Origin of the sequence: Roseateles sp. (assembly GCF_039929605.1) — a bacterium.
Taxonomy (GTDB): Bacteria; Pseudomonadota; Gammaproteobacteria; order Burkholderiales; family Burkholderiaceae_C; genus Pelomonas.
The window spans coordinates 1-45,991 of sequence record NZ_JBDSQX010000009.1; the positions used below are offsets into that span (position 1 = coordinate 1).

At 69.5% G+C, this 45,991-nt stretch carries 36 protein-coding genes; 25 read left to right on the forward strand and 11 right to left on the reverse strand.

Translation table 11 applies throughout. The annotated features are described in order from the left end of the window. The coding region (locus ABIS05_RS01320; RefSeq protein WP_348009583.1) for an FtsX-like permease family protein at window positions 1-523 on the forward strand (523 nt) is incomplete at its 5' end. On the opposite strand, the gene ABIS05_RS01325 is transcribed toward ABIS05_RS01320, so the two are convergent. The 3 genes from ABIS05_RS01325 to ABIS05_RS01335 form a co-directional block, all read right to left on the reverse strand. Beyond that, the gene (locus ABIS05_RS01325; RefSeq protein ID WP_348009584.1) at window positions 520-1,149 is read right to left on the reverse strand and encodes a LysE family translocator; all 630 of its coding nucleotides are present in this window, start codon (window positions 1,147-1,149) and stop codon (window positions 520-522) included. The two genes, ABIS05_RS01320 and ABIS05_RS01325, sit on opposite strands and share 4 nt — an antisense overlap. 60 nt (window positions 1,150-1,209) lie before the next feature. Then, the gene (locus tag ABIS05_RS01330; protein ID WP_348009585.1) at window positions 1,210-2,034 is read right to left on the reverse strand and encodes a DUF6279 family lipoprotein; all 825 of its coding nucleotides are present in this window, start codon (window positions 2,032-2,034) and stop codon (window positions 1,210-1,212) included. A 63-nt stretch (window positions 2,035-2,097) separates the two neighbouring features. Further along, the gene (locus tag ABIS05_RS01335) at window positions 2,098-2,583 is read right to left on the reverse strand and encodes a DUF6265 family protein (RefSeq protein ID WP_348009586.1); all 486 of its coding nucleotides are present in this window, start codon (window positions 2,581-2,583) and stop codon (window positions 2,098-2,100) included. Window positions 2,584-2,656: 73 nt separating this feature from the next. Here ABIS05_RS01335 and ABIS05_RS01340 point away from each other — a divergent pair, with 73 nt between their 5' ends. The 9 genes from ABIS05_RS01340 to ABIS05_RS01380 all read left to right on the forward strand — a co-directional run bounded on the left by ABIS05_RS01340 (window position 2,657) and on the right by ABIS05_RS01380 (window position 11,716). Beyond that, a complete protein-coding gene (locus ABIS05_RS01340) occupies window positions 2,657-3,142 on the forward strand; it encodes a retropepsin-like aspartic protease (protein ID WP_348009587.1) in 486 nt (161 codons plus the stop codon). Beyond that, window positions 3,139-4,050, forward strand: a complete 912-nt coding sequence (locus tag ABIS05_RS01345) for a TraB/GumN family protein (protein WP_348009588.1) — start codon at window positions 3,139-3,141, stop codon at window positions 4,048-4,050. The genes ABIS05_RS01340 and ABIS05_RS01345 overlap by 4 nt, the downstream gene beginning before the upstream one ends. A gap of 46 nt (window positions 4,051-4,096) precedes the next feature. Beyond that, window positions 4,097-4,804, forward strand: coding sequence for a PhaM family polyhydroxyalkanoate granule multifunctional regulatory protein (locus ABIS05_RS01350; protein WP_348009589.1), 708 nt, complete (start codon window positions 4,097-4,099; stop codon window positions 4,802-4,804). After that, entirely contained in the window at window positions 4,801-6,276 is a 1,476-nt protein-coding gene (locus ABIS05_RS01355) for an FAD-linked oxidase C-terminal domain-containing protein (RefSeq protein ID WP_348009590.1), read from the forward strand. Before ABIS05_RS01350 ends, ABIS05_RS01355 begins: the two co-directional genes overlap by 4 nt. Further along, window positions 6,273-7,343: a glycolate oxidase subunit GlcE gene (gene glcE / locus ABIS05_RS01360; protein WP_348009591.1), complete on the forward strand. Its 1,071-nt coding sequence runs from the start codon at window positions 6,273-6,275 to the stop codon at window positions 7,341-7,343. The genes ABIS05_RS01355 and glcE overlap by 4 nt, the downstream gene beginning before the upstream one ends. Before the next feature lie 54 nt (window positions 7,344-7,397). Further along, window positions 7,398-8,183: a class I SAM-dependent methyltransferase gene (locus ABIS05_RS01365; protein ID WP_348009592.1), complete on the forward strand. Its 786-nt coding sequence runs from the start codon at window positions 7,398-7,400 to the stop codon at window positions 8,181-8,183. Between the two features lie 154 nt (window positions 8,184-8,337). Continuing rightward, entirely contained in the window at window positions 8,338-9,987 is a 1,650-nt protein-coding gene (pgm, locus tag ABIS05_RS01370; RefSeq protein ID WP_348009594.1) for a phosphoglucomutase (alpha-D-glucose-1,6-bisphosphate-dependent), read from the forward strand. Window positions 9,988-10,107: 120 nt separating this feature from the next. After that, on the forward strand, window positions 10,108-11,361 hold the full coding sequence (glcF, locus tag ABIS05_RS01375; RefSeq protein ID WP_348009595.1) for a glycolate oxidase subunit GlcF: 1,254 nt from the start codon (window positions 10,108-10,110) through the stop codon (window positions 11,359-11,361). A gap of 76 nt (window positions 11,362-11,437) precedes the next feature. Beyond that, complete coding sequence (locus tag ABIS05_RS01380) at window positions 11,438-11,716, forward strand: hypothetical protein (protein WP_348009596.1); 279 nt, start codon at window positions 11,438-11,440, stop codon at window positions 11,714-11,716. A gap of 15 nt (window positions 11,717-11,731) precedes the next feature. Here the strand turns inward: ABIS05_RS01380 and ABIS05_RS01385 are convergent, their stop codons facing one another. Then, window positions 11,732-13,267, reverse strand: coding sequence for a methyl-accepting chemotaxis protein (locus ABIS05_RS01385; RefSeq protein ID WP_348009597.1), 1,536 nt, complete (start codon window positions 13,265-13,267; stop codon window positions 11,732-11,734). A gap of 341 nt (window positions 13,268-13,608) precedes the next feature. Then, window positions 13,609-14,790, reverse strand: coding sequence for a methionine adenosyltransferase (metK, locus tag ABIS05_RS01390; RefSeq protein ID WP_348009598.1), 1,182 nt, complete (start codon window positions 14,788-14,790; stop codon window positions 13,609-13,611). 129 nt (window positions 14,791-14,919) lie between these two features. Between metK and ABIS05_RS01395 the strand changes: the two genes are divergently transcribed. From ABIS05_RS01395 to ABIS05_RS01420, 6 genes are all read left to right on the forward strand, one after another. After that, window positions 14,920-15,798, forward strand: a complete 879-nt coding sequence (locus ABIS05_RS01395) for a lysophospholipid acyltransferase family protein (RefSeq protein WP_348009599.1) — start codon at window positions 14,920-14,922, stop codon at window positions 15,796-15,798. Continuing rightward, a complete protein-coding gene (gene dapF / locus ABIS05_RS01400) occupies window positions 15,795-16,634 on the forward strand; it encodes a diaminopimelate epimerase (protein ID WP_348009600.1) in 840 nt (279 codons plus the stop codon). The genes ABIS05_RS01395 and dapF overlap by 4 nt, the downstream gene beginning before the upstream one ends. Beyond that, a complete protein-coding gene (locus tag ABIS05_RS01405) occupies window positions 16,631-17,341 on the forward strand; it encodes a DUF484 family protein (protein ID WP_348009601.1) in 711 nt (236 codons plus the stop codon). The genes dapF and ABIS05_RS01405 overlap by 4 nt, the downstream gene beginning before the upstream one ends. A 144-nt stretch (window positions 17,342-17,485) precedes the next feature. Beyond that, window positions 17,486-18,400 (forward strand): tyrosine recombinase XerC, encoded by a 915-nt coding sequence (locus ABIS05_RS01410; RefSeq protein ID WP_348009602.1) that lies wholly within the window; start codon window positions 17,486-17,488, stop codon window positions 18,398-18,400. 7 nt (window positions 18,401-18,407) lie between these two features. Continuing rightward, window positions 18,408-19,922, forward strand: a complete 1,515-nt coding sequence (locus ABIS05_RS01415) for a hypothetical protein (protein WP_348009603.1) — start codon at window positions 18,408-18,410, stop codon at window positions 19,920-19,922. Next, complete coding sequence (locus ABIS05_RS01420) at window positions 19,919-21,100, forward strand: class I SAM-dependent methyltransferase (RefSeq protein ID WP_348009604.1); 1,182 nt, start codon at window positions 19,919-19,921, stop codon at window positions 21,098-21,100. The genes ABIS05_RS01415 and ABIS05_RS01420 overlap by 4 nt, the downstream gene beginning before the upstream one ends. A 76-nt stretch (window positions 21,101-21,176) precedes the next feature. Here ABIS05_RS01420 and ABIS05_RS01425 read toward each other — a convergent pair whose 3' ends face one another. After that, window positions 21,177-21,647, reverse strand: coding sequence for an Lrp/AsnC family transcriptional regulator (locus ABIS05_RS01425; protein ID WP_348009605.1), 471 nt, complete (start codon window positions 21,645-21,647; stop codon window positions 21,177-21,179). 137 nt (window positions 21,648-21,784) lie between these two features. Between ABIS05_RS01425 and glmS the strand changes: the two genes are divergently transcribed. The 6 genes from glmS to ABIS05_RS01455 all read left to right on the forward strand — a co-directional run bounded on the left by glmS (window position 21,785) and on the right by ABIS05_RS01455 (window position 34,742). Further along, window positions 21,785-23,653, forward strand: coding sequence for a glutamine--fructose-6-phosphate transaminase (isomerizing) (glmS, locus tag ABIS05_RS01430; RefSeq protein WP_348009606.1), 1,869 nt, complete (start codon window positions 21,785-21,787; stop codon window positions 23,651-23,653). A gap of 412 nt (window positions 23,654-24,065) precedes the next feature. Beyond that, window positions 24,066-25,193 carry a VWA domain-containing protein gene (locus ABIS05_RS01435; protein ID WP_348009607.1) on the forward strand — a complete coding sequence of 376 codons (1,128 nt, stop codon included), beginning with the start codon at window positions 24,066-24,068 and terminating at the stop codon, window positions 25,191-25,193. Then, complete coding sequence (locus tag ABIS05_RS01440; RefSeq protein WP_348009608.1) at window positions 25,190-27,226, forward strand: SWIM zinc finger family protein; 2,037 nt, start codon at window positions 25,190-25,192, stop codon at window positions 27,224-27,226. Before ABIS05_RS01435 ends, ABIS05_RS01440 begins: the two co-directional genes overlap by 4 nt. A gap of 42 nt (window positions 27,227-27,268) precedes the next feature. After that, a complete protein-coding gene (locus tag ABIS05_RS01445; RefSeq protein WP_348009609.1) occupies window positions 27,269-31,087 on the forward strand; it encodes a DUF4132 domain-containing protein in 3,819 nt (1,272 codons plus the stop codon). 20 nt (window positions 31,088-31,107) lie between these two features. After that, window positions 31,108-32,223, forward strand: a complete 1,116-nt coding sequence (locus ABIS05_RS01450; protein ID WP_348009610.1) for an AAA family ATPase — start codon at window positions 31,108-31,110, stop codon at window positions 32,221-32,223. Next, entirely contained in the window at window positions 32,214-34,742 is a 2,529-nt protein-coding gene (locus ABIS05_RS01455; protein ID WP_348009611.1) for a DUF5682 family protein, read from the forward strand. Before ABIS05_RS01450 ends, ABIS05_RS01455 begins: the two co-directional genes overlap by 10 nt. Before the next feature lie 81 nt (window positions 34,743-34,823). On the opposite strand, the gene ABIS05_RS01460 is transcribed toward ABIS05_RS01455, so the two are convergent. Further along, on the reverse strand, window positions 34,824-35,426 hold the full coding sequence (locus tag ABIS05_RS01460) for a hypothetical protein (protein ID WP_348009612.1): 603 nt from the start codon (window positions 35,424-35,426) through the stop codon (window positions 34,824-34,826). Between the two features lie 109 nt (window positions 35,427-35,535). On the opposite strand from ABIS05_RS01460, the gene ABIS05_RS01465 reads away from it, so the two are divergent. Continuing rightward, window positions 35,536-35,709, forward strand: a complete 174-nt coding sequence (locus ABIS05_RS01465) for a hypothetical protein (RefSeq protein ID WP_348009613.1) — start codon at window positions 35,536-35,538, stop codon at window positions 35,707-35,709. Window positions 35,710-35,716: 7 nt separating this feature from the next. On the opposite strand, the gene ABIS05_RS01470 is transcribed toward ABIS05_RS01465, so the two are convergent. Continuing rightward, window positions 35,717-36,595: a 2-dehydropantoate 2-reductase gene (locus ABIS05_RS01470; RefSeq protein ID WP_348009614.1), complete on the reverse strand. Its 879-nt coding sequence runs from the start codon at window positions 36,593-36,595 to the stop codon at window positions 35,717-35,719. A 120-nt stretch (window positions 36,596-36,715) separates the two neighbouring features. Between ABIS05_RS01470 and ABIS05_RS01475 the strand changes: the two genes are divergently transcribed. Both ABIS05_RS01475 and ABIS05_RS01480 read left to right on the forward strand, forming a co-directional pair. Next, entirely contained in the window at window positions 36,716-38,386 is a 1,671-nt protein-coding gene (locus tag ABIS05_RS01475; RefSeq protein WP_348009615.1) for an AAA family ATPase, read from the forward strand. Window positions 38,387-38,392: 6 nt separating this feature from the next. Further along, entirely contained in the window at window positions 38,393-39,043 is a 651-nt protein-coding gene (locus tag ABIS05_RS01480) for a general secretion pathway protein GspB (RefSeq protein WP_348009616.1), read from the forward strand. Window positions 39,044-39,069: 26 nt separating this feature from the next. Here the strand turns inward: ABIS05_RS01480 and ABIS05_RS01485 are convergent, their stop codons facing one another. From ABIS05_RS01485 to ABIS05_RS01495, 3 genes are all read right to left on the reverse strand, one after another. Next, window positions 39,070-41,175, reverse strand: coding sequence for a site-2 protease family protein (locus ABIS05_RS01485; protein ID WP_348009617.1), 2,106 nt, complete (start codon window positions 41,173-41,175; stop codon window positions 39,070-39,072). Window positions 41,176-41,181: 6 nt separating this feature from the next. Next, the gene (locus tag ABIS05_RS01490; protein WP_348009618.1) at window positions 41,182-42,576 is read right to left on the reverse strand and encodes an HlyD family efflux transporter periplasmic adaptor subunit; all 1,395 of its coding nucleotides are present in this window, start codon (window positions 42,574-42,576) and stop codon (window positions 41,182-41,184) included. Between the two features lie 17 nt (window positions 42,577-42,593). Continuing rightward, a partial coding sequence (locus ABIS05_RS01495; protein ID WP_348009619.1) for a putative Ig domain-containing protein occupies window positions 42,594-45,991 on the reverse strand: 3,398 nt, incomplete at its 5' end.

The window sequence follows — 45,991 nt, forward strand, 5'->3', positions numbered from 1 at the left end:
TGTGCTGCGCGTCGACCCCGCGCGGCGCGACGCTCTCATCAAGGCCGCCACCGCCACACTGGAGGAGCGGGACAAGAGCCGGGTCGTCACCGATGCCAAGCCGCTGACCGAGATGCGCGCCGCCTTCTACGCCCAGGACCGCGCCATGGCCTGGCTGATGGGCGGCGTTTGCGTTGCGCTGCTGCTCGTCACGGCGATGGGCATCGTCGGGCTGGCCAGCTTCTGGGTGCAGCAGCGCACCCGCATGATCGGCACGCGCCGCGCCCTGGGTGCCACCGAGGGCCAGATCCGCCGCTACTTCCAGCTGGAGAACCTGCTGCTGACGACGACCGGCATCGTCATCGGCCTGGCTGGCGCGGTGGGCCTGAGTCAGTTGCTGATGCAGACCTACGAGGTGCCCCGGCTGCCTTGGGGCTACCTGCCCGCCGGTGCGGTGTCGCTGTGGCTGCTGGGCCAGGTGGCGGTGTGGGTGCCGGCGCGGCGCGCCGCGCGGCTGGCGCCAGTGGCGGCGTTGAGAAGTTAGCGCCAGCCGCTGGCGAGGGTCCACGCGGCTGTGGCCATCAGCAGCGCACCCACGGCGCGGCCGGTGGCCACTTGAGCTTCGGCGCTGCCGGCCAGCCAGCCACGCACGCGCCCGGCCGCCAGCGCCATGCCGCCGTAGATCAGCACCTGCGCCAGCGCGCCGATCAGGAACAGCACCAGGCCCTGCAGCAGGATGCGGCCCTGCTCGGGCCGGATGAACTGCGGCACCACCGCCAGGCAGAAGAGATAGGCCTTGGGGTTCATCAGGCAGGTCAGCACCGCGCGGCCGAACGTGGCCGGCAGCGGCCGCGACACGCCCGCCTGCACCGCGCCCAGCGCGCCGGCGCCGCGCCACAGCTGCCAGCCCATCCACGCCACGTAGAGGCCGCCGGCCACCAGCAGCGTGTTGAAGAGCGCGGGCCAGGCCTGCAGCAGCAGGCTCACGCCCAGCGCGCTGGCCAGCGTGTGCACGAAGCCGCCCACGACCGAGCCGGCCACGGCCGCGAACCCGGCCTTGGCACCATCGGCCAACGAACTGGCAAGCACGAAAGCCATGTCCATGCCGGGCAGCACGACGATGCCAAAGACGAGGGCGGCGTAGAGCCAGAGTTGTTGGGTGCTTTGCATGGCGCGCAGTCTGGGCGCCGCTGGTGCCAGGCCCTGTCAGCAGGGCGGGCGCTCAGCCGGTCAGCCTGCCTGCAGCGTCTTCAGCTCGGCGCCCCAGTCCGCCCAGTGCTTGCGCACCGCCTCGCGCTGCTCGGCGCTCAGGCCGTTGAGCAGCTTCAGCAGGCTGGCGATGATCTGCTCGCGGTAGGCCTGCTCGGCCGGCAGCGGCAGCAGGTTCTGCATCATCAAGGCCGTGCCGCCGGCCAGGTCCTGGCGCGACCAGGCCCGCAGCGACTCCACCGTGCGCGCCTGGCGGGTGGCGCGGCCTTGGGCCATGGCGGCGAGGTCGAAGTGCCAGCCTTCGGCATCGCTGCGGGCCTCCTTGCGTGGGGCGTGATCCAGGTCGCCCAGCCAGCGCTCCAGGTTGCTCACGTAGCGCTTGCCGCGCTCGGCCGGGCCGCCCTTGCCGGTCTGCTTGTCGCGCCACTCGGCGGTCTTCTCGTCCATCTTCCTCTGCAGGCGCTGCCATTGCTCGGGCTTGAGCCCCGCCAGCAGCGGCGCGGCCAGCGGCGCCGCGTGTTGCAGGCTGCGCTCGGCGCTGGCACGCGCGCCGCGCTCCAGCGCCAGCAGCTCGTCCTGCGTCACGCCGTCGTCCATCGCGGCATGGGCCTGGCGCAGCAGCGCCTGCCACTGCGGCAGCTCCTCGCGCCGGTGCCAGGCCTGCCAGGCCTGCAACTGCGCCTTGAGTTGCGTGCGCTGGGCGCTGTCCAGGTCCAGGTAGTTGTCGGCCCACAGGCCGGCGAGCAGCGGCAGTTGCTGGTAGGCCAGAGTCACGCTGGAACAACCGGCGACCGCCAGCACGGCGAGCAGACAGAGGAGGGTGGCGAGGCGCTTGAGCAGGGGCATGGGCGGGTTGCAGATTGCGGTTTGCCACCAGGCGGCAAGCCGCGTGCCTGCGGCCTCAGTGCATCACGGGCAGGTGCCGCGCTGCAGTGTGAAGTCCACGCCGAGTTCCTTGCCGTTCAGCGTGCCCTCGATGCGCGCGGCCAGGCGGTCGGGCGCCGCCAGGCGGTAGATGACCCGCTGCGGAAAGCCATGGGTGGGGTTCTCGAACACCGCTTCGGGCTGCTTGGGGTCGATCTGGCGCAGCAGCTTGAACTCGGTCGGTGGCCGGCCCTGAGGTTGGGCCATGTAGACGAGCTTGCCGTCGGCACCGGCGCGGATCTGCATGAACTCGAAGTCGACGACGCGGCCACCCTTCAGCGTGCGGGCCATGCCCAGCATCTGGCCGCCGGCGGGTGCCGTCCATTGCTCGCCCGAGCCGGCGTCGCGGCCCTGCTCGGCCCAGCAGCCCGCCAGCCAGGCGACGGAGGCCAGGGGGTCGGTCTGCGCCTGTGCCGGCGCCGTGGCGAAGGGCAGGGAGGCAGCGAGCAACAAGGTGGTTAGCAGCTTCATGCCGGGCATTTTGGCGCGCGAGGTTATCGTTGACGCCCGCGCAAACCCTTGGCCTCCCCTCCGCCTCGTCGACATGTCCCAGAAGGATCTGCCCCACGCCGCTAAGCTGCTGACGATCTGGTTGGTGATCGGCCTCGTCATCTTTCTCGGCATCAAGGCCTGGGAGCACGAGCGCGAGGCCAGCCGCTTCAAGCTTGCTGGCCAGACGGTCGTGCTGACACGCGCGCCCGATGGCCACTTCCACTGGCCCGGCCGGGTGGGCGACATCGCGGTTGACTTTCTCGTCGACACCGGCGCCACGTCCACTGCGCTGCCGCAGGCGCTGGCCGAGCGCGCCGGCCTGAAGCCGCTGGGCACCATCAGCACGCAGACGGCCGGTGGCTCGGCCGCCGGCTTTGCGGCGCGGGCCGACATCGCGCTGGAAGGCGGCGTGCGCGCCGACCGACTAATGGTGGCCGTGCTGCCCAACCTGGGCGCGCCGCTGCTGGGCATGGATGTGCTGGGCCGGCTTCACTTCAGCCAGAAGCCGGGCGAACTCCGCATTGAGTCCAAAGAATGATCCGTAGCCTGCTGCTCCTTGTCTTTTTCATCGGCAGCGCCCACGCCGCCTGCCCACCCACACCCACCCAGCCCACCGCGAGCCAGGCCGCCACCTGGGCCCCCAAGGCGCCCGACCGCGGCCCGCTGTGGCGCATCAGCCGCGACGGCCACAGCAGCTATCTGTTCGGCAGCCTGCACATCGGCAAGGCCGACTGGGCCTACCCCGGCCCGGCGCTGCGCCAGGCTTGGGCAGAGACCGAGGTGCTGGCCGTCGAACTGGACCCGGCCGACATCGGCCCGGCGCTTGCCGCGTTGCCGCCTTCAGAGCCGCTCGCGCCCGCGCTGGCCAAGCGCGTGGAGGCGCAGGCGCGGGTGGCCTGCCTGCCGCCCGGGGCGCTGGCCGCCTACCCGGCCATGTTGCAGCTCAGCACGCTGACGCTGCTGGAGGCGCGCCGCGATGGCTTCGACGCCGGTTTCGGTCAGGACCTGATGCTGATGGCCTGGGCCAAGGCCGAGGGTCGGCCGGTGCAGTCGCTGGAAACCGTGGCGGAACAGCTCGCTGCGCTGGAGCCCACGGCGGCCGAGCTGCCCACGGTTGTCGACGGCGCGCTGCGCCAGCTGCAGAACGGCCAGGTACGCGCGCCGCTGCGCAAGCTGGCCGACGCGTGGATGCGCGGCGACATGAAGGCGCTGGGTGACTACGCGCGCTGGTGCGCCTGCGCCGACACCCCGGCCGAGCGCGCCTGGCTCAAGCGCGTCAACGATGACCGCAACGTGCAGCTCGCCGCCCGCATCGACGCGCTGCACGCCCCCGGCCAGCGCCTGCTGGTGGCCGTGGGCGCGCTGCACATGAGCGGGCCCGAGGCGCTGCCCAAGCTGCTCGCGCAGCGGGGATTTACCGTCGAAGCGGTGCACCCCGCGAAGTAGCATCCCGCAGCCGGTTGACGCGACGGCCCAACCCCAGGAGACAACCATGAGCGACAACAGCTTTACCAAGTTCGTGCCCGGATTCGACTTCCTCCAAGGCCTCGTGAAAAACGCCGGTTCGGCGCTTCCAGGCATCGGCCAGTGGGTTGCGCCCACGCTCAACCCGGAGGAACTGGGCAAGCGCATCGAGGAGCTGCGCATCGTGCAGTTCTGGCTAGAGCAGAACGCGCGCATGCTGTCCGCCACCATCCAGGCGCTGGAGGTGCAGCGCATGACGTTGTCGACGCTGCAGACCATGAACGTGCCGCTGGCCCAGCTGCGCGACAGCCTGAAGCTGCCGGAGTCACCGGCTTGGCCCGGCATCCCGCCCGAGATCATGGCCGCTGCGGCGCCCGTCGCCCAGGCTGCAGCCAAGAAGACGGTGGAGCCGCCAGCCAAGGCCGCCGCCGACGCGGCCCCGCCGGTCGCCGCAGTCGACCCCACGCAGTGGTGGACGGCGCTGAGCCAGCAGTTCACGCAGCTGGCCACGTCGGCCATGAAGGACACCGCGACCGACGCCGCCAAGAACCTCGCCGGCAGCCTCGTCAAGCAAAGCTTCGACGCCGCCAGCGACACGCTCAAGCGCGCCGTCAGCGTGCCGGGCGCCGTGGTGGGCGGTGTCGCCAAGGGCCTGGCGCCCAAGCCCGCCGCCCGGACCGCCGCGAGCGTCAAGACCACCAAGCCGCGCCCCTCGCGTACGCCGCGCAAGGTTTGAACGCTCCCGACCTCGCCAGCCGCCGCGCCGCCGTCATCGCGGCGCTGGCGCCCTTGCTGCCGCCGCACGCGCTGCTGCACCAGTCCGAGCAGACAACGCCTTATGAATGCGACGGCCTGACCGCCTACCGCCAGCGCCCGCTGGCCGTGGCCCTGCCCGAGACCGAGGCCCAGGTGAGCGCCGTGCTGAAGGCCTGCCACCGCCTGGGCGTGCCCGTCGTCGCGCGCGGCGCGGGCACGGGCTTGTCCGGCGGCGCGATGCCGCATGAGCTGGGCGTTACGCTGGCGCTGGCCAAGTTCAACCAGATCCTGTCCGTCGACGTGCTGGCCCGCACGGCCCGTGTGCAGTGCGGCGTGCGCAACCTCGCCATCAGCGAGGCAGTCGCGCTGCTGGGCCTTTACTACGCGCCCGACCCCAGCAGCCAGATCGCCTGCACCATCGGCGGCAACGTTGCCGAGAACAGCGGCGGCGTGCACTGCCTGAAGTACGGCCTGACGCTCCACAACGTGCTGCGCGTGCGCGGCTTCACGGCCGAGGGCGAGGCCATCGAGTTCGGCAGCGAGGCGCTGGACTCGCCGGGCCTGGACTTGCTGGCGCTGGTGATCGGCAGCGAGGGCATGCTGGCCGTCGTCACCGAGGTCACCGTCAAGCTCGTGCCCAAGCCCCAGCTGGCGCGCTGCGTCATGGCCAGCTTCGACGACGTGCGCAAGGCCGGCGACGCGGTCGCGGCCATCATCGCGGCCGGCATCATCCCGGCGGGCCTGGAGATGATGGACAAGCCGATGACGGCGGCGGTGGAAGACTTCGTGCACGCCGGCTACGACCTCACCGCCGAGGCCATCCTGCTGTGCGAGAGCGACGGCACGCCGGAAGAAGTGGCCGAGGAGATAGCCCGCATGGAAGCCGTGCTGCAGGCCAGCGGCGCCACGCGCTGCCAGGTCAGCGAGGACGAGGCCCAGCGCCTGAAGTTCTGGAGCGGCCGCAAGAACGCCTTCCCGGCGAGTGGCCGCATCAGCCCCGACTACATGTGCATGGACTCCACCATCCCGCGCAAGCACCTCGCCACCATCCTGCTCGACATCCAGCAGATGGAAATCAAGTACGGTCTGCGCTGCGCCAACGTCTTCCATGCCGGCGACGGCAACCTGCACCCGCTGATCCTGTTCGATGCGAACGATTCCGACCAGTTGCACCGCTGCGAGCAGTTCGGCGCCGAGATCCTGGAGCGCAGCGTCGCTTTAGGTGGCACGGTGACCGGCGAGCACGGCGTAGGCGTCGAGAAGCTGAACTCGATGTGCGTGCAGTTCAGTGCCGAGGAGCGCGAGCAGATGCTGGCGCTAAAGGCCGCCTTCGACCCCGCCGGCCTGCTGAACCCGGGCAAGCAGATCCCGAGCTTGAGCCGCTGCGCCGAGTACGGCCGCATGCATGTCAAGCGCGGGCTGCTGGCGTTTTCTGAGCTGGAGCGGTTTTGAAGTTCGACGACCTGCAAGCCCTCATCCGTGAGGCCCGCTCGCCGCTGCGCATCACCGGCCACGGCAGCAAGGATTTCTATGGCGAAGTGCCGCACGGCGAGCCGCTGTCCACGCTGGCGCTGAACGGCATCACGGCCTACGAGCCGAGCGAGTTGTTCATCAGCGCGCTGGCCGGCACGCCGCTGGCTGACGTCGAGACTGCGCTGACCGAGAACCGCCAGCGCCTGGCCTTCGAGCCGCCACGGTTCGACGGCAAAGGCACCATCGGTGGCGTCGTCGCGGCCGGTCTTTCGGGCCCGACGCGCGCTGCATTCGGTTCGGTGCGAGACCACCTTCTCGGCGCCGTGCTCATCAACGGCGCAGGCGAACTGCTGAGCTTCGGCGGCACCGTCATGAAGAACGTCGCCGGTTTCGACGTCAGCCGCGTGTTGGCGGGCTCGATGGGCCAACTCGGCCTCATCACCGAGGTGACGCTGAAGGTGCTGCCGCTGCCGGCCGCCACCAGCACGCTGCGCTTCGAGTTCAACCAGAGCGCCGCGCTGATGGCCGTGAACCGCTGGGGCGGCGAGCCCCTGCCCATCGAGGCCAGTGCCTGGTGGGATGGCGCGCTGCTGGTGCGCCTGGCCGGTGCCCATGCCGCCGTTGAAGCCGCCACGCGCAAGCTGGGCGGCGATGTCATCCCCGCCGACCTCGCCGCACCCTTCTGGACCGGCCTGCGCGACCACGCCGACGAGTTCTTCATCGGCGCCGAGCGTGCGGTCGCGGGCGGCGCGCGCCTGTGGCGCCTGAGCCTGCCCAGCACCGCGCCGGAGCTGAAGCTGCACGGCGAGCAGCTCGTCGAATGGGGCGGCGCCCAGCGCTGGGTCGTCACGCCGCTGCCGCCAGCCGGTGTGCGCGAGGCCGCTGCCGCCGTGGGCGCGCATGCCACGTGCTTCAGAGCATTGGACAAGGCCTGCGGTGCTTTCACGCCGCTGAGCGCGCCGCTTGCCGCGATCCACCGGCGACTGAAAGCAACGTTCGACCCGCACCGGGTCTTCAACCCCGGCCGCCTCTATCCCGAGCTTTGAAAATGCATGCTCGCATCGCCAATCAGCTCGCGGAGTGCGCCTTAGGATGGTTCGATGACCTTGAGCATGTCCATTCATAACGCTGCACAGCGTGGCTATACCAGCGCGCCAGACAGCTACCAAAGGGGCCGGCCCGAATACCCGGACGCGCTCAACACCTGGCTGGCCGCAGTGCTCGGTGTTCGGGAAGGCGTTCAAGTCGTCGATCTCGGCGCCGGCACCGGTAAGTTCACAAAGCTGCTGGCGCGCGCTGGTGCGAGGGTGACGGCCATCGAGCCTGTCGATGCCATGCGGACGAAGCTATCAGAAGGCCTGCCCGGCGTGCGCGCGCTTGCCGGCACGGCGGAGGCGATGCCGCTCGCTGACGGCGATGTTGACGTGCTGATCTGCGCGCAAGCCTTTCACTGGTTCGCGAACGAGCAGGCGCTGCGGGAAATGCATCGCGTACTTCGTCCGGCTGGTCGGCTGGGGCTGGTCTGGAACGTGCGGGATGAGTCGCATGAATGGGTCGCAGCGATCACTGAGGTCATCACACCCTACGAGGGGAGCGCGCCTCGCTTCCATACGGGCAAATGGAAACTTCCGTTCGAGGGCCAAACCCTGTTTTCGGCGCTTCAGCCGACGTTGTTCCCACATAGCCACGTCGGCTCCTTTGAGCAGGTCGTGATCGACCGCTTTCTGTCGGTGAGCTTCATCGCAGCGCTGCCGCAAGCCGAGCGCGAATCCGTGGCGGAACAACTGCGAGCCCTCAAGGATCGCTTTGCAATACTTCGCGAACCGACGATCACATTCCCCTACGTGACGCAGGCGTGGTACGCCGAGCGTCTCGCCGCCCCATGACGATGAGTCAGCATGCGATGTTGTTGCCCGCGCAGGGCAAAGCCTGCGCCGACTTCGCGCCATTGAGCACGCAGCTTGCTTCCGTCCATGAGCGCCTGAAGACTGCCTTCAACCCCGGCGGCCTTTACCCGAATCTCTGAACCAGGACCTCACCATGTCGTCTCGACTTCACCCCCTCGCCGGCCAGCCGGCGCCCGTCGACAGCCTCATCGACCTGGACGCGCTGAACGAGGCCTACTACTCGCGCCAGCCCGACCCGAGCAGCCCCGAGCAGCAGGTCTTGTTCGGCACGTCAGGCCATCGCGGCTCGGCGCTGGACGGCTCGTTCAACGAATGGCATGTGCTGGCCATCACTCAGGCCATCGTCGACCACCGCAAGCAGCAGGGCATCGCCGGCCCGCTGTTCCTCGGCGCGGACACGCACGCGCTGTCCGCCCCGGCGGTGACGAGCGCGCTGGAGGTGCTGGCGGCCAACGGTGTCGATGTGATGTTGGCGCCCACCGGGCAGTTCACGCCCACGCCGGCGGTGTCGCTGGCCATCCTCGAATACAACCAGGGCAAGGAAGGCAGCGCGCGGGCGGACGGCATCGTCGTGACGCCCTCCCACAACCCGCCGCGCGATGGCGGCTTCAAGTACAACCCGCCGCACGGTGGCCCGGCGGACAGTGACATCACCGGCGGCATTCAGAAGGACGCCAACGCCTACCTGCAGCAGTTGCTGCAAGGCGTGCGACGCCTGGACGCCGACAGCGCCTTGAAGGCCAGCACCACGCACGAGCACGACTACCTGGCCCAGTACGTCGAACTGCTGCAGCACGTCATCGACTTCGACACCATCCGCGCCTCCGGCATCCGCCTGGGCGTGGACCCGCTGGGCGGCGCGGGCGTGGCCTACTGGCCGGCGATTGCCGAGCGCTACCAGCTGCCGCTCACCGTCGTCAGCGACGTGGTGGACGGGCGCTTCCCCTTCATGTCGCTGGACTGGGACGGCAAGATCCGCATGGACCCGTCCTCGCCCTACGCGATGCGGCGCCTGACGCAGCTGCGCGACAAGTTCGACGTCGCCTTCGCCTGCGACACCGACCATGACCGCCACGGCATCGTCACGCCCAGCGGCGGCCTCATGCAGCCCAACAACTACCTCAGCGTCGCGGTGGACTACCTGTTCCGCAACCGGCCCGGCTGGGGCGCGGGCGTGGGCATCGGCAAGACGGTGGTGACGACGTCGCTGATCGACCGTATCGCGCGCGGTTTGGGCGCGCCGCTGTTCGACGCGCCGGTCGGCTTCAAGTGGTTCTCGCCCGGCTTGGCTGAAGGCAGCCTCGGCCTGGGCTGCGAGGAGAGCGCGGGCGCGTCCTTCCTGCGCCGCGATGGCCGCGTGTGGACGACCGACAAGGACGGCATCGCCGCCGCGTTGCTGTCGGCCGAGATCACCGCGCGCACGGGCAAGGACCCGAGCCAGTATTTCCAGTCGCTCACCGCCACCTACGGCACGCCGCACGCCGACCGCGTGGACGGCGCCGCGACGCGCGAGCAGAAGGCGCGGCTGTCCAAGCTGACGGCGGCCGACGTGCAAGCCACGTCGCTGGCCGGCGAGGCTGTCGAGTCCGTCATCAGCGCTGCACCGGCCAATGGCGCGGCCATCGGCGGCATCAAGGTGTCCACCGCCAACGGCTGGTTCGCCGCGCGGCCGTCGGGCACGGAGGACATCTACAAGGTCTACGCAGAGAGCTTCCGCGATGAGGCGCATTTGGAGGTGCTGCTGCAGGAGGCGCAGGAGATCGTCAATCGGGCGCTGACGTGAAAGCCAAACAAGGCCACAGAGGCACTGAGGCACAGAGGCAGCGGGATGAAGGTCCCTCTGTGTCTCTGTGCCTCTGTGGCTGTGTTCTCTTGCGGTGCGACTGCGGAATGATTTGCTGACATGCAAACCACCCTCGCCCCCGAATTCGCCGGCACCCGTGACGGCACCGAGGCCGAGGCCATCCTGCGCCGCTGCGTGCACTGCGGCTTCTGCACCGCCACCTGCCCGACCTACCAACTGCTGGGCGATGAACTGGACGGCCCGCGTGGCCGCATCTACCTGATCAAGCAGGTGCTGGAAGGCGTGACGCCGACGCGCGAGACGCAGCTGCATCTGGACCGCTGCCTGACCTGCCGCAACTGCGAGACGACCTGTCCGTCCGGCGTGGACTACGGCCACCTGGTCGAGATCGGCCGGCGTGTCGTGGATGCGAAGGTCGAACGCCCGGCCAGCGAACGTCGCGTGCGCTGGCTGTTGAAGGAGGGGCTGACGTCGCCCCTGTTCAAAGCGGCGATGAAGCTGGGCCAGGCCTTGCGGCCGCTGGTGCCGGCGTCGCTGAAGGACAAGGTGCCGGCCAAGCCGCCGGCCACGGCGCACGACTGGCCGACGCGCCAGCTCAACCGCAAGGTGCTGCTGCTGCTCGGCTGCGTGCAGCCGGCCATGGCGCCCAACATCAACTCGGCCACGGCGCGCGTGCTGGACGCCGCCGGCATCCAGACCGTCGTGGCCGATGGCGCGGGCTGCTGCGGCGCGATCCGCGATCACCTCGGCGACCACGACGGCGCGCTGGACGACATGCGCCGCAACATCGACGCGTGGTGGCCGCTGGTGGCCGGCCCGGGCGAGCGCGTCGAGGCGTTGGTGATGAACGCGTCGGGCTGCGGCGTGACGGTCAAGGACTACGCCCACGCACTCAGCGCAGACCCGGCCTATGCCGACAAGGCGCGTCGCATCAGCGAAGTGACGAAGGACCTGAGCGAGCTGCTGCCCGACCTCGTGCCGGCGCTGAAAGCTCGCCTCAAGACCAAAGGCGGCTCGCTGGCCTATCACCCGCCGTGCACCTTGCAGCATGGCCAGCAGCTGCGCGGCGGTGTCGAGGCGTCAATGCGCGAGCTGGGCTTTCGCATCGCCTGCGCGCCGACCGACAGCCACCTCTGCTGCGGCTCGGCCGGCACCTACTCGGTGCTGCAGCCGGTGCTGTCCAAGCAGCTGCGGGACCGCAAGCTGGCGGCGTTAGCGCCGCTGCAGGCCGAGCAGATCGTGTCGGCCAACGTGGGTTGCATCCAGCACCTGCAAAGCGGCACGGCGACGCCGGTGCGGCATTGGGTGGAGGTGCTGGACGATGCGCTGCGCGGGGTCGGCGGGAACGGGTGAGTTGACAGCGTTGGGTGTTGGCAGCTAGAAATGCGCAAGCCGTGCCGGCTGCGGCACGGTGCTCTGAAGGGGCTCCATGCTGGACAAACAACCGAGGCTGCGACGCCTGCTGTGGGTGCTTTGCGGCATTGCAATCACGTGGTTTGCGACGCTCTTCGTCTACGGATTCGTCAGCTTCCCCTTTGCGCCCTACAAGCCCTGCGGCACGGGCGCGTATTGCGACAAAGGTGGGCAGCTTCATTCAGTGGCCGACTACGAGTCGTTCTCTCGCTGGGAAACGCTGTTCAAGCTGTCATGCCCGTTCGGATTCGTTGCGGGTGTCCTTGCTTGGAGATTGCGAGGCCGCAATCGGTAGTTCCGGCCAAGGCGATCACGTCTTGAACGTCGACACCAGCTTCACCAGCTCGCTCGCCTGAAGCTTCAGGCTCTCCGCCGCCGCCGCGCTCTCTTCCACCAACGCGGCGTTCTGCTGGGTAGCCTGGTCCATCTGCGCAATGGCCAGGCCGACCTGGCTGACGCCGGTGCTCTGCTCGCGGCTGGCTGAGCTGATCTCGCGCACGATCTGGGCGACGCGGTCGATGGCGCTCACCACCTGGGCCATCGTCTCGCCGGCGCGGTTCACCAGCACGGCGCCTTGCCCGACACGCTCGACGCTGTCGCCGATCAGGCCCTTGATTTCCTTGGCCGCATCGGCGCTGCGCTGGGCCAGCATGCGCACCTCGCTGGCGACAACGGCGAAGCCGCGGCCCTGCTCGCCCGCCCGCGCCGCTTCGACGGCGGCGTTCAGCGCCAGGATGTTGGTCTGGAAGGCGATGGCGTCGATGGTGCCGATGATGTCGCCGATCTTGCGCGAGCTTTCTTCGATGCCGCGCATGCGTTGCACCGCCTCGCTGACGACCTCGCCGCCCTTGCGCGCCACGTCGCTGGCGTCGTGGGCGAGCTGGTCGGCCTGGCCGGCGTTGTCGGCATTCAGCCTCACCGTGGCCGACACCTCCTCCATTGCCGCAGCGGTCTGCTGGATGGCACTGGCCTGCTGCTCGGTGCGGGCGGACAGGTCGTTGCTGCCCAGCGAGATCTCGGAGCTGGCCGTGGCCACCTCATCGGCGTTGTTGCGCACCGAGCTCACCAGATGGCGCAGTGACACCTGCATGCCGGCCAGCGCCTGGGTCAGCTGAGCGGTCTCGTCGCTGCCCACGCTGCGGATCTCTCGCGACAGGTCGCCCTGGCCGACTTCTTCGGCCTCCTGGATGGCCATGCGCAGCGGCTTGACGACGGAGCGCGTGATCAGCCAGGCGGCGGCTAGCCCCAAGCTCAGGCAGATGGTGGCCAGCATCACCATGAGGAGCTGGGTGCTCTGCGCCGCATCGCGCACCGCCTGGGTCTCAAGCTTCACGCGCTCGCCCTGGTAGTCGGCGATGCGGCCGATGGTGGCGACGTAGGCGTCGGCGGCCGGGCGCATCTTGCCTTCCAGCGTCTGCAGCGCGGCCTCGGCCTCGCCGGCCTTGAGCTGGGTGAAGACGCCGTTGCGGATGTCGATATAAGTCTTGCGGGCCGTGGCGATCTCGTTGAGCAGGGCCTTGCCCTTGTCCGTGTCGACCGCCTTGGTCAGCCCTTCCTGCAGTTCGTTGATCTTGGCGCTGGTCGTCTTGATGACGGGCGCGAAGAACTCAGCCACCGGCCCCGAACCGCCCGCCCGCGAGACGGCGTCGGTGCGGGTCACGTTGAGCTGCGTCTGGGTGCGCCAGTCCTGTGCCAGGTCTTGCTGGCGTTGCAGTTCGATGAGCAGGTCGATGTGCGGGCCGACGGTGGCCATCTGCCGGTAGCTCAGGCCCACGGCCACGGCCAGCAGCACCAGCACGAGCCCGAAGCCCAGGAACAGCCGTGTCCCGATTCGCAGGGATTGCATTTTCATTGCCGCCCCCAAGGGTTGTCTGCAGGCGAGGTGCGACCAGTGGCGCACTTCGCCGGTGCGTTGACTCTATTCGTGAGGGTGTTGGATTGGCACCAAGAAAAACACCGCCTCGGGAGGCGGTGTTTGGGGGGCTGAGAAGAGGCGGCTGTCTTTTGGTCTCCTCTCACATCGCTTCGCGATATGAGCGTCGCCCACGTGTCGAACCGCGCTGACGCGCGGCGGCTCTACAAGCCGGCCGCAGCGCGGAGCGCCGCAGCTTTATGGTCTTTGCTCACATCGCTGCGCGATATGAGCTTCGCCCCAAACCCCAAGGTTTGCTGGCGCAAACGCGTGGCTTACAGCCCCGCCGCTGCACGCAGCGCTTGGGCTTTGTCGACACGTTCCCACGTGAACTCCGGCTCTTCGCGGCCGAAGTGGCCGTACGCCGCCGTCTTGGAATAGATCGGGCGCAGCAGGTCCAGCATCTGGATGATGCCCTTGGGGCGCAGGTCGAAATGCTCGTTGACCAGCGCGGCCAGCTTTTCGTCGGAGATGACGCCCGTGCCTTCGGTGTAGACCGTCACGTTCATCGGGCGGGCCACGCCGATGGCGTAGGCGACCTGGATCTGGCACTGGCGCGCCAGGCCGGCGGCCACGATGTTCTTGGCGACATAACGCGCTGCGTAAGCGGCGCTGCGGTCGACCTTGGACGGGTCCTTGCCTGAGAACGCGCCACCCCCGTGCGGGCAGGCGCCGCCGTAGGTGTCGACGATGATCTTGCGGCCGGTCAGGCCGCAGTCGCCCTGCGGGCCGCCGACGACGAAGCGGCCGGTCGGGTTGATCAGGTACTTGGTGTCGGCCGTGAGCCATTCCTTGGGCAGCACCGGCTTGATCAGCTCTTCACGGATGGCCTCGTAGAACTCGTCCGTCATGCGGTCGCCCAAGCTGTACTCGGGCGCGTGCTGGGTGGACAGCACAACGGTGTCGATGCTGTGCGGCTTGCCGTCCACGTAGCGCATCGTCACCTGGCTCTTGGCGTCGGGGCGCAGGAAGGGCAGGCGGCCGTCCTTGCGCAGCTGGGCCTGGCGCTCCACCAGGCGGTGGGCGTAGTAGATGGGCGCGGGCATCAGCTCGGGCGTCTCGTCGCAGGCGTAGCCAAACATCAGGCCCTGGTCGCCGGCGCCGATGTTGAGGTGGTCGTCGGACGCATGGTCCACGCCCTGGGCGATGTCGTTGCTCTGCTTGTCGTAGGCGACGAGGACGGCGCAGCCCTTGTAGTCGATGCCGTACTCGGTGTTGTCGTAGCCGATGCGCTTGATGGTGTCGCGCGCAACCTGGATGTAGTCGACGTGGGCGTTCGTCGTGATCTCGCCGGCCAGCACGACGAGGCCGGTGTTGCACAGCGTCTCGGCGGCCACGCGGCTGCGTGGGTCCTGCTCGAAGATGGCGTCGAGAATCGCGTCCGAGATCTGGTCGGCCACCTTGTCGGGGTGCCCTTCAGAGACGGATTCAGACGTGAAGAGGAAATCGTTGGCCACTTTTAAACTCCGGTTGTTGGTGGGTCGGCGTTGCCGACGCTCCGGGAGGTGCGGCGAACGCTTTAGCAGGATTTGTGAATCGCCCCGCAAGTTGTTCAATAACTCGGCGATTCGCGCAGTATAGAAAACATGGGCCTGCTCTTTCGCTGTCTATCCCGCTTGCCTTTGGCGCTTTTGCACGCTTTGGGGGCAATGCTGGGCTGGATCGTCTATTTCGCCTCGGGCGTGTACCGGCGCCGCTTCAAGGCCAATGTGGCGCAGGCCCGCATTCCCTGGCTTGACGCGCGGCCGGCGATTGCCGCGGCCGGGCGCATGGCCGCCGAGCTGCCTTGGCTCTGGGTGGCCACCCGTGGCAAACCGCTGGGCCGCAAGTTGCAATGGGATGGCGGCGAGCTGATTGCTGCAGCACTGGCCGAGAAGCGCGGCCTCGTCATGCTGACGCCGCACATGGGCTGCTTCGAGATCTGCGCCCAGGCGATCGCGGAGCGCTTCACAACGCCCGAATCGCCCATCACGGTGCTCTACCGGCCAGCGCGCCAGGCCAGCATGCGCGACGTGATGGCCGGCTCACGCGAGCGGCCCGGGCTGGCCACGGCGCCGGCCACGCTGGCCGGTGTGCGCCAGATGATCCGGGCGCTGCGCCGTGGCGAGGTCATCGGCCTGCTGCCCGACCAAGTGCCGCCCGACGGCCTGGGTGTCTGGGCGCCGTTTTTCGGCCAGCCGGCCTACACCATGACGCTCGCGGCCCGCCTCGTGCAGCAGACGGGTGCGGCGCTGCTGCTGATCTGGGGCGAGCGGCTGCCGGGCGGCGCGGGCTTTGTGGTGCATGTGATGCCGGCGCCCGAGATCCTCAAGACGGCCTCGAACGAGGAGGCTGCAACGACGGTCAACGCGGCGATGGAGAGCGTGATCCGCCGTGCGCCGGGCCAATACCTGTGGGGCTATCACCGCTACAAGCAGCCGCGTGGCCTGGATATCGGGGGCGCCCCCGATAATCCGGCCCCATGAGATTGCGCTTCACCAAGATGCACGGCGCGGGTAATGACTTCGTCGTCATCGACGCCACGCGCGAGCCGTTTGCGCTGACGCGGGAACAGATGCGCCTGCTGGGCGACCGCCGCTTCGGCGTCGGCTGCGACCAGATCCTCGTCATCGAGCCCAGCACCGACGCCGGTGCGGACTTCCGCTACCGGATCTTCAACAACACCGGCGACGAGGTGGAGCACTGCGGCAACGGCTCGCGCTGCTTCGTGCGCTTCGTCGTCGATGCGGGGCTGACGGCCAAGCGCGTCATCCACGTCGACACGATGAACCGCCGCCTGCTGCTGACGTTGCAGGACGATGGCCGCGTGACGGTGGACATGGGCCCGCCGGTGTTCGACCACGCCGCGCTGCCCTTCGACGCGAGTGGGTTGAAAGCCCGCCTCGTGAACGGCTTCGAGCTGTGGCCCGTGCAGGGCGCCGAGCTGGCCGTCGTGTCCATGGGCAACCCGCACGCGGTGCAGCGCGTCGCCGACGTCGAGACCGCGCCGGTGCTGACCCAGGGCCCACTGATCGAACACGACGCGCGTTTTGCCAGGCGCGTCAACGCCGGCTTCATGCAGGTGCTGGGCCGCGACCGCATCGCGCTGCGCGTCTACGAGCGCGATGCCGGCGAGACGCTGGCCTGCGGCACAGGCGCCTGCGCGGCCGTCGTCGCGGGCATACGCGCCGGCTGGCTGGATTCGGTCGTGGAAGTGCAGACCCGCGGCGGCCTGCTGCGCATCGAATGGGCCGGTGGCCAATCCCCGGTCCTCATGACCGGCCCCGCTGTGAAAGTTTTTGATGGAGAGATCACGCTGTGAGTTCCAACCCGGCCGCTGACGCGGTGCAAGGCATCACCGAAACCGACATCGCCAACTACCTGGCGGCGACACCCGGCTTCTTCGAGCGCCACTCGACGCTGCTGGCCAGCGTGCAGTTGCAGCACCCGCACGGTGCCCGCACCGTCTCGCTGCAGGAACGCCAGGCCGAGATGCTGCGCGACAAGATCAAGGGCCTGGAGCTGCGCGTGATCGACATGATCCGCAACGGCCAGGACAACGTCGCCATCTCCGACCGCCTGCACCGCTGGACGCTGGCCGTCATGCGCGCCGTGGGCACGCCCGAGCTGCCCGAGGTGTTGCTGAGCGAGCTGCGTCACCAGTTCATGATCCCGCAAGCCAGCCTGCGCCTGTGGGGCGTGGCGCCCGCGCACGAGGCGCTGGAGTTCGCCGCCTTGGTCAGCCCGGACGTGCGCAGCTTTGCCTCCAGCCTGAGCCAGCCCTACTGCGGCGTGAACTCGGGCTTCGAGGCGGCGCGCTGGCTGGGCCTGAGCGAGAGCGGCGGCACCGCCACGTCGCTGGCGCTGATCCCGCTGAGCCTGCCCAAGCACAACGAGGGCAAGCCCTTCGGCCTGCTGGTGCTGGGCTCTCCGGACCCGACGCGCTACACGGCCGAGATGGGCACGGACTTCCTGAACCGCGTCGGCGAGATCGCCAGCGCCGGGCTGGCGGGTTTGTTGGCTGCATGAAAAACAAGGAAGTCCAAACACAGCCACAGAGGCACAGAGACACAGAGGCACAGAGGTGGCGGGATGAAGGTCTCTCTGTGTCTCTGTGTCTCTGCGCCTCCGTGGCTGTGTTGGTTTGCCGCGAATGCGGAATGGACAACTGAGATGACCGCGGATTTCGAGGAGTACCTGCAGCACGCTCGCGTCCAGCAACGCCTCAGTCCGCGCACGCTGAGCATCTACACGGACGGGCTGGAGCGCTTGCAGGCCCTGCTGGCCGAAGGCGCCATCGATGCGCGCAGCCTGACCATCACCCAGGCCCGGCGCTTCGCCGCGCTGCTGCATCGCGAGGGCCTGGGGCCGAAGTCCATCGCGCTGCTGCTGTCCGTCTGGCGCAGCGCCTACCGCTGGCTGGGCCTGCAGGGCCGCGTGGCGCTGAACCCATTCGACGGCCTGCGCGCGCCCAAGGCGCCCAAGCCGCTGCCCAAGGCGCTGGGCGTTGACGACGCCGTGCAGCTGGCCAGCCACGCGCCCGACGAGGCCGCCGATTCGCGACTGGAGGCGCGGGACCGCGCGATGGTCGAGCTGCTCTACGGCGCCGGCCTGCGCGCGGCCGAACTGATCGGCCTGGACGTGCAGGCCAGCGGGCAGGCGGACGGCTGGGTCGACCTGCAGTCCACCGAGATCCATGTGCTCGGCAAGGGCGGCAAGCGCCGCAGCACGCCGCTGGGCAAGGCGGCCGCCGAGGCACTGCGGGCCTGGCTGGCGGTGCGCGGCCAGCTCGCGGTGGCCGGTGAGACGGCGCTGTTCGTCGGCGCCCGGGGCCATCGAATTTCTGGCTCCACGCTGCGCACGATGTTGTCGGCCCGCGCCGTCAGCGCCGGCATGCCGGCCCATGTGCACCCGCACATGCTGCGCCACAGCTTTGCGTCCCACCTGCTGCAGTCCAGCGGCGACCTGCGTGCCGTGCAGGAGCTGCTCGGCCACGCCCATATCACGACGACCCAGGTCTACACCCAGTTGGACCATCAACACCTGGCTCGCATCTACGACGCCGCGCACCCGCGCGCCAAGAAATGAAACGCCCATGATCTGTCGATTTGCCACGCTGTTGGCGCTGCTGCCAGCCTGCGCGCTGGCCACACCGGATGAAGCTCCCTTTGCCAGGCTGAACACCGTTCGCCCCGCTGCCGTCGAAGCCAACTGGACGCGCATGAAGATGCCCGATGGTGGCCGCACCGCCTTCACCTCGGTCAGCTACATGATGGCCCTGGACGACGACTGGGGCTTCGGCCCCGGCTTCTACGGCACGGCCAAGGGCAACTACGGCGGCATCTTCACGGTGGGCTTCACGGGCCAGCGGCGCTGGCGGCTGAGCAGCAACACGCATCTGGCGGCCAGCCTCTATGTGGGCGCGGGCGGTGGCTTGTCCAGCGCCGCCATGCGCTTTGGTGGCGGGCTGATGCTGCGCCCCGAGCTGTCGATTCGCACCGAGAACGGCCCCTGGTACACCGGCGTCGGCATTGCGCAGATCCGCTTCCCGAGCGGCAACGTGAAGAGCGGCGTCGGCGTGGCGTTCACGGTCGGGCGCTCGATGGACTTTGCGAGCTTCTCGCCCGACGACGCCGGCAAGCCCGCGCGCTCCGGCAGGCGCACAGGGCTGGGCATAGATGAGATCACGCTGACCGGTGGCATCGAAAAACCGCGCGGCAGCAGCCGCACGCGCAGCGGCGCGCCCTACTCGGGCAGGGTCGGCAAGGCGGGTGCGGAGCTGCGTCAGTACATCGCCGACGGCAGCTGGTGGGCGTTCGAGGCCTCGGGCGCGGCCAAGGGCGGCGTCGACGGCTACATGGAGGTGCTGGGCCAGATCGGCCAGGACTGGGCCCTCTTCGGCACGCCACGCCTGCGCGTGGGTGGGCAGTTAGGCGCCGGCCTGGGTGGTGGCGGCAATGTTGACACCGGCAACGGCTGGCTGCTGCGCGCCGGGCCCACGCTGCGCTGGATCACCCCCTGGGGGCCCAGCCTGCGCGTGGATGCCGGCCTCACGCACGCGCCCAGCGGCCACTACAGCGCGACCTATCTGCGCGCCGCGCTGAGCATGCCGCTGGACCGCACGCCCACGCTGATCGGCGACGACCCCGGCGGCACGGTGCGCGTGCAGCAGATCGGCGCCAGCGTCATGCATCTGCCGCGTGTGCGCTTCAAGGACGGGCGGCAGGAGGCGGTCAGCCACCTGGCGCTGAGCATGTCGCGCGAGTTCTCGCCGCGCGCCTACGGCACGGCCCAGGCCGGCAGCGCGACGGCGGGCAGCGCGGGTGCCTATTCCTTCGGCCTGTTCGGGCTGGGTGTGCAGAGCGACCCGCTGTGGGGCGGCAAGTTCCGTGTCGGCGCCGAATTGCTGGTGGGCGCAGCGGGCGGCGGCGGCGTGAAGGTGGGCGGCGGCGCGGTGACGCAGGCTGAAGCGTGGGCGCAATGGCAGGTCGCCGAGCGGCTGCGCCTGCGCGCCGGCGTCGGCCAGTTCCGCACCGTGCGTGGCAGCGACCAGTCCACGCCGCTGACCCATCTGCAGCTCAGCTACGCTTTTGGCGCCTTGCAGCGATGAAGAACGTAGTCATCCGCCCCGGCAAGGAGCGCTCGCTCATCAAGCGCCATCCCTGGGTGTTCGAGAGTTCCGTCGCGCGCGGCGGCGGCGACTCCGGCGAGACGGTGCGCGTGGAGTCGGCTGACGGCGCCTTCCTGTGCTGGGCGGCGTTCAGCCCGCAGTCGCAGATCCGCCTGCGCGCCTGGAGCTTCGACGAGGCCGAGCGCATCGACGAGGCCTTCTTCAAGCGGCGCATTGAGCAGGCGATGGCGATGCGCGCACGGCTGGCGATTGCGTCGGACGCCTGGCGGCTGGTGCACGGCGAAGCCGATGGCCTGCCCGGGCTTATCGTCGACCGCTACGGCGACACGCTGGTGGCGCAGTTCGGCAGCGCCGGTGTCGAGCGCTGGAAGGCCCAGATTGCCGACGCACTGCTGGCCGCGACGGGCCTGACGCGGCTGTACGAGCGCTCGGACGCTCAGGCCCGCGAGTGGGAAGGCCTGCCCGTGCAGACCGGCTGGCTGCGTGGTGACGGGCCAACTGCACTGACCATCCGCGAGCACGACCGGCAACTGACGCTCGATGTGGCCGAAGGCCACAAGACCGGCTACTACCTCGACCAACGCGACAGCCGCCGCCGCTTTGCCGATGCGGTCAAGCAATACGGCTGCCAGACGGTGCTGAACTGCTTCAGCTACACCGGCGGCTTCTCCGTCGCCGCGCTGGCGGGTGGCGCCACGCAGGTCATCAGCGTGGATTCCTCCGGTCCGGCGCTGGAGCGCGCCCAGGCGCATGTCGCGCTGAACGGCTTCGACGCTAGCCGCCACGAGGCCTGGGATGCGGACGTGAATGCGACGCTGCGCCGCTGCCTGGCCGAAGGCCGGCGCTTCGACGCCATCGTGCTCGATCCACCCAAGTTCGCGCCCACCGTGGCCCACGCCGAACGCGCTGCGCGCGCCTACAAGGACATCAACCGCCTGGCCTTCATGTTGCTGAGCGAGGGCGGGTTGCTGTACACGTTTTCGTGCTCCGGCGGCATCGCGCCCGACCTCTTCCACAAGATCGTTGCCGGCGCCGGGCTGGACGCGGGCGTGGATGGCTACATCGTCGAGCGCCTGTCCGCCGCGGCCGACCACCCGCAGACGGTGTGCTTCCCCGAGGGCGACTACCTCAAGGGCCTGGCACTGCTGAAGCGCTGAGGGCGCTCAGCCTCTCCTAGGCGCTGCGGCTGCGGCGCGCCCGGGCGATGACGGCCAAGCCGGTGATCACTCGCAACTAGGGGGTGGGCAGGCCGATGCGGGGGTCGAACTTGGCCCGCTTCACGCTGAAGAAGGCCTTGATGTTGCGCACGTTGGCGTCCTGGGTGAGCAGGCGCTGGGTGAGGGCGTGATAGGCCGGCATGTCCGCCACCTGCACGACGAGCACGAAGTCCGGCCCCGGTGAGACGCGCCAGCACTGCTGCACCGCCGCCTCCAGCACCGCGCGCGCCTCGAAGGCGTCCAGGTGCTCGGCGCCCTGGCGGTCCAGCGTGATCTCCAGGATGACGGACAGGCCGGCGCCAAGCTTCTCGGGCGACAGCAGCGCCACCCGGCGCTCGATGATGCCGGCCTCCACCAGCCGCTTCACGCGGCGCAGGCAGGTGGCGGGCGATACGGCCACGCGGGCAGCCAGATCCTGGTTGCTCAGGGAGGCGTCGGTCTGCAGGGCGTCCAGCAGGCGAATGTCGATGACGTCAAATTCATTCATTCACAGATATTTTACGAATGAAAATTTCACATCTAGTGATTCGGGAAATATTCATTCAGAACCAGTGAATTTTTGCATGCATCTGCCGCTCTGGCTTGCCTAGCATGCGCCACCCCTAGATCGGAAAAGAGTCCTCCATGTGCGGCATCGTCGGCGCGGTCAGTCAGCGCAACATCGTTCCCATCCTTGTTGAAGGCCTGAAGCGGCTGGAGTACCGGGGCTACGACTCCTGCGGCGTGGCCGTGCACCAGAACGGCGGCCTGCGTCGTGCGCGCAGCACCTCCCGCGTGGCTGAGCTGCAGATGCAGGCCGAGCAGGACGGCATCTCCGCCGGCACCGGCATCGCCCACACCCGCTGGGCCACACACGGCGCACCGGCCGTGCACAACGCCCACCCGCATTTCTCCGTGGGCCCCAACGCCGCCAGCGGCGACAGCGTCGGCCGCATTGCCTTGGTCCACAACGGCATCATCGAGAACCACGACGAACTGCGTGCCGAGCTGAAGGCCCGCGGCTACCAGTTCAACAGCCAGACCGACACCGAGGTCATCGCCCACCTCATCGACCACCTCTACAACGGCGACCTGCTCGACGCCGTGCAGCAAGCCCTGCCGCGCCTCAAGGGCGCCTACGCCGTGGCCGTGTTCTGCCGTGACGAGCCGCACCGCGTTGTCGCCGCCCGCGAGGGCTCGCCGCTGGTGCTGGGCGTGGGCGAGGGCAACGGCGAGAACTTCGTCGCGTCCGACGCCATGGCCCTGGCCGGCGTGACCAACCAGATCGTCTACCTGGAAGAGGGCGACGTCGTCGACCTGCAGCTCGGCCGCTACTGGCTCAGCCAACTCGACAGCAAGACCGGCCGCTACGTGTCCGTCGAGCGTGAGGTGCGGACCGTGCACGCCCACAGTGGCGCCGCCGAGCTGGGCCCCTACCGCCACTACATGCAAAAGGAAATCTTCGAGCAGCCCACGGCCATCGCCAACACGCTCGAAGCCATCACTGCCATCAGCCCCGAGCTGTTCGGCGACGGCGCCTACCGCATCTTCAAGGAGGTGGACAACGTCCTCATCCTCGCCTGCGGCACCAGCTACTACTCCGGCTCCACGGCCAAGTACTGGCTGGAGAGCATCGCCAAGATCCCGACCAGCGTCGAGATCGCCAGCGAATACCGCTACCGCGACAGCGTGCCCAACCCGCGCACGCTCGTCGTCACCATCAGCCAGAGCGGCGAGACGGCCGACACGATTGCCGCGCTCAAGCACGCCCGCGCCCAGGGCATGCCGCACACGCTGACCATCTGCAACGTGTCCACCAGCGCCATGGTGCGCGAGTGCGAGCTGGCCTACATCACCCGCGCCGGTGTCGAGATCGGCGTCGCGTCCACCAAGGCCTTCTCGACCCAGCTTGTCGGCCTCTTCCTGCTGACGCTGGCCTTGGCGCAGACGCGCGGCCACCTCAGCGAAGAAGACGAAGCCCGCCACCTGAAGGACCTGCGCCACCTGCCCGTCGCCGTGCAGGCCGTGCTGGCGCTGGAGCCGCAAGTCATCGCCTGGAGCGAGGAATTCGCCCGCAAGGAAAACGCCCTCTTCCTCGGCCGCGGCCTGCACTACCCCATCGCGCTGGAAGGCGCGCTCAAGCTCAAGGAAATCAGCTACATCCACGCCGAGGCTTACCCGGCCGGTGAACTCAAGCACGGCCCGCTCGCGCTTGTCACCGCCGAGATGCCCGTGGTGACCGTGGCGCCCAACGATGCGCTGCTGGAAAAGCTCAAGAGCAACATGCAGGAAGTCCGCGCCCGCGGCGGCCAGCTCTACGTCTTCGCCGACGGCGACACGGCGATCGAAAGCGAAGCCGGTCTGCACGTCATCCGCATGCCCGAGCACTATGGTGCGCTGTCACCCATCCTGCATGTGGTGCCGCTGCAGCTGCTGGCGTATCACACGGCGTGTGCGAGGGGGACGGATGTCGATAAGCCGCGCAATTTGGCGAAAAGCGTCACTGTTGAATGACAGGGTGCGGCGGTGTGATGCGAGAACAAATAGGGTCCGTCGGGCACAAATAAAGTCCGTCGGAAATTTGTAGCAAAGCAAGGGAGAGAGGCTGTTCCGCTTCCTCGGCATTTCGGAGGCGCGGGACAGGCAGGATTGGCCCGCCAATCGAGCCCAAGACCCGTCGTTGAAGAGCATTGAAGGAGCGAGCGAAACATCAAGATCTGGTGGGACCTGCTCGATCGAACGCCGACCCGCATCGGCGACGCGATGGCATGCACCTCCAAGATAGCGACGCTGTGAATCTGACCAAAAGCGCCGTCGGTAGTCGCGTGAGAATCAGCCACCCATCGCCCAACGGGCGATACCTAGACGGCGCTCCGACCAAGATCATGATGGATCGATCAGTTTCGCCTTTCGCGTTGATACGGCCTTGAGCGACGTTGAAGCGTTGCGCCGTTGGCGACTGATGTTGGGCCACTACTCGGCGAGTTCGCTGCAGCAGGGTCAGTTCTCCGCCGGGGACTGGAAGCTCGACCAGGCGCTCGACTATCTGTACGGCCGCGAGTACGAGGGTCGCGGGCTGGCGCGTCCTGCGGGTGGCAGCGGTTCGCTCGATCCCACGCAGTTGCGAGCCATCGACTGGCTGGCCCGCACCCGCAAGCTGTTCCCGCAGGACGTGTTCGAACGCATGCAGACGCAGGCGATCGAGCGTTACCAGCTCACGGAGCTGCTCGAAGACCCGGCGGTGCTGCGCTCGCTCGATGCCACACCGGAGCTCGCCAAGGCGCTGCTGGGCATGCGCGGCCGGTTGTCATCGCAGATGCGCGACGCCGTGCGCGACGTGATACGCAAGACGGTGGACGACATCACCCGGCGCCTGCGCAACGAATTCGTCAACGCGCTGGTCGGCCGGCGCAACCGGCAGCGGCGCTCGCAGGTCAAGAGCGCACAGAACTTCGATGCGCGCGCCACCATTGCCGCCAACCTGCGGCACTACAGCGTCGAGCGGCAACAGCTCGTCATCGAGCAGCCGCGCTTCAACGCACGCGTCAAGCGCAACCTGCCGTGGGACGTCGTGCTGTGCGTCGACCAGAGCGGTTCGATGATGGACTCGGTCATCTACAGCGCCGTGATCGCCGGCATCATGAGTTCGCTGCCTGCGGTGCGCGTGAGGCTGGTGGTGTTTGACACCAGCGTCGTCGACCTCACGCACCTGGCCAGCGATCCGGTCGAGGTGCTGCTGACGGTGCAACTCGGCGGCGGCACCGACATCGGCCGCGCCGTCACCTACTGCGAGTCGCTCATCGCCAACCCCGCCCGCACCGTGTTCGCGCTGATCAGCGACTTCGAGGAAGGGGCGTCGCCAGGCCCGTTGCTGGCCTCCGTTCGTCGCATGGCGGAGTCGCGCGTGACGCTGCTGGGGCTGGCGGCCCTCGACGAGTCGGCCGCGCCCGTCTACGACCGCCAGATGGCGCAGCGGCTCGCCAATCTCGGCATGCATGTGGCGGCGCTGACACCCGTGCACTTCGCACAGTGGCTGGCCGAGGTGATGAATTGAGCTGGACCGACGCCTGGCGCGCCTATGACGACGACACGCTGGTGGCGCTCGCCAACGCCGGCCTGCTGCGCCGCGCCGCCAAGGATGTCGAGGCCGGCAAGGTGGCGCTCGCGGAGCGGGACGTCGAAGGTGGCTGGATCACGGCCGACGGGCAGCGCGTGCGCGTCGACGCCCACGGGCCGCAGAAGGCGCGCTGCGACTGCCCGGCACCTGGCCTGTGCAAGCACATCCTCGGCGCAGCGCTGTGGCTGCGTGACCTGGCGCCCTCGCCAGCGTTGACTGCGGCGGAAGAGCTCCACACCGCAGCGATCGACCCGCTCGCCGAGCTGTTGGCGCTCGACGTCGCCGCGTTGTTCAAGGCGGCCGGCGCTGCGGCGGTGCGACGCGCTGCGGCGGCGGCGGTGACCGACGTCGAGTGGCGGGCCCACGGCGGCGCCCTGGTGCTGACGCTGCCGTCGCTCGGTCAGTCCTGCCGTTGGGTCAGCGGGGCCGGCTTCGTCGGCATGATCTCGGACGTGCCCGCGGCAGAATGCAAGGCCGTGCATTTGAGCGCTGTGATGGCGCTGCGGCGCGCGCACGGCCTGGTCGACGCCTGGCCCGCCGGCACGGTTCCTGTGTCCGCCCAACCGGCCGATGGCGCCGCCGAACGGCTCGGCCACCGGGAGCGCGACTTTCTCGCGCAGGTGCAAGGCCTGCTTCACGAGTTGCTGCACGGCGGCCTCGGGCACGTCAGCGGGCTCACCTCGGCGCGGCTGCTGGCGCTCAACATGTCGGCGCGCGGCGAAGGTTTGCCACGGCTGGCGGCGCTGCTGCGCAACCTCGGCGGCACGGTGGACCTGCTGTCCCGTCGCGACCATCGTGCCGAGGAGCGCGACGCGCTCGCCGCCATGTCGCGCATCCAGGCGCTGTGCGAGGCGCTGGGCACCGCCACGGGCGAGCGCCTGCAGGCCTTGCGCGGTCAGCTCAAGCGCGACTTCGATGAGTCCGCCACGCTAATGCTGCTGCCGCTCGGCGCCTATTGGTGGCAGACGCGGGGTGGCGCTCGCGGCCTGACGGCGGCGTTCTGGGACGTGGGTGCCGCGCGAGTGCTGCAAGCCACGCTGGCGCGGCCGGACGGCAGCGACGTGGGCTTCACACGCGAGCTGGCATGGACAACCCAGGCCCTGTGGCCGGGCGCAGGGGCGGTGCGCACGGTGGCGGCTTCAGCCTGGCGGCTTGAGCAGCCGCGGCTGTCGGAGGATGGTCGTCTCGCCCTCGGGGGCGTGACCCGCGCCACGCCCGAGCCGCTGTGGAGCGCGACTGACACGCGGCTCGCCGATGTCGGCTATGCGGACTGGGCCGAGCTGGGGGCTCGGCTGCGCGCCGCCACAGGCCTGGCCGGCGAGCCGATCGACGCCGTGCTGCTTCGGCCCGCTGACACGCGGGCGCCGGTGCTGGACGAAGCGCGGCAGCAGCTGGCCTGGCCGGTGGCCGACGCCACAGGCCGCTGGCTGACGCTGGTCGTGCCCGTCACGCCCGAAACGCGCCAACGCCTGGACAACATCGATGCCCTGGCCGCGCGCCGCAGTGACGTGCTCGGCATCCTCGTGCGCATCGAACGCGCCGGCGCAGCGGTGCAGTTCGTGCCTGCGGCCGTATGGATGCGCGAGTCGGGCGACCGGTTGCAGGTGTTGTCGCTCGACTTCGAAACGCCGCCGGCGCGGGCGACCTCGCTCACCGGGCGGCTGATGCGCCTGTTCGAGTTGCGTCGCGACCGGCCAGCGGCCGCCGCGCCGGCCAGCCTGGCCGAGCGCCTCACGGCGCCGGTGCTGGAAGTGCTCGAGACGCAGGCCGCCACCGGGCGGCTGGTGCTGACGGCGCGCCAGGACGAGCGGCTGCAGGATGCCCACCGACGCGTGACCTCGGTGGGGCTGGAAACCTTGGCGCGTGCGCTGCGGGCGCTTCGGCGCGACCCGACACCACAGGCCGCGCTGCGCCTGTATCGGCTGTGCGAGCTGGTGGAGGAGCTGGACGCATTGCCGCAGGCCGCGTGAGACGCGCTGCGCGAATTTGACCGATAACCGAAAGAGGTAGGCATGGGAGTTTTGAACAAGATATTGGATGCGTTGACGGGCGGCGTGGCCGCGGCAACAGCCAGCGCGGCGGGCCTGACGCGCGATCAGGCCAACCTGATCGCGCAAAGCCTGCAGCCGCTCGAAAACATCGCTGCCTCGTTGCCTGCAGATGCGCTGGCCTACGTGCTGGACGGCAGCCACGAGACCGTGTTGTTGACGCTCCAGCAGGCGGGCGCCAAGTCGCCCGAGGTGCTGCTGGGCCAGCCGGGTCGGTTGCGCTGGAAGTTCTATCACTGGAACGACAAGGACGTGCTCGCGCTCGGCGAAGCGAGCCTGGCGTGCCGGGACAAGTTCTACGCCAGCATCACGGCCGCCACGCCGCCGCTCGATGTGCTGGTCAGGCTGGGCCAGTTGCTGGCCGCCGCGGACGGCGGGCGCGCGCTGCAGCAGCTCGGCGCACCGGTGCCGGCCTGGCTGCACATGATCGTGAACGACGCGCTGTGCTCCTCGTTCAACGATCACAACACACCGAAGGACCTCCTGAAGCGCCGCCCCGCCTGGGATGTCGACCTGGTCGCCAAGCTGCTCGAACGCGACGGCCTCGACCCGGTTCTGGCGCTGCGGATGGTGTTCCAGCGCAAGGAGGCGGACTCGTACGGCGGCGACCCACTGGTCGCGCTGCTGGGCGCGCCGCAGGTGGCCGACTTCATGCGCGCGCATCGCGAAGCGGTGGCACCGCTGTTGACCCAGCTGTCGGCCGCCGGCCGCGTCAAGCTTGCTGCGCGCCTGGGGCATGACAAGCCTTTGCTGGCCGACTTTGCGCCGCAGTTGGTGGCCCTGGCGGCCGATGCCAGCAAGGGCGTGCGAGCCGAGGCCGTGCCGCACCTGGACGCGATTCCCCTCGCGCACCGGCTCGCGTTGCTGACGGCCTTGCTCGCGCAGGGCGACAGCACGCAACGCGCGCAGGCCGCCGACCTGCTGGCCCGGCTACCGGACACGGCGGGGCGTGCTGCGCTCGACGCCGCGCTGGGCACCGAAACCAGCAAGCCGGTGCAGCAGGCCATCCGTGCCGCGCTGACGCGCCTGGACGCGGCGGACTCCGCAGCAGGTCAGGACCTGCCACCCGCACCCAGCTGGGAGCCGTTTCCCGATACGCCACTGGGCGAGGCCACGCTGCAGGTCCTGATGGCCAACCGGCGCGAGCTGCTCGAGCGCGCCCACGCCAGCGCGCAGCAGGAGATCGAGGACAACAAGACCGAGAAGCAGAACTACAAGTGGCGTCAGGCGCACCACGACCGGGCCCGGGACGTGACGGACGATGACATGCGCATCCTCCTCAAGGTACTCAACGGCGCGGCCAGCGAGAAGGAGCGCAAGCGCGCCCAGGTCAACGAGGTCGGTGCCTGCGTGATGCAGGGCAACCGTGTGCAGGTCAACCCAGGCTTCGGCCCCACGCACCTGCTGCGATGGCTCGCCGCCTCGCATCCGTGGCAGACCTTCTGGCAGGACGACGGTTTCCATCAATGGCTGGGCCGCCAGCCGGCAGGCAGCGTCGACCTGCGCGCGCTGGCCGACGTGTTCCAACGCGCCGCGCTGCCCATCGACGACGTGGCGCGTGCGGCACTCTGCCAGTACTGGTCCAGGCCTTCCGCCGCCGCGACACTGGCGCCCGATCACGTCTGGCCCTTCTTTGCGGAGCATCCGAAGTACATCGACGAAGGCCTCGGGCTGGTTGCCGCGGCGCCGTCCGAGGAGCGTCGTCGCTTCGCCCCGGAGTTGGGTGCGACGCTGCAGACCTTGGCGACCTTTCCCGTCGTGCAGGCCCGCTGGCTGGCACGCGTGATGGAGATTGCGCTCGGTGAGGGCAAGACCTACCGCCCGGCCGCGCAGAAGGTACTGGCCATGCTGCCGGATGTCGGCAGTCGTGTCATCGAGTCGCTGTTGCACTCAAAGAGCGAGGTGCGGATCGAAGCGGCCAACTGGCTCGCCGACTTGCAGCACAAGCCGGCCATCGCCGTGCTCGGCAAGGCGCTGGAAAAGGAAGGCCGCGAGACGGTTCGCGCAGCCTTCCTCACGGCGCTGGAGGCCCTCGGCGACGACATCTCGCCCCGCCTGGCGCCGGCCCTCCTGCTCGCCGAGGCACGCAAGGGGCTCAAGGCCCGGCCGCCCGCCGGCTTGGCCTGGTTCTCGTTTGCTGCGCTGCCGGCCTGCCGCTGGGTCGACGGCACGGCGGTCGAGCCCGAGATCACCCAGTGGTGGACGGTGCTGGCCTGCAAGCTGAAGGAGCCGGGCGGCAACGCATTGCTGGCGCGCTATCTCGGGCTGCTCGACGCCGCCAGCCGCAAGGCGCTTGGCAGTTCGGTGCTGCGCCAGTTCATCACGCATGACACCGCGCATCCGTCGCTGGAGGAGGGCACCGCCTACGCTCAGGCAACGGCGCCGCAGCGCTGGCAGGGCAACCAGCAGCGCTGGCAGTCGGCCTCGCCCGAGGACAAGACCTACTACGAGGCCGCCTACAACAAGTCGCAGGAGCAGGTGTTCGAGGAATGCCGCCGCGAGAAGATGGCCGAGTACCTGGGCAGCGCCATCGGCGAGAAGGGCGTGCTCGCGCTGACAGCGCATGCGCCCGCTCACGAAGCGGTCACGCTGCTGCAGCAATACATGCGCGACCACTATCCACGGCGATCGCAGATCGAAGCGATGCTGGAAGCAGCGGCGGGCGGCAACGACCCCGTCGTCATCCAGTTGCTACTGGGCCTGTCGCGCCGCTACCGCACGGCCTCCGTGCAGCAGAAGGCGCGTGAGCTGGTGCAGCAGATTGCCGAGCGCAACGACTGGACGCAGGACCAGCTGGCCGACCGCACCATTCCCACCGCCGGCCTGGATGACACCGGCACGATGGCGCTGCAGTACGGCGACCGCGTCTTCACTGTCGTGCTGGACGCCGCGATGAAGCCCGAGCTGCGCAACCCGGATGGCAAGGTCGTCAAGGCCTTGCCCGAGCCGCGCCAGACGGACGACCCCGCGCTGGTCAAGGAGGCCAAGTCGCAGTTCGCAACTCACAAGAAGGAACTCAAGCAGGTGATCGATCTGCAGGCGGCCCGCCTGTTCGAGGCCATGTGCACTGGCCGCCAGTGGCCGCAACCGGAGTGGCGTGAATACCTGCACGCCCATCCGGTGGCGGGCCGGCTGATCCAGCGCCTGGTCTGGCTGGAGGTGGACGCGGCCGGTGCCGTGCTGCGCAGCTTCCGCCCGACCGAGGATGGCAGCCTGCTCGACGTGCAGGACGACGAGGTCGAATTCGCGGTCGACAGCCGCCTGCGGCTGGGCCATGCCTCGCTGGTCGAGCCGGCCATGGCCGCCGCCTGGCAGCAGCACTTCAAGGACTACAAGCTCACGCCGCTGTTCCCGCAGATGAGCCGCACACCGCCCGCGGTCGCGTTCAAGGATGAGGCCGGCAAGGAGGTCAGCACCATCACTGATCGCCAAGGCTGGATCAGCGACACCTTCACGCTGCGCGGCCACTTCACCAAGCTGGGCTACCAGCGCTCGCAGGCCGAGGATGGCGGCTTCTTCTCGCAGTACACCAAGGAGTTCTCGAATGCCGGTGTGCGCGTGGTGCTGGAGTTCTCCGGCAACACACTGCCGGAAGAGAACGTGCCGGCCGCCCTGAAGACGCTGACCTTCGAGAACACGCGCGTCAGGGCCTGGGGAGAGAACGTGCTGCCGCTGGCCAGCGTGCCGCCGGTGCTGCTGGCCGAGGCCTACGCCGACTACCTGGCAGTGGCCAACGCCTGCGCCGGCTTCGACCCCGCCTGGGAAAAGAAGATGCCATGGTGAACACGATGAACGGAGCGCCGATGAACACCCGCGACCAAGCCGTGCGGCTGCCACCCGAGCAGCGCCACGCCGATGAACTCGCCCGCCTCGCGGCGGCAGACAAAGATGCCAAGCCACCGGGCTGGCAGCTGTCGCCGCGCGCGGTGCGCAGCTTCATCCTCGGCGACGACAAGCTGCAGGTGTCGCGCAAGTTCTACGGCGACGACCCGCTGGTGGACCGCGCCATCGTCACGCTGATGGGCCACCAGGGCCTCATGCTCGTGGGCGAGCCGGGCACGGCCAAGTCGCTGCTCTCCGAACTGCTCGCCGCCGCCATCAGCGGCGATTCGGGTCTGACTGTGCAAGGCACTGCAGGCACGACGGAGGACCATCTCAAGTACAGCTGGAACTACGCGCTGCTGCTGGCCGAAGGGCCCAGCCTGCGTGCGCTGGTGCCGTCGCCGGTCTACCAGGCGATGGCGTCCGGCCGCATCGTGCGCTTCGAGGAAGTGACGCGCTGCCCGCCCGAGATCCAGGACGTGCTGATCTCGCTGATGAGCGAAAAGCAGCTGATGGTGCCCGAGCTGGGGCGTGGTAGCACTGAGGGCAGCGAGGCCGGCCGGCTGCAGGCGCGGCGTGGCTTCAACATCATCGCCACGGCCAACCTGCGGGACCGCGGCGTCCACGAGATGTCGTCGGCGCTGAAGCGGCGCTTCAACTTCGAGACGGTGCGCCCCATCCGCGATCCGAAGTTCGAGGTCGAGCTGGTGCTCAAGCAGCTGCAGCAGGAGCTGGCTGGCGACGAAGCCCCGGTGGAGGTGCCGCGGGACGTCATCGCGCTGCTCGTCACGACGTTCCAGGAACTGCGCTCGGGCCAGACCCAGGACGGCGCGGCGATCAAGGGGCTAGACGCGGTGATGTCCACGGCCGAAGCCGTCAACGTGGCCTATGCCGCCGCACTGCAGGCGCGCCACTTCAACAGCGGGCGCCTGACGGTGCGCGAGATCGCCGGCCAGTTGCAGGGCGTGATGCTCAAGGACGGCCAGGACGATGCCCGCCGGGTGCGCCATTACTTTGACACCGTGGTGCGTGAGCGCGGCAAGCGCGACGCGCTCTGGAAGGCCTTTCACGACGCGGCGCGAGGCTTGTGGGAATAGAAGCGCCCCACACCAGCGGCAGCCTTGCGGACGAGCTGCTGCGCGCGAAGTCGCGCCTGTTCGACGCCGAGCAGGGCGTGTACTTCGCCCCCGTGCGCCACCACAGCCCGGCGTGCGCGCTGGCGCTGCGCGAGATGCTGCGCGAACTGCAGCCGGCGGCCGTCCTTATCGAAGGCCCGGACGATCTCGACCACCTGCTGCCGCTGCTGCAGCATGCAGACACGCGCGCGCCGGTGGCACTGCTGTGCCAGTCCCGGCGCCAGGCGGCTCGCGAGCCGGACGACGATGGCGGCGCCGACGCACCGCCGGAGATTCGCTCGGCGTTCTATCCGTTCTGCGACTACAGCCCCGAATGGATCGCTGCCCGCGACGGCGCGGCCCTCGGCGCCCAGGTGGCTTTCATTGACCTGCCATGGCGCCACAAGGCCTGGGACGCCGGCCGTGACGAGGCGGGCGATGGCCCGGCCGAGGCCGTGCGCAGCCTCATGGAGGAGCGCCACTTTGCGCACAGCCGCTACCTGGGTGCCATGGCGGCGCGGCTCGGTTGCGTCGACCACCATGAGCTGTGGGACCGGCTCTTCGAACTGCGCGGCGCGCAAGCTCGCCGCGACTGGCGCGCCTTCTTCGGTGATGTGTTCAGCTGGTGCGCGGCGGCTCGCTTCGACTACGAGCCCCAGGTGCTGGAGGGCGAGGGCAGCCTCGCACGGGAGCGCCACATGGCCGCACACGTGAAGCGCTGGCGCGCCCGCGTGCAGGGCCCGCTGGTCGTCGTGACCGGCGGCTTCCACACGCCCGAATTGCTGGCCAATTGGCAGGCCGGCGAAGCATCGCCCGCTGCTACCAAGGCTGCAGCGGAAGACGGCGCCTGGCTGATCCGCTACAGCTTTGACCGGCTGGACGCGTTGAACGGCTACGCGTCGGGCATGCCATCGCCGGGCTATTACCAGCGCGTCTGGGAGCGGCTCACGGGCGCGGCGCCCGAGGGGGTGGAGGTCGACCCGTTCACGGCAGTGGCGCTTGATGCGCTGTCCGGCTTCGCCGCGCGCATGCGGGAGGAAGACCACGGCGACGCGGCGTCCACCGCAGGGGTCCAGGCCGCGGCCCTGCAGGTCGTGCGCCTGGCGGCGCTGCGCGGTAACGCCGGACCGGGGCGCCAGGATCTGCTGGACGCGATCCGCTCCTGCTTCATCAAGACCGCGATCGACGAGGGCACGCGAGGCTTCACGGCCGACCTGCGGCGCTTCCTGAGCGGTGCGCGCATCGGCGACGTACCGCCGTCGGCCGGCTCGCCGCCGCTGGTCGAAGACGCGCGCCGCCGCGCCCGCGCCGCCGGCGTGCGGATGGACGACAGCACGCCGCGCGCTGCCCACCTGGACCTCTACCGCAAGCCCGCGCACCGCGAGCGCAGCCGGTTCTTCCACGCCATGTCCTATCTCGACGCTGGCGTTGCCGCGTGGGTGTCCGGCCCGGATTTCATCGCCGGCTCGCGCCTGCACCTGCTGTTCGAGGAGTGGCGCGTGGCATGGTCGCCGCTGGTGGAAGCGAAGCTGATCGAGCTGGCCACAGACGGCGCGAGCGTCGAGGGCGTGTGCCTGGCCGAGCTGCAGCGGGAGGAACGTGCACTGGCCGAAGACGGCCGCGGTCGCAGCGCCAAGGCCGCCGTGATGCTGCTGCAGCGCGCCTGTCTGATCGGCCTGCACCAGCGCCTGCCGCAGCTGCTGCAGATGCTCGCCGCGCATCTCGACGAAGACGCCAACCTGGCCTCGGTGGTGGAATGCGGCCACCGGCTGGTGACGCTGTGGCGGGCGCGCGAGCCCCTGGGCTTGCAGCAGCATCCGCAGGTGCGCGCGTTGCTGGAGCGGGTGTGGCCCGCCGCGCTTTTCCTGCTGCCCGACATGGCCAGCTGCACTGCCGCCGCGGAGGCGGACGCCGTCGCGCAACTGCTGTTGCTGCGCGAGCTGGGCCACATGCTGGAGACGGCCGAGACCGGCTCTCCCACCATCGACCTTGCGCCGCTACACGACCAGCTCGCGCGCTTTGCCTCCGGGGTTGACGTGGCGCCGGGTGTTTGCGGCGCATCGGCGGCGTTGCTGTTCCTGGCGGGCCGCTGGGGCGAGGCAGAGCTTGCCGACGTGCTGTCGCAGCGCTTCGGGCCTGGCGCCGATTCGCAAACCTCGGTTCGCTTCCTCAACGGCCTGATGGCTGCCGCTCCCGAGCTGTTGTTGCGCCTGCCAACGCTGTTGGGCCACTTCGACCGGCTCGTGCGCGGCTGGGATGCCGATGCCTTCATTGCCCAGCTGCCGGATCTGCGCCACATGTTCACGCGCATGAAACCTCAGGAGACTGCCGATCTGGCGACCGAGGTCGGGCGACTGCATGGAGCCGCAGAGGGCGCGGTCGAACTGGCCGCGATGAACTATGAAACCAGCGAACAGGATCTGCTGTCAGGCCTGCGCTTGGAGCAGGCCCTGGCGGCGACGCTGGAGCGAGACGGGCTGACGGAGTGGCGCTCGCACTGAGTCCGGTGGCTACCGGGTCACCGAGACATCGGACCGAGGCGTGGTCTTCGACAGCCCTTCGACGCTCCGCAAAGTTGGTGTTCACGCGTGTCGGATAGATCGAAAGACTTCACTCGTCTGAACGGCCGCTGCTCGGCGGTCGCCAAGGTCGACCAGTTCATCAAGAGCCCTCAAGCAGGACTGCGCCATCTCTGCTGGCAATGGCTGCGCCCGCTCGCTGAAGCGCTGAATCAGCGCGGCCAGGCGGGCCGCAGCACCGGTGACGCTCCAGCCAGGCTTCTTGCCGTCAGCCCGGAACAGGTGCTTCAGGTTCTCCGCAAAGTGTTGAGCAGGGTAGTGGTCAAACGACCGCTCGCAGAGGGACAGCCAGGCAAGTGCAACGGATGCAGTCGTGCCGTGAGCGATAAGCAGCGGCTGGAACACCGGGATGATGATCTCCACGTCCTCCCAGCGTCCGTTTGCGAATCGCACGGCTAGCGCAGCGTGCTTGAAGTCGGAGAAGAAGGCGTCCTTGACCATCTCCTGAATGGCTCGCTCCGTGCGCCCCCGGCGGTATCTGCCTTCGTTGTCCCAGTCTCCATCTCGAATCAGCCGGTCGACGATGCGCTTCGCCGGTTCCAGTGCCACAGGCGAGATAGTCGGCGCGTCGGCGACAGCGCAGACCAGCGTACTCAGGTAGGTCACATATGCCGCGAGCTTCTGCCGGCTAGGTGGCTCGACTAGATGGTGTAGCTGTGCCTAACCGTCTTGCGGCCACTTGCCTCGCCATAGCACGGGCTCGAAAGTGGTTCGCGTGTTCATGAAGGACCGCGTGCCGACCGGTCGCTACCATGACTTCGTGACGGGTTTCGTCGCGAGCGACGCCGAGGTCTGGGGCCGGCCCAGCTCGGTCGCCGTGCAGAAGGACGGCTCTTTGCTCGTGGACGACGACGTGACCGGCGAGATCTGGCGCGTCGCGCCGAAGTGAGCAGGCTCTAGTCGACTTCCAGCAAGCTGGCCTCCAACAGCGCCACGACCATCTCGTTGGTGGGCGTGGTAATGCCGTGCTTGCGGCCCAGTCGAACGACGACGCCGTTGCGGGCGTCGATCTCCATGGCGCGACCGGCCACGCGATCCGCATGCATGGAGTTGATGCCAGCCGGGTTCGCGCGACAGCCCTCGACGATCGAGGCGACCAGTGAGTCGTCGATGACAGCGCCCTCGGCGCGGCCCACGGCGATGGCCTCGGAGATCAACTGCCCCATCAACACGGCGACACCAGGATGCCGTGCAATCACGGCCGGCCTCTGCAGCACGGCCGAGAAGGCGCCAGCGGCATTGACGCAGAGCTTCTTCCACACCTCGGTCTTGAAGTCGCTCGGCTGGCTCACGTCGATGGCGGTGTGCGCGAAGAGCTCAGCGAAGCGGGCACCCAGCGCGCCTTGCGGCACGCACATGCGACCGCGGCGGTGCTGGGTGACGCGACCCGGTGCCGTTCGGGCCGCAGGGATGTCCACCATCACTGGCAGCAATTGCTCCGGCGGGAAATGCGCCTCGAAGCGAGCCAAGTGCTCCACGCCGTTCTGCAGGATGGCGAGCTTGGTCTCGCTTCCTGCGAGGCCGGCCAGGCTGCTGGCAACCAGCGCCGAGTCATAGGCTTTTGTCGTGACGAGCACCCAATCGTGGCCGCGCAAATCGACTGCCTGAGACAGCCGCTGAGGCGCCGCGAGCAGCAGCCCGTCAGGCGTTTGCACCTCGATGCCATCGAGCTGCGAACGCGCGACAACAGCCAGCCGATGCCTCGCATCCTGAGCCAGCCACGCCAGCACGGTGCAGCCGATTGCGCCTGGGCCTACAACTGCGATATCTGCCATGGCTTCTCCTGCTCGGCCCTGCGCGGCATCTTCCGTTTGATCTGACGGGCAGCGCGCTGTCGGGCGCTCACCTTGCTGCGCGATTTCGTCGCTTCGGTGGGATGGTTATCCTGCCGCCCCATGTACGCGCCCTTCTTCGGCTTGAAACAAGCGCCGTTCTCCATCGCGCCGGACCCGCATTACCTGTTCATGAGCGAGCGCCACCGCGAGGCGCTGGCCCACCTGCTGTATGGGCTGGACGGTGGTGGCGGCTTCGTGCTGCTCACCGGCGAGATCGGGGCCGGCAAGACCACCGTTTGCCGCTGCTTCCTGGAGCAGATCCCGGCGAACTGCAACGTCGCCTATATCTTCAACCCCAAGCTCACCGTCACCGAGCTGCTGCAGGCGATCTGCGACGAGTTCCACGCCCAGGTGGCCGCGGGCGCGCAGACGGTGAAGGACTACCTCGACCCGCTGAACGCCTTCCTGCTGGCGCAGCACGCTGCGGGCCGCAACAACGTGCTGATCATCGATGAGGCGCAGAACCTCTCGGCCGACGTGCTGGAGCAGTTGCGCCTGCTGACCAACCTGGAGACCAGCGAGCGCAAGCTGCTGCAGGTGGTGCTGATCGGCCAGCCCGAGCTGCGCGGCATGTTGGCCCGGCCGAAGTTGGAGCAGCTGGCGCAGCGCGTGATCGCTCGCTTCCACCTGGGCGCGTTGTCCGAGGCCGAGACGGCGCTGTACATCCGCCACCGCCTGACCGTGGCCGGCCTCACCGGCGCCTTGCCTTTCGACCGGAAAGCGCTGCGGCTGATCCACCAGCTCACCCGCGGCGTACCGCGCCGCATCAACCTGCTCTGCGACCGCGCGCTGCTGGGCAGCTATGCCAGCGGCCAGACGCAGGTCACGCCGGCCATCGTGCGGCAAGCGGCGGCCGAGGTGTTCGACGCGCAGGTCCCGCCTCGCGCCAAGCGCGGGCCGGACCCGGTCGGCATGGCCCTGGCGTTGCTTGCGGCGGCCGTTGCCGGCGCGGGGCTCATCTGGGGGCTGCAACAGCAATCGCGGGCGGGGCGCGGCGGCAGCGCAGCGGCCCCTGCCGCGTCGGCTGCGCCGCTGGCCGCGAGTGCCGCCTCGCAGCTGCTGGCGGCCGCCAGCAGCCCAGAGCCCGGCCCCGAGCCCGCACCCGAGCCCCTCCACTTGGCCGACTGGACGGCCGGTGACGCCGACGCCTGGGCAGGGCTGGCGCAAGCCTGGGGCCTGCCGCTGCCGCCCCAGGCCGACCCCTGCACCGCCGCCGCTCAAGCTGGCCTGCAGTGCTACCGAACGACCAACGGCAGCCTGTCGCTGATCCGCCTGATCGACCGCCCGGTGCTGCTGACGCTGCGGCGCCCCGGCCAGCCGCCGGCCCTGGCCGCGCTGGTGGGGCTGGACGGGCAGCAGGCCACGCTCGTGGTGGACGGCACACCGCGCCGTGTCGCACTGGCCGAACTGGCCGGCGCCTGGCGCGGTGAGTTCACCACCTTCTGGCGCGTGCCGCCGGGCTACGTCAACCGGGCCGACAACATCCGGCCGCTGCGCGAGTGGCTGGCCGCTCAGCTGGCCCGCATGCCCGGCATGGCTGTGCCGGCACCCTCGGCTGCCTCCGCGCCGTTGGGCTGGCCCGAGGTGTCCGCCCAGGTCCAGGCCTTCCAGGCCACCCAGGGCCTGCAGCCGGACGGTCTCGTCGGCCCCATCACGCTGATGCTGATCAACCGGGCCGCCGGCGTGGCCGAGCCGCGGCTGGCGCGGCGAACCCCAGAATCGACCGACTGAGCCGCCATGTCCTACATCCTCGATGCCCTGCGCCGGGCCGAAGCCGACCGCGAACGCGAGCGTGGCCAGGTGCCGGGCCTGCACACCCAGGCCACGTCCGGCAGCACCGCACCGGCCGCTGGCCGGCGCCGCTGGCTGCCCTGGGCCGGCGGCGGCCTGCTGCTGCTGGCCGGCATCGGCGCCGGCAGCTGGTGGGCCAGCGGCCAGCACGAAGCCCCCGTGCCGACGTCTCTGCCGGTGCAGCCCCCCGCGCCCGCTCCGGCGGCCCTCGCGGTGCCTCCCGTCGAGGTCGCCCCGCCGCCGCCTGCAGCCTCGAGCTCGCCTTACCTGCCGCCCGTGCCACCGCCCGCTGCGATTGCCGCACCGGCGGCCGCCGCCGTGCCCGCTCCGCCAGCGCCAGCGCCAGCGCCCGTGCCAGTGGCCGAAGCCCGCATCCTGCGCCTGGCCGAGCTACCAGAGAGCTTGCGCCGCGAGTTGCCCAAGTTGGTGATCAGCGGCTCGGTCTATTCGGACGACCCGGCCAGCCGCTTCGTCATCATCAACGGCGAGGTGGCGCGCGAAGGCGCCAAGCTGGGCGCCGACCTGGTGCTGGAGCAGATCGGCACGCGCGAACTGGTGCTGCGCTTCAAGGGCCAGCGTTACCGGCAACCGGTCTAGTTCAACGGGCGCCGGCGCCGTCTGCTTCAGAACCCCGCTTCTCGCCAGAAGACGCTCATGACCTGGTCGATGAACCGCCTCAGCAAGGGCTCCGGCCGGGCGCTCATGACCACCGCGCCGCGCCAGGCCTGTTCGGCGTGGTCCTGGCCCGAGGTCGTTTCCAGCACCACGCGGAACACGGCGGACTCCGGGCTGAAAACCTGGCCTTGCTCCCGCACCAGCACATGGCCACCGAGGTGGCTGGCGAGCATGCGCTCGTTGAGTGTTCGCGAGGCGTCGCGCTCGATGGTTTTCACGCGCAGGTGCAGCGTCGGGCCGAGCAGGGCGTCGACGACGAACAGGCCGGCGTCACCCACGGCGATGCGGCGCACCTCCTTCTCGTCGACATAGGTGATGACCTGGCGCGCGCCGGTGGACACGAGGCGGCCGAGCACTTCGTCCTTGGCCACCCAGTCGCCAGCGCGCAGATCGGGGTCGGCGTCGACGAAGCGGCCGGCGAAGGGCGCCGCGGGCGCATAACGCTGAGCGTCGGCGGTGACGGTCTGCGCCTCGGCGCGGCGGGTTTCGAGCTGCCCGGTGGCCAATTGCCAATCGCGCCTTTGCTGGGCATCGAAGGCGGCGGCGGCGATCTGGCCTTGCACGCCCGTCATGCGAGCGGCGGACTGCAGCGCGCGCAGGCGCAGCAGCGGTGATTGCACCTCGAACAGCACCGCGCCCGCGGGCACTGCGTCGCCATGGTGGAAGGGCAGCGCCGTGACCTGGGCGCCGGCCGGCGCGTACAGCGTGAGCTGCTCGGCCGGCTGCAGCAGGCCCGTGCCGGTGACGCGGCCCGGCAGTGGCACCAGCAGCAGGCCTGCCAGCGCGCCAGCGCCCACCAGCAGCGCCAGGCGCCGGTGCCGGCCTATGCGGGCGCGGCGCTGCCACCAGGCGCGCAGCTCGCCCCACACCGGCGAGGCGATGAACCACACCAGCTCCACCGCGAACAGCAGGATGCCGACCGCCTTGATGACGAAGTGATAGACCAGCACGGCAATGCCGAGGAAGAGCACCAGCCGGTACAGCCAGGTGGCCCAGGCAAACGCCACCAGCCAGCGCGTGCGGCGTGGCGGTATCGGCTCGGGTGCCGGCTCGCCGAAGCCGAACAGCCACTCGCGCAGCCGCCAGCGCGCCAGCGCGAATGAGCGGGCGTGGAGGTTGGGCATGTTGAGCGCGTCTGACAGCAGGAAATAGCCGTCGAAGCGCATGAAGGGGCTGGCGTTGATCAACAGCGTCGAGAGCCACGTGGTGCTGGACAGCAGGAAGGCGACCGTCCTGAGCGGGCCCTCGGGCAGCCACAGCCAGGCCAGCGTCGCCCAGGCGGCAATTGCCAGTTCGGCGCAGATGCCGGCGCCGGCCACGGCCATGCGCTGGCGGGCGTCGGGCAGCTTCCAGACCTCGGTGGTGTCGGTGTAGGCCACCGGCCACAGCACCATCAAGGCCACGCCCATCGTTGGCACCCGGCAGCCGAAGCGCTTGGCGGTCACGCCGTGCAGGAACTCGTGCACCGTCTTCACCGCGACGACGGCCACGCCGTAGGCCGCGAGCCCTTGCCAGCTGAACAGGTCCACCAGCGTGGACGCATAGGCATCCCACTGCCGCGAGACGCCAAACAGCCCCAGCAGGCCGGCCGTGGCCGTGGCCCACAGGAAGGGCCGGCCGTACAGCCAGCCCAGGCGCGGCGCCAGCCCGTCGAGCAGCGCGTCGGGGCGCAGCAGCGGCACGCGGAAGAACAGGTAGTGGTGCAGCAGCCAGGTCCAGACGCTGCCGCGCTGGCGCTGCTTGCGGGCGGCCAGCTCGCGGGCCTGGCCGCCCTGCGGCGCCAGCAGCTGGTTGGCCTGCAGGAAGTCGATGAGGCCGGTCACATCGGTGGCATCCACCGTCAGCGTGGTCTCGTCGGCCACGGCAGCGAGGACGGCCTCGGGTGAACCCAACTGCCAGCGGCTCAGCAGCTCGAAGCTGGCCCAGTCGAGCTGGAAGAACTGGTTGCGCACGGGGTCGTGCAGCGTCCAGCTAGGTTCGCCCCGTGCCCCGCGCGAGCCGGGGTGCAGGGCCAGCTCTTCGCGCAGCGGCGGCAGGGTCGGAGCGGCGCTCATGCCGGGTCAGACGGCGAGGTACTGGCGCACGATGGCCAGCGGCCGGCGCAGCACCCAGTAGGCCAGCGGCACCCAGCCAGCCTGCAGGCGGCCGGTGCCCTTCAGGCCGATGCGGTGCTCGGTGGGCGCATTCAGCCGGGCGCGCACGCGGTAGGCGTAGCTTCCATCCGGGCGCTGCACGGCGTCGTGGGCGATGTAGCGCAGCGTGGCGGTCACCGGGTCGAGTGGCGTGGCGGCGAGGTAGAGCTTGAGCTCGGCGCCGGCCGGCAGGGGCAGCGCGTCGCCCACCGGCAGCCAGGCCTCGACCTCGACCTGATGCGGGTCCACCACGCGCAGGATGCGCTCGCCGGTGTGCACCGGGCGGCCTTCCCATTCCGAGGGGTCGTCGAAGATGGCGATGCCGTCGCGCGGCGACGCCACCCGGGAACGCTGGAACTGGTCATCCAGGAACGCCGCCTCGGCGCGCCTTTCCTCGATGCGGCCCTGCACCGCAGCCAACTGGCCCTTGGCGCGCGGGTCGGCGAGGGCGATCTGGGCGATCTGGCGGTACTCCATCTCGGCCGTGGCCAGCGCCTGCCGCGCCACGTCGAGCCGGCTGGCGATGGGTGCCTCGTCGAAGTTGAACAGCGCCTGGCCGCGCGTCACGGCCTGGTTGGGCTGCACCTGGAAGCGCTCGATGACGCCGTCCAGCGGCGCGCGCACGACCGCCGCATCGGCGGCCACCAGCTCGGCCGGCGCCAGCACGGTCAGGCGCACCGGCAGCAGCACCAGCACCAGCAGGGCCAGCCCGATCAGCACCGGCCGACGCCGCCACCGGACCGGCGGCGTCGCACCGCTCTTCGGGGCAGGCTCATGGCGCAGCAAGGCCTGCCACCAGGCGCGTGGCCGGTCCAGGCTTCGCCAGCAGTGGGCCCAGACATGCAGCCACTCCTGCAGCAGCGGCAGGGCGGCGTCGGGGCAGGGGTCGTCCAGCGCCAGCACCAGGCCGCCCAACGGCGGCTGGCCAGCGTCGCCCGGCACGGGCAGCCACAGGCCCTCGCCGGGCAGCCAGTCCGCCCATTCCGCAGCCAGCGCGGGCGGCAGCTGGTGCCGGTCGATGGCGACCACGGCCGCCGCGGCACTTGCCGGGTTCGCGCCGTGCAGATGCGCGCACAGCTTGCGCAGCCACTGGGCATACGGCGCATTGAGGTCGGGCTCCAGCACGCCGGACAGGCCGCGCAGCCCGGCGCCGTCCAGCCACAGCGCTGCCTGCCGGTAGTGCAGCAGCCGGCGGCTGTCGTTCAGCAGCAGGAAGGCCAGTTCGTCACGGCTGCGGGCCTCGCGGGCCTGGTGGGCCAGGTCCAGCAGCTGGACGAGGGGATCGCCAGCGCCGTGAGATGCCGCCCCTTCAGGGCTTGCCATCGATGTCTCCTCGGCGTTCAGCTTCGCGTCGAGCCGCCAGGCTCACCTCGCGGGCTGCTGGCAAGCCGTTCGGCGAGCCCGCTGCGTTGCTGCAGGCGCGCGTGGCGGAGCTGTTCGCTCAGGGCCGGCCGCGCGGCCAGGCGCTCCGGTGCATCGCCTTGCCGCTGCGAGGTCGGGCGCACCGGCTGCGCGGGTGTGGTCTCGCGGCCGGGTGCGGGCTGGGCGTCGCCCGGGGCATCGTCGACGCGGATCTCCAGTTGCGTCGAGGCGGCCTGGCCGCGGCTGTCGCGCACGGTCAGCACCACCTGGATCACGCCATGCACCGACGCTGGCACCCGGCCGACCAGCTTGCCGGTCACCGGGTCGAAGCGCAGCCAGGCCGGCAGCGGCCGGCCGTCCGCAAGCCGGGCTTGCACGGCAACGCCGCTGTCGGGCGCCGACAGCAGGAAGGACGACAGCGGCAGCTCGATGTTGCGTTGCGTTCCACCGCCGCTGATGTTCAAGGTGTCGAGCTGCGCAACGACCTGCAGGGCCGGCGCGTTGCTTGCCGCAGCCGGGGCTGGAGCGGCGGCTGGTGGCGTCTCCACGACGCGGGTGCCGGTGTTCAAGGACACGGCCTCCGGCTGCAGTTGGACTTCCAGCGCGATGCCCGCTGGCGACGGCGTGAAGAAGGCAGCGACCGGCGCGGGCGGCGGCGCAGGCGCTTCCACCACGATGACCGGCGGGCTGCTGGGCGGGGGCAGGACGGGCGGCGTGGGCGCGGGCACCGGCGGCGCTTCGACGCCGGCAACCACCGTCAGCGTGAAGTCGCTGGGCGCTGCGGCGCCGCTGCCGTCCGTGGCGGTGACGCGCACGGCGATGGCGCCCGCGTCGGCGTGGGTGGGTGTGCCGGAGAAGGTGCGCGTCGTCGCGTTGAAGCTCAGCCAGGCCGGCAGCGCCGCGCCGTCGGCCAGCGTTGCGGCATAACTCAGCGTGTCACCGGCGTCGACATCGGCAAAGGCGCCGGCCGGCACGGTGAAGCTGAAGCCACTCGCCTCGATGGCCGACTGCGCGGCGATGCCATTGCTGGTCGGCGCGTCGTTGGTGTTGGCCACCGTCAGCGTGAAGTTGCTGGACACGCTGGCGCTGCTGCCGTCGGTGGCCGTGACCTTGACGGTGATGGCGCCGACATCGCCGTTGTCTGGCGTGCCGCTGAAGGTGCGCGTCGCCGCGTTGAAGCTCAACCAGCCTGGCAGTGCCGAGCCGTTCGCCAGCGTCGCGGCGTAGGTCAGCGTGTCGCCCGCATCGACGTCCGCGAAGGTGTTGGCGGGCACGGTGAAGCTGAAGGCTGCGTCTTCGGTAGCGCTCTGCGCCGCGATGGCGATGGCCGTCGGCGCGTCGTTGGTGTTCGCCACCGTCAACGTGAAGCTGCTGGAGGCGCTGGCGTTGCCGCCGTCGGTGGCCGTCACCTTGACCGCGATGGCGCCGACATCACTGTTGGCCGGCGTGCCGCTGAAGGTGCGCGTCGCCACATCGAAGCTCAGCCAGCCTGGCAGCGCCGAGCCATCGGCCCGCGTCGCGGCGTAGCTCAAGGTGTCGCCCCCATCCACGTCTGCGAAAGCATTCGCCGGCACGGTGAAGCTGAAGGCGCCGTCTTCGGCGGCAGCCTGGGTGGCGATGCCGTTGCTGGTCGGCGCGTCGTTGGTGTTGGCCACCGTCAGCGCGAAGTTGCTCGACGCGCTGGCGTTGCTGCCATCGGTCGCCGTCACGCGCACGCTGATCGAGCCCACGTCGCCGTTCTGCGGTGTGCCGCTGAAGTTGCGCGTCGCCGCGTCGAAGCTCAGCCAGCCCGGCAGTGCTGAACCATCGGCCAGCGTCGCGGTGTAGCTGAGCGTGTCGCCGGCATCCATGTCGGCGAAGGTGTCGGCCGGCACCGTGAAGCTGAACCCGCTGTCCTCAGCAGCACTCTGCGCGGCGACGGCGATGGCTGTCGGCGCATCGTTGGTGTTGGCCACCGTCAGCGTGAAGCTGCTCGACACGCTGGTGCTGCTGCTGTCGGTGGCCGTGACCTTGACGCTGATCGCACCGACATCGCCGTTGGCCGGCATGCCGCTGAAGGTGCGCGTCGCCGCGTTGAAGCTCAGCCAGCCCGGCAGTGCCAAGCCGTCTGCCAGCGTTGCGGCGTAGGTCAGCGCGTCGCCCACATCGGCGTCGGCAAAGGTGTTGGCGGGCACCGTGAAGTTGAAGGCGCTGTCTTCGGCCGCCGACTGCGCGGCGATGGCGATGGCCGTCGGCGAGTCGTTGGTGTTGGCGACGGTCAGCGTGAAGTTGCTGGAGACGCTGGCGTTGCCGCCATCGGTCGCGGTGACCTTGACGGTGATAGGGCCTACGTCGTCGTTCAACGGCATGCCGCTGAAGGTGCGCGTCGCGGAGTCGAAGCTCAGCCAGCCCGGCAGTGCCGAGCCGTCGGCCAGCGTCGCGGCGTAGGTCAGCGCGTCGCCCACGTCCACGTCGGCAAAGGTGTTGACTGGCACCGTGAAGTTGAAGGCGCTGTCTTCGTTGGCCGACTGCGCGGCGATGGCGATGGCCGTCGGCGCGTCGTTGGTGTTGGCGATGGTCAGCGTGAAGCTGCTGGACGCGCTGGCGTTGCTGCTGTCGGTGGCGATCACTTTCAACGAGATCGCGCCGACGTCGTCATTCAACGGCATGCCGCTGAACACGCGTGTCGTCGCGTCGAAGCTCAGCCATGCCGGCAATGCCGAACCGTCGGCCAGCGTGGCGCTGTAAGTCAGCGCGTCGCCCACATCGACATCCGCAAATGCATTCGCCGGAACGATGAAGCTGAAGGCGCTGTCCTCCGTGGCGGCCTGCGCAGCGATGCCGGCTGCGGTCGGCGCGTCGTTGGTGTTGGTCACTGTCAGCATGAAGTCACTGGGCGCGCTGGCGTTGCTGCTGTCGGTGGCGATCACTCTCACGGAGATTGCGCCAACGTCGCCGTTGGCTGGTGTACCGCTGAACGTACGCGTCGCCGCGTCGAAGCTCAGCCAGCTTGGCAATGCCGAGCCATCGACCCGCGTCGCGGCGTAGGTCAGCGTGTCGCCCACGTCGACATCGGTGAAGGCATTGGCCGGCACGATGAAGTTGAACGGGCTGTCCTCGGTCGCAGCCTGTGCGGCGATGCCGTTGCTCGTCGGTGCATCGTTGGTGTTGGCCACGGTCAGCACGAAGTTGCTGGAAGCGCTGGCGTTGCTGCCATCGGTGGCGATCACCATCACGGCGATGGCGCCGACATCACCGTTCAACGGCGTTCCGCTGAAGGTGCGCGTTGCGGCGTCGAAGCTCAGCCAGCCCGGCAGCGCGGAGCCGTTGGCCAGCGTGGCGCTGTAGGCCAGCGAGTCGCCCACGTCGATGTCGGCAAAGGTGTTAGCCGGCACGG

What these genes read in the sequence shown, in the direction of transcription:
- ABIS05_RS01350 (WP_348009589.1), top strand. Translation starts at nt 4,097, where the DNA reads ATGAGCGACAACAGCTTTACCAAGTTCGTGCCCGGATTCGACTTCCTC.
- glcF (WP_348009595.1), top strand. Translation starts at nt 10,108, where the DNA reads ATGCAAACCACCCTCGCCCCCGAATTCGCCGGCACCCGTGACGGCACC.
- ABIS05_RS01335 (WP_348009586.1), bottom strand. Translation starts at nt 2,583, where the DNA reads ATGAAGCTGCTAACCACCTTGTTGCTCGCTGCCTCCCTGCCCTTCGCC.
- ABIS05_RS01420 (WP_348009604.1), top strand. Translation starts at nt 19,919, where the DNA reads ATGAAGAACGTAGTCATCCGCCCCGGCAAGGAGCGCTCGCTCATCAAG.
- ABIS05_RS01470 (WP_348009614.1), bottom strand. Translation starts at nt 36,595, where the DNA reads ATGGCAGATATCGCAGTTGTAGGCCCAGGCGCAATCGGCTGCACCGTG.
- ABIS05_RS01365 (WP_348009592.1), top strand. Translation starts at nt 7,398, where the DNA reads ATGACCTTGAGCATGTCCATTCATAACGCTGCACAGCGTGGCTATACC.
- ABIS05_RS01485 (WP_348009617.1), bottom strand. Translation starts at nt 41,175, where the DNA reads ATGAGCGCCGCTCCGACCCTGCCGCCGCTGCGCGAAGAGCTGGCCCTG.
- ABIS05_RS01325 (WP_348009584.1), bottom strand. Translation starts at nt 1,149, where the DNA reads ATGCAAAGCACCCAACAACTCTGGCTCTACGCCGCCCTCGTCTTTGGC.
- ABIS05_RS01395 (WP_348009599.1), top strand. Translation starts at nt 14,920, where the DNA reads ATGGGCCTGCTCTTTCGCTGTCTATCCCGCTTGCCTTTGGCGCTTTTG.
- glmS (WP_348009606.1), top strand. Translation starts at nt 21,785, where the DNA reads ATGTGCGGCATCGTCGGCGCGGTCAGTCAGCGCAACATCGTTCCCATC.
- ABIS05_RS01425 (WP_348009605.1), bottom strand. Translation starts at nt 21,647, where the DNA reads ATGAATGAATTTGACGTCATCGACATTCGCCTGCTGGACGCCCTGCAG.
- ABIS05_RS01480 (WP_348009616.1), top strand. Translation starts at nt 38,393, where the DNA reads ATGTCCTACATCCTCGATGCCCTGCGCCGGGCCGAAGCCGACCGCGAA.
- ABIS05_RS01415 (WP_348009603.1), top strand. Translation starts at nt 18,408, where the DNA reads ATGATCTGTCGATTTGCCACGCTGTTGGCGCTGCTGCCAGCCTGCGCG.
- dapF (WP_348009600.1), top strand. Translation starts at nt 15,795, where the DNA reads ATGAGATTGCGCTTCACCAAGATGCACGGCGCGGGTAATGACTTCGTC.
- ABIS05_RS01450 (WP_348009610.1), top strand. Translation starts at nt 31,108, where the DNA reads ATGAACACCCGCGACCAAGCCGTGCGGCTGCCACCCGAGCAGCGCCAC.
- ABIS05_RS01490 (WP_348009618.1), bottom strand. Translation starts at nt 42,576, where the DNA reads ATGGCAAGCCCTGAAGGGGCGGCATCTCACGGCGCTGGCGATCCCCTC.
- ABIS05_RS01330 (WP_348009585.1), bottom strand. Translation starts at nt 2,034, where the DNA reads ATGCCCCTGCTCAAGCGCCTCGCCACCCTCCTCTGTCTGCTCGCCGTG.
- ABIS05_RS01475 (WP_348009615.1), top strand. Translation starts at nt 36,716, where the DNA reads ATGTACGCGCCCTTCTTCGGCTTGAAACAAGCGCCGTTCTCCATCGCG.
- pgm (WP_348009594.1), top strand. Translation starts at nt 8,338, where the DNA reads ATGTCGTCTCGACTTCACCCCCTCGCCGGCCAGCCGGCGCCCGTCGAC.
- ABIS05_RS01345 (WP_348009588.1), top strand. Translation starts at nt 3,139, where the DNA reads ATGATCCGTAGCCTGCTGCTCCTTGTCTTTTTCATCGGCAGCGCCCAC.
- ABIS05_RS01340 (WP_348009587.1), top strand. Translation starts at nt 2,657, where the DNA reads ATGTCCCAGAAGGATCTGCCCCACGCCGCTAAGCTGCTGACGATCTGG.
- ABIS05_RS01380 (WP_348009596.1), top strand. Translation starts at nt 11,438, where the DNA reads ATGCTGGACAAACAACCGAGGCTGCGACGCCTGCTGTGGGTGCTTTGC.
- ABIS05_RS01385 (WP_348009597.1), bottom strand. Translation starts at nt 13,267, where the DNA reads ATGCAATCCCTGCGAATCGGGACACGGCTGTTCCTGGGCTTCGGGCTC.
- ABIS05_RS01445 (WP_348009609.1), top strand. Translation starts at nt 27,269, where the DNA reads ATGGGAGTTTTGAACAAGATATTGGATGCGTTGACGGGCGGCGTGGCC.
- ABIS05_RS01410 (WP_348009602.1), top strand. Translation starts at nt 17,486, where the DNA reads ATGACCGCGGATTTCGAGGAGTACCTGCAGCACGCTCGCGTCCAGCAA.